This is a genomic window from Siccibacter turicensis LMG 23730 (assembly GCF_000463155.2).
Classification (GTDB): domain Bacteria; phylum Pseudomonadota; class Gammaproteobacteria; order Enterobacterales; family Enterobacteriaceae; genus Siccibacter; species Siccibacter turicensis.
The window spans coordinates 250,788-293,052 of the sequence record NZ_AWFZ01000050.1; the positions used below are offsets into that span (position 1 = coordinate 250,788).

The window sequence follows — 42,265 nt, forward strand, 5'->3', positions numbered from 1 at the left end:
AGGCGTAACGTATCAGGCCCGATGATAAACAGCCCCGCTATGCGGGGCTGTTTGGTATTTGACCAGAAGAGCTGATGCGCTTCCCTAAGAAAGCGAGTATCGCTGTCAATACTCATGACAGAACAGGGGCAGGAAGAAATAACCGGCTCATCATTACCGTGTTTATCCGACACGGCGAAAACCCGATCGCACACTGAGGCTGCACCGCAAGGGATACCACGTCATCACGCCGCTCTGGCAGCCCCACAGGGGCTTACGCTATACTACCCGTTGAATTTTCAGGCTTCCTTCGCTACTGGCCTGTAATCATAGTGTTTTCACACAATAATCAACTGCCCTTCCGAGGATCTGGCCTCCAGGCCGGATAAGATATGTTAAACAGTATTCTACTGATACTTGCTCTCATCGCCGTTAGTGCGTTTTTCTCGTTATCGGAGATTTCGCTGGCGGCATCGCGAAAGATCAAACTTAAACTGCTGGCCGACGATGGCAACATCAACGCCATGCGCATCCTGAAGATGCAGGAAAACCCCGGCACCTTCTTCACTGTGGTACAGATTGGCCTTAACGCCGTTGCTATTCTTGGCGGTATTATCGGGGACGCGGCCTTCTCGCCGGCGTTTCGCAGCATTCTCGATAACTTTATGGCACCGGAACTGGCCGAGCAGCTCAGCTTTATTATCTCCTTCACCCTTGTTACCAGCCTGTTCATCCTGTTCGCTGACCTCACCCCGAAACGCATCGGTATGATTGCGCCAGAAGCCGTGGCTTTGCGCATCATCAACCCGATGCGCTTCTGCCTGTTCGTCTTCCGGCCGCTGGTGTGGTTCTTTAACGGCATGGCTAACATCATTTTCCGCATCTTTAAGCTGCCGATGGTGCGTAAAGACGACATCACCTCCGACGATATCTACGCGGTGGTAGAAGCCGGTGCGCTGGCGGGGGTACTGCGCAAGCAGGAGCATGAGCTGATTGAGAACGTGTTCGAGCTGGAATCGCGCACCGTGCCCTCCTCCATGACCTCGCGTGAGAACATCATCTGGTTCGATCTGCATGAGGACGAACAGAGCCTGAAGAATAAGGTTGCCGAGCACCCGCACTCCAAGTTCCTGGTGTGCAACGCGGATATCGACCATATCGTCGGCTATGTAGACTCCAAAGAGCTGCTGAACCGCGTACTGGGCAACCAGAGCCTGAAACTCAACAGCGGCGTGCAGATCCGCAACACGCTCATCGTGCCAGACACCCTTACGCTGTCCGAGGCGCTGGAAAGCTTCAAAACCGCCGGCGAAGACTTCGCGGTGATCATGAATGAGTACGCGCTGGTGGTCGGTATCATCACGCTGAATGACGTAATGACCACGCTGATGGGTGACCTGGTCGGCCAGGGCATGGAAGAGCAGATTGTGGCCCGCGATGAGAACTCATGGCTGGTGGAAGGCGGTACGCCGATTGACGACGTGATGCGCGTGCTGGATATCGACGACTTCCCGCAGTCCGGCAATTACGAAACCATCGGCGGCTTTATGATGTTCATGCTGCGCAAAATCCCGAAACGTACCGACTCGGTGAAGTTCTCGGGCTATAAGTTCGAAGTGGTGGACATCGATAACTTCCGTATCGATCAGCTGCTGGTGACCCGGCTTGATAACAAGCCCGCGGCCCTGACGCCTAAGCTGCCGGACGCCAGTCACGACGCCTGACCCTGAAAACATCAACGGCCCCATCGCGGGGCCGTTTTGTTTTACTGCTGTTTACCGCATAGCACGTTGTGGTTACGCCATCTCAGTGTGCAGACGCGTAACCTGACGGTTAACTTCAGACATGACAGACAGATGCTGTTTGTCTTTCACTTTCGGGATAAGGATCTTGCCCTTATCGAACTCAAAAGCGCCTACGTCCTTGATGTATAACCGTCCACGGAACAGGATTTTCACGTACTTCGCCACCTGCAGTGGGTTGTACCGTTGGAAGATTTTCACTTTTTTTACTCCTGCTTAGTATTACGCCTCAAGCGGAGCCACACTCGGTCCGACAGGGATGGGCGCAAAATTTATAGCCAAATGACTATAGACCACAAAACTCAGGAGACACAGTCTCCAGCAGTTTATTTACCTTTTGATGACAGTAATTAAGAATATTCTTTTCAGTTCTAAAGTTAAGCCAGGATAAGGCACGCTTTTTGTGCTGTTCTGTGCGTTTGTACGCAAACTGGCATCACGCTTGCGGGAAAAGCGGCGGGAAAGCACTTATGCTTCAATAAGGTCGGCGAGTGGTCCGATCACTTATTCAACAATAAAATGGAGTCAACCATGATCCTGCGCGGAACTCTGGTCGTTACCCTGCTACTGATGCCGCTGCTGGCCTCGGCGCACAACTTTCAACAGAACCAGCGGGTCGCTCCTGTCGGCATCAACGACAGAGGGGAGCTGCTGCTGGATAACAATAAGTTTAGCTACAAAACCTGGAATAGCGCGCAGCTGCCAGGGAAAGTTCGCGTGCTGCTTCACATGGCGGGAAGAACCTCAGCCAAAGAGAAGAACGCCGGCGTGATTGAAGCGATCAAAGCGGCAAATTTGCCACACGATAAGTACCAGACCACCACCATTGTGAATACCGACGACGTGATCCCGGGCTCAGGCATGTTTGTGCGTAGCGCGCTGGAGAGCAATAAAAAGCAGTTCCCGTGGTCGCAGATCGTGGTCGATGAAAACGGCGCGGCGCGAGGAGCGTGGCAGCTGGAGGAGGAAGGCTCCGCGGTCGTGGTGCTGGATAAAGACGGCCGCGTACAGTTTGCGAAAGACGGCGGCCTGACCCAGGCGGAAGTGCAGCAGGTGGTCAGCCTGCTGCATACGTTGCTCAGTAAATAGAGACCCGGAAGCCGGGGTTCAGGAACGATTCACGCGGCGTATAATCCAGGGTTTTCCCCTGCCAGTCGTGAACCTGCGCCCCGGCGGCTACCGCCACGGCATGGCCTGCGGCGGTATCCCAGATGTTGGTCGGCCCGAAGCGCGGATAGAGCTGCGCTTCGCCCTCCGCCACCAGGCAAAACTTCAGCGACGAGCCAACGCTGGTGGTCTGGTGCTCGCCAAGCTGCTGGAGATACTCTTTCATTTCATCGTCACCGCCGTGAGAGCGGCTGACCACCACGCGCGGCGGCCGCGCATCGCGCACCTGAATCTCCTTGCGCACGCCGCACTCCTCTTTCCACGCCTTGCCATCTGCGGCAGCGTAGAGCGTATTGGGCACCGGGGCATAGACCACGCCCATCACCGGTTTCCCCGCGTCGATCAGCGCAATATTGACGGTGAACTCCCCGTTACGCTTCAAAAACTCTTTTGTTCCGTCGAGCGGGTCCACCAGCCAGTAGCGGGTCCAGTGCTGACGCACCTCCCATGCCGGCGGGTCCTCTTCGGAGATAACCGGAATGTCAGCGGCCAGACGCTGCAACCCGCTGACAATAATACGGTGGGCCGCGATGTCCGCTGCGGTAACCGGCGAGTCATCGGATTTACTGGTGGCATCCAGCGGTTTCTCCCCCTGGTAGACCTGCATGATGGCGTCCCCCGCCTCACGCGCCAGCTGGCAAATTTGTTCTAACATCGTCCACCTCGTCTTGTGCCGCAGCCATCAGGGGCCGCTTATGAATAACTCATTGTTTTTGCGTCATAGTTTTTTTATATCGTATTGCGCCTGAATACGCTATCTGTGAACTGTTCCAGATTACCGCCGTCGCTTTTCTGGCAGCATTCACACTTTTGTAAGCAATCGTCTGTAAGTACATAATTTTCTGTGGCTCAGATCGAAAAAAGGACCCTTCTCATGATCAAGTTTAGCGTAACGCTCCTTGCCACGCTGATTGCCGGGAGCGTGCATGCCGCGACCGTCGATCTGCGCATTCTGGAAACCACCGACCTTCACAGTAACATGATGGATTTCGATTACTACAAGGATGCCCCGACCGAAAAGTTCGGGCTGGTCAGAACGGCGACGCTGATTAACGCCGCGCGTGCGGAAGCGACAAACAGCGTGCTGGTGGACAACGGCGACCTGATCCAGGGCAGTCCGCTCGGCGATTACATGGCGGCAAAAGGCCTTAAGCAGGGGGATATCCACCCGGTGTATAAGGCGCTCAACACGCTGGATTACGCCGTCGGCAACCTCGGTAACCATGAGTTTAACTACGGGCTGGACTACCTGCGTAAGGCGCTGGCAGGCGCCGCGTTCCCTTACGTGAACGCCAACGTTATTGACGTGAAGACCCAGAAGCCGCTGTTCACTCCGTGGATAATCAAAGAGACGCCGGTGAAGGATAAAGACGGCAAAACGCACACCCTGAAAGTGGGCTACATCGGCTTTGTTCCGCCGCAGATCATGACATGGGATAAGGCCAATCTTGAAGGTAAGGTCACGGTTAACGACATCACCGAAAGCGCACGCCGCTACGTGCCAGAGATGCGCGCAAACGGTGCAGACGTTGTGGTAGTGATTGCTCACTCTGGTCTTTCCGCCGAGCCCTACAAAACCCTCGCCGAGAACTCGGTCTACTACCTGAGCGACGTGCCGGGCGTGGACGCGATTCTGTTTGGTCATGCGCATGCGGTCTTCCCCGGCAAAGATTTTGCCAGCATCAAAGGGGCCGACATTGAGAAAGGCACGCTGAACGGCGTACCGGCGGTGATGCCGGGCATGTGGGGCGACCATCTTGGGGTAGTGGATCTGGTGCTCAGCAACGACAGCGGCAGCTGGAAAGTGACGCAGTCAAAAGCCGAAGCGCGCCCCATCTACGATGCGGCAGCCAAAAAAGCGCTGGTAGCAGAAGATGCCAGCCTGGTGAAAGTGCTGAAAGCGGACCACGACGCGACCCGCGAGTTTGTCAGCCAGCCTATCGGTAAGTCAGCGGACAACATGTACAGCTACCTGTCGCTGGTGCAGGACGACCCGACGGTGCAGGTGGTGAACAACGCCCAGCGCGCCTACGTCGAGCACTTTATTCAGGGCGATCCGGACCTGGCAAACCTGCCGGTGCTGACCGCGGCCGCGCCGTTTAAAGCGGGCGGGCGCAAAAACGACCCGGCCAGCTTCGTGGAAGTGGAGAAGGGCCAACTGACCTTCCGCAACGCCGCCGATCTCTATCTCTACCCCAACACCCTGGTAGTGATGAAGGTCACCGGGCAGGAGGTCAAAGACTGGCTGGAGTGCTCTGCCGGCCAGTTCAATCAGATTGATATCCACAGCAGCGCGCCCCAGTCGCTGATCAACTGGGACGGTTTCCGCACCTACAACTTCGATGTGATTGACGGCGTCAACTACCAGATTGACGTCACCCAGCCGGCAAAGTATGACGGCGAGTGTCAGGTGGTGAACCCCCAGGCGGAGCGTATCAAGCAACTGACGTTTAACGGCAAGCCGATCGATCTCAACGCGACCTTCCTGGTCGCCACCAACAACTACCGGGCTTACGGCGGCAAGTTCGCGGGCACCGGCGACAGCCATATTGCCTTTGCGTCCCCGGATGAGAACCGCGCGGTGCTGGCGGCGTGGATAGGTGCAGAGACGAAACGCGTCGGTGAAATTCACCCGGCGGCGGACAACAACTGGCGACTGGCGCCGATACACAGCGATACCCCGCTGGATATCCGCTTCGAAACCTCACCGGGTGAGAAGGCCGCGGCGTTTATCAGCACGCACGCCCAGTATCCGATGAAAAAAGTCGCCACCGACGACATCGGCTTCGCTATCTATCAGCTTGATTTGCAGAACGCGAAGCCGTAATCACGCGATGTCTGCCTCACACCGGTGAGGCGGCGTTACGAAGGGCTGTCAGCACTGGCTGGCGGCCCTTTTTTTGGCTCAGGAGAGTGGCTGTGCTCATTTTCCTCACTTACCTTCAGGGCCATGATAACCCTGAAGAAACCCGCGCGCCTTTCCTCTACATCCCCTCGGTAAAGTCCCATAACCTAAACCGCAGTCCCGATGAGCCACTATACTGACCTGTGCAGCACGCATTTATCTGTGAGGCTGCCATACGGTTAATGACCTGGCACCAACCCTACCCAAGGCCATCAGGAGAACAACATGCATAAGAGTAAAACCTTGAAAACACTGCTTACCGCATCGGCAGTGGCCGCTATGTTCAGCACCGTCGGCGTACAGGCTCAGACCCCAGCGAGCGCCGGGCAGAATGAGGCCGCAGGCCAGACCGCATCAAACGACAAACTCAGCGCCGGGGACGAAAAAGCGCTGAAAGACATGGCCCAGGCCAATATCAATGAAGTCGCCGCCGGTAAAATCGCGCTGAGCAAAGCCCAAAGCAGCGACGTTAAAGCCTTTGCGCAGAAGATGATCGATGACCACAGCGCTGCCCTGAATAAAGTCCAGGCGGTCGCCCAGAAAAAAGGGGTAACGCTGCCGACCGAGCCGGACGACAAGCATAAAGCCATGGCCGCTACGCTGGAAAAAGAGAGCGGTGAGGCGTTTGACAAGATGTATATGGAAAATGCCGGCACCAAAGATCACAAGATGGTGCTGTCAACCCTGAAGAGTGATGCCATGAACATCAAGGATCCGGACGTGAAGGCGCTGGCTGACGAGCATACGCCGGTTGTTGAGCAGCACCTGAAGTCCGCTGAAGAGATGAAAATGACGTCAGGGAAGTAACCCGCACGCTTGTTGGGCACGCGTCCCTGCAACCGGGATGTTGACCACAACCTGTTGCAGGGCGTTACGGCGAAGGACCGCCGTTGACAATCAACAGACCAGGCGGGCAGCAAGCGCGTGATGGATATCCTCACCTCGCGCCTCAGGCCGCGTCCTTCCCTTCCCGCTGCTGCCGTGCGGCCATCACCTCCGGCAGATTCACTTCGATCCAGTCTGCCAGCACGGCGACCTTTTCACTGACCTGCTGTCCGGCCGGGGTCAGACTATACTCCACGTGCGGCGGCACGACCGGATACGCGACGCGATCCACGAAACCATCCATCTCCAGCCATTGCAGGGTCTGCGCCAGCATCTTTTCGCTCACCCCGCCGATACGACGACGCAGATCGCTGAAACGCAGCGTGCCATCGCGCAGTGCGACGAGGATCAACACGCCCCAGCGGCTGGTGACGTGTTTAAGGACATCCCGGGAGGGGCATTCACCGGCAAAGAGATTGCCGGTGCGCAGTTGTTCCGTGAGCGACGGGGTCATAGATACTTACCTTTTTGTACGTACTTACTAAAAGTTAGTTTGGTTGCTATTGTGCCATAACACTCACCTGACACAAAGGACATCACCATGATCGCCATTACCGGAGCAACCGGCCATCTGGGCCAGCTCGTTATCGAAAAACTGCTCACCACCGTCAACCCACAGGAGATTGTCGCCATCGTCCGCAACCCGGCAAAAGCCCAGGCGCTGAGCGACAAAGGCGTGCTGGTACGCAGCGGGGACTACAGCGACAGCGCCGCGCTGGCGCTGGCATTACAGGGCGTGGAAAAACTGCTGCTCATCTCCTCCAGCGAAGTGGGCCAGCGCACCGGCCAGCACCGCAACGTGATCGAGGCGGCCAAAGCGGCGGGCGTTAAGCTCATCGCTTATACCAGCCTGCTGCACGCCGACACCTCCCCGCTCGGTCTGGCGGCGGAACATGTGGAAACCGAAGCGATGCTGGCGGCGTCAGGCATCCCGACGGTGCTGCTGCGCAACGGCTGGTACACCGAGAACTATCTGGCAAGCGTGCCGCCGGCGCTTGAGCACGGCGTGTTTATCGGCAGCGCCGGCGAGGGCGCTATCGCTTCGGCACCCCGGGCCGACTACGCCGACGCCGCGGCACGCGTGCTGACGCTCGATGACCAGGAAGGGAAGATCTATGAGCTGGCAGGCGATGAGGCCTGGACCCTGAGCGAACTGTGCGCCACGCTGAGCACCCTGAGCGGCAAAAACGTGGCGTACCAGGATCTCCCCGAGGCGGATTTTGCTGCGGCGCTGGTGGGCGCGGGCCTGCCCGAAGGCTTTGCGGCACTGCTGGCGGACTCCGACGCGGGCGCGGCAAAAGGCGGTCTGTTTGATGACAGCCATCAGCTTAGCGCGCTGCTTGGCCGCCCCACCACGCCGCTTATCGACAGCCTGAAAGCCATGGTGTGATCCTCTGGCAGCCTGCCAGTTCAGGCAGGCTGCCAGGCCGTCCGTTGTCCGCTATGATTGCGCCGTGGCGCCCCGCCACGGTAAAAAAATAACAGGCAACAAGGACGCAAAATGAAAGCAATAGTAGTGGCAGGCTCCCTTCTTCTGGCTTCCGGCAGCGCGCTGGCAATGAGCTGCGATAATCCGCGTAGCGCTTACGATATGACCTACTGTGCCGCCCTCGAGATGGTGCAGAGCGACCGCGAGCTCAACGAGCAGTACAAAAAAACCATGGGTACCCTCAACGCCGACCAGAAAAAAACGCTGAAAAGCGCGCAGATTGGCTGGCTGAAGGTACGCGATAACGCCTGCGCAGAAGACTCCACCCTGCTACTTGGCTGCGTTAATGAGAAGATGGCGGCGCGCATCGATCTGCTGAAGCGGATTGAACGGGAATGCAGTAACGCCGGTTGCGACAGCGCCCAGCTCTCCCGCATCGAATAAGCCTTGCGCCTCCTGTCGGGAGGCGTTTCCCCCCTTAGCGTTAATAATTTGTTAACACCGGACGGATGGATTCCTATAATGGGTTCATCAACCAAGGGGGTGACGGTGCAAGGCGTTCCTGAACAGTTTACCGACGAGCGCGATCGCGCGCGCTTTCGCCTGCTGCCGCACCTGCCCGGCGTCGAGCTTTACCACGCCCATATCGCCCAGCACAGCTTTGAGCCGCACACCCATGAAGCCTTCGGCATTGGCGCTATCGAAAGCGGCGCCGAGCGCTTTCGCTACCGGGGCGTGCAGCATATCGCCTCCACCCACTCGCTGCTGACCATGAACCCGGATGAGCTGCATACCGGCAAAGCCCTCACCGACGACGGCTGGCGCTACCGCATGATCTACCTTGAGCCAACCGTGCTTGAGCAGGTTACCGGGGCGAAGAACTGGTGGTTCGATGCGGTAGAGCGCCACGATCCGCAGCGTGCGCTGCTGATTAGCCAGTGCATCAACAGCCTGTGGTACTACGACGATCCGCTGGCCCAGCAGAGCATCCTGCTGGATCTGATCGGAACCTTCCTCCCTTACGCGCGGCATGCCCCGACCTCCGGCGCGTCCACGACGCCGCGTTTTGAGCGGGTGCGCGACTACCTGCACAATAACTATGCCCGCTCGCTTACTCTGGAGGAGATTGCCCAGGTGGCGGCGTTGAGTCCGTGGCACTTCCTGCGTCAGTTTAAGGCCCGGTTCCACGTGACGCCGCACCAGATGCTGATGGCGATTCGCCTGTGGCGCGCCAAGCTGTTTCTGGCGCAGGGCATGCCGGCCGCAACGGTGGCAGCCGCCACCGGTCTGACCGACCAGTCCCACCTCACCCGCGCCTTTACCCGGCGCTACGGCATTACGCCGGTGCGCTATCAGAAGCAGGTAGTCGGTAAGGCAGTGCGCAATCTGGTACAAGAAACGCCCTCTTCACTGCCCTACACTCCCTCCCTCATCACCAGAGGCGGAAAATGAATGTTACGTGGCGTGCTGTATGCCCTGCTGGCAGGGTTAATGTGGGGCCTGATCTTCGTCGGCCCGCTGATCGTTCCTGACTACCCGGCGGTACTGCAATCCACCGGGCGTTATCTGGCGCTTGGGCTGATTGCCATCCCCCTCGCCTGGCTTGGCAGGGCGCGCCTGCGCCAGCTGGCACCGCGCGACTGGCTGACGGCGCTGGCGCTGACCATGGCGGGCAACCTTATCTACTACCTGTGCCTGGCGAGCGCCATTCAGCGCACCGGTGCGCCGGTCTCTACCATGATTATCGGGACGCTGCCGGTGGTAATCCCGGTGTTCGCCAATCTGCTCTATCGCCAGCGTGACGGGCACCTGCCGTGGCGGCGTCTGGCACCGTCGCTGGGCATCATCGCCGTGGGCATTCTGCTGGTGAACCACGCGGAGTCCACCCGCGGGACGGGAGACACCGACACCTGGCGCTACCTGAGCGGTGTCGCGCTGGCGTTTATTGCGGTGGCATGCTGGGCCTGGTATGCGCTGCGTAACGCCCGCTGGCTGCGTGAGCATCCGGATAAGCACCCGATGATGTGGGCCACGGCGCAGGCGCTGGTCACCCTGCCGGTGTCGCTGGCGGGCTATGCGGCGGCCTGTGTCTGGCTGGCGGCGGAGGGCAACGGCTTCAGCCTGCCGTTTGGGCCGCGTCCGGGGGTGTTCATCGGACTGATGCTGGCGATTGCGGTGCTCTGCTCGTGGGTCGGGGCGCTGTGCTGGAACGTGGCGAGCCAGCGTCTGCCGACGGTGATCCTCGGGCCGCTGATCGTGTTTGAAACCCTCGCGGGGCTGCTTTACACCTTCCTGCTGCGTCAGAGCCTGCCTCCGTTAACGGCGGCCTGTGGCATCGGGCTGTTGGTGGTGGGCGTGGTGATTGCCGTGCGGGCGAAACCGGTGCAAAGCGTGGTGCCGACCGGGAAAGAGGATGCCGCTACCGGGAAGTAGCGGCACCTGTTCCGCCCGTGCAGGCGGAACGTTCAGCGGGGATTAGAAGGTTTCCCAGTTCGCATCGCCCGGACCTGCCGGGGCGGCGACCAGCGGCTTCTTCAGATCCGGTCGCACCAGCTCGCTGCGCACGGCGGCGGCAGCCTGGCTACGGCTGACCTTAAACACCGCGACCGCCTGGCTCAGACGGCTGGCCTGATCTTCCAGCGCAGCGGCGGCGGAAGCGGATTCTTCCACCAGCGAGGCGTTCTGCTGGGTCACTTTATCCATCTCGGAGACCGCCTGACCCACCTGGTCGATACCGCGGCTCTGCTCATCGGAAGCGGAGGCGATTTCACCCATGATATCGGTGACGCGGGTTACCGCCGCCACGATCTCTTTCATGGTATCCCCGGCTTCACGCACCAGATCGGTACCGGCATCAACGCGGGAACCGGAGGCTTCGATCAGCGTTTTGATCTCTTTCGCGGCCTGGGCGCTGCGGCTTGCCAGGGTACGCACTTCGCCTGCTACCACGGCGAAGCCACGGCCTTGTTCACCGGCACGTGCGGCTTCCACCGCTGCGTTCAGCGCCAGAATGTTGGTCTGGAACGCGATGCCGTCGATAACATTGGTGATCTGCGCGATCTGGCTGGAGCTGGAGGCAATCTCGTTCATGGTACGCACCACGCCTTCTACCACTTTGCCGCCCTTGCCGGCGGTTTCTGAGGCATTCAGCGCCAGCTGGGTCGCCTGACGCGCATTGTCGGCGTTCTGCTTCACGGTGGCAGTCAGCTGCTCCATGCTGGCGGCGGTCTCTTCCAGCGAGGCAGCCTGCTGCTCGGTACGCGAGGAGAGGTCGTTGCTGCCTGCGGAGATTTCACCCGCGCCGGTGAAGATGGTGTCGGTGCTGTCGCGTACCGCGCTCACGGTGCGCACCAGCGACTGCTGCATCTCTTTCAGGTTAGAGGAGAGCAGGCTCATTTCGTTGCGGCCCGCGGCGTCAATCTCTTTTGTCAGATCGCCCGCGGCAATAGTACGGATGTGATCGATAACCTGACGCAGCGGCGCCATCAGCACGCGTTGCAGGCCAATCCAGCTCAGGACAATGACCGCGACAACGATCAGCATAATCGCGCTCAGGCCCCAGATCATGCTGCGGAAGCCCTCTTCGTTCTCGATCATGCCCTTTTCAGCCATTTTGGTCTGGGCCTCGCGCCATTCGAGATAGACATCCTGCATCGCGTTCTGCTTCTGCTCAGCGTTGAGCTTGAACATTCCTTCGAGCTGGCCGGCTGCCATCAGCTTGTTCATTTCGGTCAGCGTACCGTGATAAATGGCGTATTGCTCTTCGAGATCTTTGCTCAGCTTCAGGTCGATGCCCGGGGTTTCCGGAATGGCGTCGTAGTTTTTGTAATGCTGTTGCGCCTGCGCCAGCAGACGATCGGCGTTTTTCACCAGCGCGTCGAGATCGCCGCCGTTGATAGAGCCCGCCATGCTGCTTTGCAGACGCAGCATCCCGCGGTTCAGGGTGATACGGGCCTGGTTAAGCGAAATCCAGGCATCGGTGAATTCAGTCACGTTGTTGCTGGAGATCTGCGACAGCGAGAAGTTGTCTTTGTCTTTATTCAGGGCGCTGAGAAACAGCCCGCCCGAGATTAATTGCAGCGAGCCTAAAACGGCCAGCACCAAAATTAACATGGTGATAACTTTAATTTGCTTGAACATGGTTAACCTTATGGATACGCAGGATATTGTCTTCACAGGTTATATCGGCAAAATATGATATATGTTTAATCGTCACCTCCTGAAATTATCGAAAATATCTTAACTATCAATGAATTAAAATTTATTATTTTTTGCGACATACGTCACAATTTTAATTAAGTCCGATTTTCGCTTGTTTTAGCCTGCGTTATTTATTCAGCCTGCGATGTGGTTTATTCATTCTTTATGATGCGCTGTAAGATTTAACAAATCAGACCAGCTCATAACCTATTGGTAATAAATAAAAAACCTGGCATTAACTTAAGAAAAAAAGCGGCTTCTGCCCCAAAAGAGGGATAGCGCGCGCCTAAAGATGTATTTAAAATACATCTTATATTGTTACTCATGAGGTATCCGCGATGAACTACCGTGACTGCTCTTTAGGGGAACTGGCGCTGAGTATTCCCCGCGCTTCGGCGCTGTTTCGTCAATACGATCTGGACTTTTGCTGCGGTGGAAAGCAGACCCTGCTAAAAGCGGCTACCCGCCAGAATCTGGACCTGGAGGCGATCGAAGCCGGGCTGGCGGCGCTCGCCACCGTACCGCTGGAGAAAGACTGGCGCAGCGCCCCGCTGCCCGAGATCATCGACCACATTATCGTGCGCTATCACGATCGCCATCGTGAGCAGCTGCCTGAGCTGATCCTGCAGGCCGGCAAAGTGGAGCGGGTGCATGCTAATAAAGAGACCGTGCCGCGCGGGCTGACCAAATACCTCACCATGCTGTACGAGGAGCTGACCAGCCACATGATGAAAGAGGAGCGTATCCTGTTCCCGATGATTAAGCAGGGGATGGGCAGCCAGGCCGGCGGGCCGGTGAGCGTGATGGAGAGTGAACACGACGAGGCGGGCGAGCTGATTGAGGTGATCAAGCACACCACCAACAACGTGACGCCGCCGGAGGATGCCTGCACCACCTGGCGTGCCCTGTATATCGGCATCAACGAGATGATTGACGATCTGATGAACCACATCAGTCTGGAGAACAACGTCCTGTTCCCACGTGCCCTCGCAGGGGAATAAAAAAAGGTGCCCGAGAGCACCCTGATTCATGGAAGTTTATGGCCGCATACCCGCGGCCACTTTTTTATTTACCCATGCGGGCGAGGCGCTTTTTGCCGATGAACCACCAGCACAGCCCCAACACGATGAACCACAGCGGTGTGACCATCAGTGCCTGACGCGTATCGGCTTCCAGCGTCAGCAGCACGATAACGAAGGCAAAGAACGCCATGCACACCCAGCTCATCACAATACCCAGCGGCATTTTATAGATGGATTTCGCGTGGAGCTCCGGGCGCTGTTTACGGTAAACCAGGTAGGAGCACATGATGATGGTCCAGACGAACATAAACAGGATCGCCGATACCGTGGTCACCATCGTGAAGACCTTGATCACGTCCGGGATGAGGTAAATCAGCACCACGCCGCCCAGCAGGCAGATACAGGAGAAGGTCAGCCCGGTCGCCGGTACCGCACGCTTTGAGAGTACGCCGAAGCTTTTCGGCGCCACGCCATCCTGCGCCAGGCCGTACAGCATACGGCTGGTCGAGAACACGCCGCTGTTAGCCGACGAGGCCGCAGAGGTGAGCACCACGAAGTTGATGATGCTCGCCGCCGCAGGCAGGCCGACCAGCATAAACAGCTCAACGAACGGGCTCTTGTTTGGCACCACCGAGCTCCACGGCGTCACCGACATAATCATGATCAGCGAGAAGACGTAGAACATGATTATGCGAATCGGAATCGAGTTAATGGCGCGCGGCAGAGACTTCTCCGGATCTTTGGTTTCCGCCGCGGTGGTGCCCACCAGCTCAATGCCGACGAAGGCAAATACCGCAATCTGGAAGCCGGCGAAGAAACCGCTGATGCCTTTCGGGAACCAGCCTCCGTCATTCCACAGGTGCGCAAACGAAGCCTCGACGCCGGTCGGCGAGCGGAAGTGCATCAGCACCATCACCAGCCCCACCACAATCAGCGCAACGATGGCGACGATTTTGATCATCGCGAACCAGAACTCCATCTCACCGAACATCTTCACGGTGGCGAGGTTCAGCGAGAGCAGCAGCAGAATTACCGCCAGCGAGGCGATCCAGTCCGAAAGCCCGGGGAACCAGAACTGCGCATAGGCGGTGATCGCCACCACGTCGGCCATGCCGGTCACCACCCAGCAGAACCAGTAGGTCCAGCCGGTGAAGTACCCCGCCCACGGGCCGAGCAGGTCGGCGGCGAAGTCGCTAAAGGATTTGTATTCCAGATTAGAGAGCAGCAGTTCACCCATCGCGCGCATCACGAAGAAGAGCATGAAGCCGATGATCATATAAACGAAAATGATCGACGGCCCGGCAAGGCTGATGGTTTTTCCGGAGCCCATAAACAGCCCGGTGCCAATTGCCCCGCCGATAGCGATAAGTTGAATGTGCCGGTTTGAAAGGTTGCGACGCAGGGATTGCTCAGCCGGAGCCGTCGCCTCGTCAGCCACTTTAGCCTGATCTACCATGTTTTTTCCTGTACCTGTCTGTGATGTTCAGGCTCTGCTGGCCTGTCATTGTGTTCGATAATGAAGATGTCTGTCTGAGAGCATGTCGATAGTAGGTAAGATTCGGGGAGTTGAGTACTGTGTTTTAAATATAATGTTAATTTTATGTTTAAAATGAGTGTCAAATCACTCCAGCACTGCGAAACAGGTCACAAAAATACCCTTAACTGTGGCTTTTGCAAGATATAATCGCGGTGAATGGCGTAATGACAAACAATTGCCCGGCAAGGGGCGGCATTTCCCCCACGCCCGATGGTCAGGCGCAGGGGCAGTGCGGCATTACAGAATTTCGAGCAGCTCGACTTCGAATACCAGGGTGCTGAACGGCGGAATGGACGCGCCAGCGCCGCGCTCGCCGTAGGCGAGGTTGTGCGGAATGGTCAGTTCCCATTTAGAACCCACCGGCATCAGGGTCAGGGCTTCAATCCAGCCGGCAATCACGCCGTTGACCGGGAATTCAGCCGGCTCGCCGCGCGCGACGGAGCTGTCGAATACGGTGCCGTCGATAAGCTTACCGGTGTAGTGAACGCGTACGCGATCGGTACGCGCCGGGATAGCGCCTTCGCCCTGGGTCAGCACGCGGAACTGCAGACCGGTTTCGGTGCTGTTCACGCCTTCGCGCTGGCGGTTCTCTTCCAGGTACTTAACGCCCTCTTCCGCCAGCGCCTGCTGACGTTCACGGCGTACGGCATCGGCACGCTCGTGGATCTCACGCAGCGCACGGTGCACCACATCAACCGGCACCGCAGGCTGATTCCCTTCGAGCGCATCACGCAGGCCTGCGAGCAGCGCTTCCGGCTGCAGCCCTTCGAGGCCAGACTCGCCTAACTGCTGGCCAACCTGAAGACCGATACCGTAGCTTGCTTGCGCTTCGACACTATCAAAAGTCATGGGTAATCCTTTCATCGCGTTTATAAAAATAGCGGGCAGCATAACAGCCGCTGCCCGGTGGGTAAAACACTCTGCGCCAAAAGCGAGGTTATCCGCCGCCGGGCGAACAATCTTAAAACCGGCGGTTTGAGCGCCGATACGGTCACGAAAGCGGTGATTTCTACCTTCTTCAAGCAGTTAGCGTTCTATAATGGCTTCATAACCCGCGTCAGTTTGCGTTATAACAGTGAAGGTGCTGGCGGACGCACAGCGCCAGGGAAGCCCGCCGCTGTAGCGGGCTGGCTCAGTCGTCGTTAACAGGCAGGAGGCGTTATGCCCGGGCGATTCAATATCAAACAGACCCTGATGCGCATCTGGGACGCGCCGGATCGTTTCCGGCTGATGGACCCGCTGCCCTCGTTTCACCGCAAAGGCATTCTTATTGCGGCGCTGGTGGTGATCCTCTGTTTCCTGTGGCCCTCTGCGCCATCGATTCCTCCGCGCACGCCCGAACCGGCACCGCTGAATCAGGACGTGGTCCAGCCGCAGCCTGCGGCCCCGGCTACGCCAACCACAAACGAGGCCCCAACGGCCCAGGCGCCGTCGTCCGGGCAGGCGCCCGCGCCGTTCCAGGAGAACGATATCGAACAGCAGTGGCGCAGCTACCGGGTCGACTCCGGAAAAACCCTGGCGCAGCTGTTCCGCGACCATAATCTGCCGGCCGAAGACGTGTATGCGATGGCGAAAGTCGAAGGCGACGGTAAGCCGCTGAGTAATTTGCAGAGTGGGCAGATGGTGCAAGTGCGTCAGAACGCCAACGGTGTGGTAACCGCACTGACGGTGGATCTGGGAAATAATGTGCAGGTACTGTTTACCCGCCAGCCTGACGGGAGCTTCCTGCGCGTGCGCTAGCGCGGCGCAGAAAAGCAAAACGCCGGCACAAGGCCGGCGTTTTTACTGATGTATCACGAAGGGGCTGAATTACTCAGCAACAACGTTGATAGTCAGTTTAGCGAATACTTCGCTGTGAACCTGGAAGTCCACTTCGTGTTCGCCAGTGGTACGCAGAACGCCGTTCGGCAGACGAACTTCGCTCTTAGCAACATCAACGCCCGCTGCAGTTACAGCGTCAGCGATGTCACGAGTACCGATGGAACCGAACAGTTTACCTTCGTCGCCTGCTTTAGACGCGATAGTAACGGTTTCCAGTGCGTTGATTTTCGCAGCGCGCGCTTCAGCAGCGGACAGAACGTCAGCCAGTTTGGCTTCCAGTTCAGCACGACGTGCTTCGAAGAATTCAACGTTTTTCTTGGTAGCAGGAACAGCTTTACCCTGCGGTACCAGGAAGTTACGAGCATAACCAGATTTAACGTTAACCTGATCACCCAGGCTACCCAGGTTTGCTACTTTATCAAGCAGAATAACTTGCATTACCTTATCCTCTCAAAGTCGTATTAATGGACCGTGACCGATTACTGATGACGATCAGTGTACGGCAGCAGGGACAGGTAGCGTGCGCGTTTGATAGCGCGAGCCAGCTGACGCTGATATTTTGCACGGGTACCGGTGATACGGCTTGGGACAATCTTACCGCTTTCGGTGATGTAGTTTTTCAGCGTTGCGATATCTTTATAGTCGATCTCTTGAACGCCTTCCGCGGTGAAACGGCAGAACTTGCGACGACGGAAATAACGTGCCATTTGGCTAGTCTCCAGAATCTATCAATTCAATCTGCTCGGCATGCAACACCATTTTGCTCAGACCGTTTCGCGCCTTGTGGCAGCTAATAAAGCCCTGCACGGTGAGTTGCGTACCGACCGTTATACTGTGAGTAATGGCCTGGTTCTCGTGCCCGCTGATTATTACAGGCATCTGGCACCACGCCTGCCGGTGAAAACCGGCTTCCTCCTGCACAGAACGATGCTCAAGCACGAACTGGCAGTGTGGAATTCCTGATGGGCTGACCTTTCGAAGGGGTGTCCTGCACACGGTACCGGACAAAACCAGACGGTTGGCCATCAGAAATTACTCTTCAGAATCCCCAGCATCTGCATCATCTGCGGTTTCGTTTGCGAAATCATCGCGACGCTCACGGCGCTCGTCTTTCGCTTTAACCATCGGAGATGCTTCGGTAACTGCGTTCTTAGTACGCATTACCATGCTACGGATAACGGCGTCGTTGAAGCGGAAGTTAGTTTCCAGCTCATCGATCGCTTCCTGCGGCGCTTCAACGTTCATCAGAACGTAGTGTGCTTTGTGCAGTTTGTTGATCGGGTAAGCCAGCTGACGGCGGCCCCAGTCTTCCAGACGGTGGATCTTGCCTTCTGCACCGGTGATAGCACCAGTGTAACGCTCGATCATGCCCGGAACCTGTTCGCTCTGGTCAGGATGGACCATAAAAACGATTTCGTAATGACGCATCGAATTGCTCCTTACGGATTATTCAGCCTCCTGTCTGGGTCAGCCGCGGCCCGTGGAGGCAAGGAACGTTGTTAAAGGGCGGCTGAAAAATTGACGCGTAATCATACTTGCGTTACCCGGCGAACTCAAGGCGAATGATTAATTAATTGCCGCAACGCGGCGAAAGAACGCCACGCAGCCCTCCAGCGCCGCCGGCGTGATGCGATGCTTCACCCCCGCCTCCCACTGGCAGGTCAGATTTTTCGCCAGTCCGGCGGTGTGCAGCGCCTGCTGGAGGCTAACGCTTTCCGTCGCCGGGACCACATCGTCCTCCTCGCCGTGCCACAGAAACAGCGGGCGATTTCCGAGACGTGCCAGATTGCGCGGCGCCTCCAGCCGGGCTAGCGGCGCAAGAACGGCATCAAAGGCGGCCCGATCGTCCGGGGTTAGCAGGCGGTTCGGCGGGTAAAGCGCCCGGGCGAGCGTCGTGTAATAGCCAGAGCCCATCAGCGAGGCCACGGCGTTGATCTCCGGGTGCGCGCTCATCAGGCCGAGCGCGGTCATCCCCCCGAGCGAGGCGCCAGCCACATAGAGCTGCCCCGGCATGACCAGCCCGGCGTCGTGCAGCGCCGCTGAGAGCGGGGCGAACTCCGCGATGTTCTGCGCCAGGATCTGCCAGAACTGCCCCGCCCGTGCGGTGGCATCGCCATCGAAACGCGCGCCGTGCCGGGGCGCGTCCGGCAAAATGGCGCGAAAGCCGGCCTGAGCCAGCGCCACGGCGAAGTAGCTGTAGACGGTTTTTGAGGAGCTAAAGCCGTGATAGAACACCACCGTGGGCAGCGCCGCAGCCTTCTGGCCCGCCGGAACCGCATGAAGGGCCTCGACGCCAGCAAACTGCCCGGTATAAATTTCAATCATTACCACACCTCGCTATACTTTCTTTCTGTATGCCACGCAGCGCGCGGTCCCGCAACCCTCGGGCGTAACGGGACAAAAAACGGGCTGCGATCCGCTCTACGTTTTCAGCGAAAACTCCCGGTAAAAGCGCGCGTAAGGTAACAGTTCAGAGAACAATCTCTCAACGCCGCGCGGACGGCCACTACACTCATCGCTATCAGGAAACAAAACATGCTTATTCGTTGGATCGCTACGCTGTTGCTCGCCCTGTCGCTCACCGCCTGCTCCGTACTGGAAGGTACGCCGCAGCCTGCCCCGCCGCTCACCGATGCGCCGCAGGAGATCCAGCGTAACCAGACGCAGGGTTTACAGCGTATGGGCAGCGTCACCGTGCTGGAGCGGGGTTCGCCGAGCGACAGCGAAGCCGCGCTTAAGGCCAAAGCGGTGGCCGCCGGGGCCGACTATTACGTCATCGTGCTCAACGATGAAACCATCGTACCCGGCCAGTGGTATGCCCAGGCGATCCTCTATCGTAAGTAAGACGGTGCGGGCACTTTGCATCAGCTTTACATTGCTTTGCGCCGTTTTAGCGTTTCCTGTGCACAATGGTTTTCATGTCTCAAAGGGATGAGCCGGGCGCGACAGCGTGCTCTGCCTGTACGGGGTAACGAAAATGGAGCTGACAATGAAACGTTCTCTCGCTTTAACCACGCTGCTGTTATCCGTCGGGCTGATCACCACCTCGGCCCAGTCTACGGATAACGCCTGCGCCGATCGCGTCACCGGCCTGAATGAAATCGGGCTAATCTCGGTAAATAATATTTCAGGCAGCGTCCAGGACGTGGAGCGCATTATTGCCCTGAAAGCCGACGAGCAGGGCGCATCCTGGTACCGCATTGTGCAGATGCAGGAGAACCAGAACCCGGATAACTGGCGGGTTCAGGCGATCATCTACGCCTGACGGCCTGACGTTACCACTTCCCCGCCGCCCCGGCGGGGTTTTTGTTTAATTGCTGAACACGCCATGATCTTGATCAAATAATTTACATAAGAAACATTTTATTACATTTCAACAGTAAATGTTCCCCCGCCTCTGCCGTTGAACGAGCCACCATTCTTTTGTTTATTTATTGGGCTCTGTCATGACTACATTTTTCCGGCAACTTGGACTGGGAGCAAAACTCTCCCTACTTACCGGCAGCACCGTCGCCATTCTGTTTCTGTTATTCACCTGGACGTTAAGCCAGCAGGCCAGCAAGCAGCTGGAATCCCTGGCGCTTGAGGACCTTCACAATCAGACCACCGGCGTAGTGGATATGGCGGTGATGTTTAACAGCAGCCTCACGGAAGAGGTCGAGAGCTTTACCCGTCTTTTCACCAGCTTCCTTCCGCAGCCGTTGAGCCGCGATGCCAGCGAAACGCGCACCATCAACGGCTTTACCGTACCACTGCTTAAAGGCGGTGATGTCGCATTACATGAAAATAATGACATCCCCGACGACTTCCTGGCGCGTACCGGGGCTATCGCCACGCTGTTCGTGCGCAGCGGCGATGACTTCGTGCGCGTCGCCACCTCGCTGCGTAAAGAGGACGGCAGCCGTGCCATTGGCACCATCCTTGACCACGCCAGCCCGGCTTTCGCGCCGGTGAATAAAGGCGAGGTCTATCGCGGCCTGGCGAAGCTGTTCGGCAAGCGCTACATCACGCAGTATCAGCCGGTGAAAGACGCCAGCGGCCAGACCATCGCCATTATCTTTGTGGGCGTGGATATCACCACCTCCTGGCAGGTGATGCGCGACAAGATCCTCAGCCGCCGTCTGGGCGATTCCGGTCACTTCTACGTGCTTGACCGCACGCCGGGTGCCAACAGCGGGACCTATCTGTTCCACCAGAAAGAGGAAGGCAAACGTCCGCAGTGGTCGGATGCCATCCAGCAGCGCATGATGACCGAATCAACCGGCACCTTAGAGATGCAAAAGCCGGACGGCCGTACCGCGATGCTGACGTTCACCCATCTGCCGGGCTGGAACTGGGCGATTATCGGTGAAGTTGATAAGGCTTCGCTGCTCGCCTCGGTCAACAGCATGCGTAACCAGTTCCTGATTATTGGCCTTGCGATCTCCCTGATCTTTGCGGCCCTGTTCGTCATTACGATTCGCCGCTGGCTGACCACGCCGCTGCGCGAAGTGATCACGCTGGGCCAGCGCTACGCGGCAGGGGATCTGCGCGCCACCATCGACTCCCAGCGTAAAGATGAAGTGGGGGAACTGATCCAGGCGATTAACGGGATCGGCAACGGATTACAGCAGATCGTCCATCAGGTACGCGATGCCGCAGGTGAAATCAGCAGCGGCACCGATGCGCTGGCCGCCGACAGCACCGAAATCAGCGAGCAGATCAACAAGCAGGCGAGCAGCGTCGAAGAAACCTCCGCCAGCATGGAACAGATCGCCGCCACGGTGCAGCAGAACGCCGCCAACATGTCTCAGACCCAGCAGCTGGTTAACCAGGCTGCGCAGGCGGTACATCAGGGCGGTGAGACGGTGGGCAACGCCGTAGCGACCATGAATGATATTCGTGGGGCATCGCAGCGTATCGCCGACATTACTCATGTTATCGAGTCGATTGCCTTCCAGACCAACATCCTGGCGCTGAACGCCGCCGTGGAAGCCGCGCGGGCGGGCGAGCACGGGAAAGGCTTTGCGGTAGTGGCGCAGGAAGTACGCGCGCTCGCCGCACGCAGCGCGAACGCGGTGAAAGAGATTGAGCAGCTGATCGCCGATACCCTGACCAAAGTGGGCGAAGGCCACGCGCTCTCGGAGCAGACGCGTAACGCGATGGATACCATCATCACCCATATCGACCAGATCGATCAGCTGGTGACCGAAATTAACCACGCCTCACACGAGCAGTCGGCGGGCATCAGCCAGGTGAACATCGCCATGAGCCAGATTGGCGAAGCGACGCACATCAACGCCGAGCGCGTCTCGCGCAGCGAGCAGACGTCTCAGAGCCTGCGCGAGAAGGGCCACCACCTGAACGAGGTGGTGAGCGTATTCCGTCTTAAGGACTGACTAGCCGACCCCGCCGGTGGCGCGTAACAGCAGGTCATCAAGCACCTGCGCGTTAAGCAGCGTGTCGCCGCGCGGATCGAGCATCATCCGGCACCAGGCTTCCGCCAGCGGCGGCGAGAGGTGACGGAGCAGCTGCGCACCGGTAGCCAGGTGCGCCAGCTGGGTGGTTAACGCGCGCGCCTGCGCCTCATGAGGCTTGCGCAACCGCTGCTGTAGCTGACGCCAGGCCCGGTCAAAGTGCCGGTCCTGGCCCTTCACCTCATCACACTCCGCCGTGAGCATCTCCAGCATTCCCGGCTGCTTCGTCAACCCGCGCAGCACATCAAGGCACATAATATTCCCGGCGCCCTCCCAGATGCTGTTGACCGGCATTTCCCGGTACAGCCGCGGCAGCTCGCTCTCTTCGCAGTACCCGCTTCCGCCCAGCACCTCCATCGCCTCCGCGACAAAAGGCACACCGGCTTTGCAAATGGTGAATTTCGCCGCCGGGGTAAACAGCCGGCAGAACGCCGCTTCGCGCGGGTCGCTGCGCTGCTCCCAGGCGCGGGCGAGGCGAAACAGCAACGCGGTTTGCCCCTCCAGCTGCAACGCCATCCGTCCGGTTACCTGGCGCATCAGCGGCTGGTCGATAAGCCGTTTACCAAACGCCTGCCGCTGATGAGCGTGGTACAGCGCCACCGACAGGGCGCGTCGCATCTGGCTGTGGCTGCCCAGCGCGCAGTCGAGCCGCGTCATACCAGCCATCTTCAGGATCTGGCGAACGCCCTCGCCCTCCTCGCCGATGAGCCAGCCGATGGCGTCGTGGAACTCCACTTCCGCACTGGCGTTCGACCGGTTGCCGAGCTTGTCTTTGAGACGCTCCAGCCGCACCGCGTTGCGCTGCCCGTCGGGCAAAAAGCGCGGCAGGAAGAAGCAGGAGAGCCCCCCGCTGGCCTGGGCCAGCACCAGGTGGGCGTCGCTCTGCGGCACCGAGAAAAACCATTTGTGCCCCACCAGGCGGTACGCTTCACCGGGTCCGCGTCGATCCAGCGGCTCAGCGCGCGTCGTATTGCTCAGCACGTCCGAACCGCCCTGCTTCTCGGTCATTCCCATGCCGATCAGCAGGCCGCGCTTCTGGCTGCCGGGCTGAAGATGGGCGTCGTAGCGGTCGCTGAGCAGCGGCTTAAGCCAGCCGTGGAACGGCGCGGGCAGCGCCTGAAGCAGCAGCGGCGTGGCGGCGAAGGTCATAGTAATGGGGCAAAGCGTCCCCGCCTCAACCTGACCGTGAAGCACAAACCGCGCGCAGCGGGCGACGAAGGAGCCGATGCGGGCATCCTCCTGCCAGGGCAGATTGTGTACCCGATTGGCAAACAGGCCCTGCATCAGCAGATGCCAGGCTGGATGAAAGCGCACGTCGTCGAGCCGCTCCCCGGTGGGGTCGAAGCGCAGCAGCTCCGGCGGATTGGCGTTGGCAAGCCTGCCAAGCTCCAGCGACTCCGCGGTGCCAAGCTGCTGTCCGATACTGGCGAGCAGCTCGGCATCCCACTGGGCCGCCTCGCGGTTCACCGCTTCACGGAGCGGAACGTCTGAAAGGAAAAGGTTGCTGTTGTTGAGTGCGGTAACCTGATTAAACACGGTATGAGTATGCCAACGCATGCTGAGTCCCTCCTTTGTGGCAACGTCATAAGTATGGACAGCGCGGGAGCACCTGCGCTGGCGTGCGTCACAAAAAGGGGAATTGCCGGTCGGCGAAGGGAAAGCGCCCGCCCTGTAAAAGGCCGGGCCGAAGAGGTTACCAGGTCATACAGGCCGCATTAAGAATACCGCCTGCGATCGACGCCGCGCCCATAAAGATCCCGGCCGCCAGATTGCGGTTGATGATTTTTTCACTCAGTTTCGGCATATACATCAGCATCCCGCCGTAGATAATGAGCTGCACCACCAGCGCGATCGCGCCCCAGATCAGGTAGTCGACGATGCTGACCGAGTTTACGGCGGCGCTGGCAAGCGGGATCACGTAGCCGATGATGGCACCGCTGAGGGTCACGGCCGCCGCGCTGTTGTTGTCTTTAATCAGCCGAAACTCGTCGTGCGGGGTGATGCGGGTGTAGATGAACATAAAACAGTTGATCATCGCCAGCCCGATAAAAAAGTAGGCGGCGAACGCCATTAATCCATGAAGTGTCTGCACAATCCTGTCTCCCGAGGCGGTAATGTTATGGTTAAACAGGAGCCTGGCTCCTGGTGGCTTATAGTAGCAGCCTGCCTGCGGGATCCTTGTCGCCTGATAAAACTTTACACAGCGCGCGCCGGGCAAAAAAAAGCCACCCCGCAGGATGGCTTCGTCGTGATGGCGTTACTTAGCCGCGCTGGCGTACCGCCTCGAACAGGCAGATGCCGGTCGCCACCGAGACGTTCAGCGAAGAGACGCTGCCCGCCATCGGAATGCTGATCAGCTCGTCGCAGTGCTCGCGAGTCAGACGACGCATCCCTTCCCCTTCCGCGCCCATCACCAGCGCCATGCGGCCGGTCATTTTGCTCTGGAACAGGGTGTGATCGGCTTCGCCAGCGGTGCCGACAATCCAGATGTTCTCTTCCTGCAACAGGCGCATAGTGCGCGCCAGGTTGGTAACGCGGATCAGCGGGACGTTCTCCGCTGCGCCACACGCTACTTTTTTGGCGGTGGCGTTCAGCTGAGCGGATTTATCCTTCGGCACGATCACCGCATGCACGCCGGCAGCATCGGCGCTGCGCAGGCAGGCGCCGAGGTTGTGCGGGTCGGTAACGCCGTCGAGGATCAGGAAGAAGGGATTATCCAGCTCGGCGATCAGATCCGGCAGATCGTTCTCCTGATACTGGCGGCCCGGCTTCACGCGCGCGATGATCCCCTGATGCACCGCGCCCTCGCTTTTCTCGTCGAGCCACTGGCGGTTGGCAACCTGAATCACTACGCCCTGGGCTTCCAGCGCGTGGATAAGCGGCAGCAGACGTTTATCTTCACGTCCTTTCAGAATAAATACTTCCTGAAAACGCTCCGGGGCACGTTCCAGCAGCGCCTGCACCGCGTGGATGCCGTAAATCATTTCACTCATGGGGGATACTCGTTATGGGCGGTGACCCGCCTGGTTGCGATGCCGTAACGGCTTTTTGAACATATCCGCCCATTATAACCAACATCGCGGGCAGATCATCTGTGAAAACGGATTGATGCCCGGATCGCAGACGGTGTGCCGCAGGTCAGGCAAAAAAAGAGCAGGCACCAGGCCTGCTCTGTGTCGCTTACTCCGCGCTCTTCTTGCGAGAGCCGCGTCTGCCTTTAGGGGCACCGGCCGGTTTTGCCGTAGCGGCTTTGCCGCCTTTTGCCGGTTTCGCGCTGCGGGACGCGCCCTCTTTTTTCACCTTCCCTTTGCCTTTGTCGCCGCGAAACGCGCTGTCTGGCTCGAAGTTGGTTTTTTTGCCGGTCTGACGACGGCCACCGCTTTTGCCGCCGCCCGCCTTGCTGTTGCGCTCACGTTCGGTTTTACCGACGTTGCGCGGCGCGCGCTGGCTGGAGATCAGGCTGAAGTCGATCTTACGCTCGTCCATGTTGACGGCTTCCACGCGCACTTCCACGCGATCGCCCAGACGATAGGTTTGACCGCCGGATTCGCCAATCAGACGCTGTCCGACCTGGTCGAAGCGGTAGTAGTCGTTATCCAGCGAGGAGACGTGTACCAGGCCGTCGATGAACAGGTCGGTGAGGCGCACAAAGAAACCGAAGCCGGTCACGCTGGCGATCACGCCTTTGAACACCTGCCCGACCTGATCCTGCATAAAGTCGCACTTCAGCCAGTCGGCGACGTCGCGGGTTGCTTCATCGGCGCGACGCTCGGTCAAGGAGCAGTGCTGCCCCAGCTGGAGCATCTCTTCAATGCTGTAGTGCCAGCCGCCGCTCTCGGTGCTGTTGCCTTTGTGGCCCTGCTCTTTCGCCAGCAGATATTTGATGGCGCGGTGCAGCAGCAGGTCAGGATAACGGCGGATCGGTGAGGTAAAGTGCGCATAGTGCTGCAGCGCCAGACCGAAGTGGCCGCGGTTTTCCGGATCGTAGATCGCCTGTTTCATGGAGCGCAGCAGCATGGTTTGCAGCATTTCATGGTCAGGACGGCCGGCAATTGAGGCCAGTAGCTGGGCGTAATCACGCGGCTCCGGCTTGTTGCCGCCTGGCAGTTCGAGGCCCAGCTCGGCGAGCACGGTACGGAACGAGGTGATAGCGTCGTTGGTCGGACGGTCGTGGACACGGAACAGCGCCGGCTCTTCCGCCTTCTCAACAAAGCGCGCGGCGGAGATGTTCGCCAGGATCATGCACTCTTCGATGAGCTTGTGGGCATCGTTACGCTGGGTCTGCTCAATACGCTCGATGCGGCGCTCGGCGTTGAAGATGAACTTCGCCTCTTCGCTCTCAAAGGAGATGCCGCCGCGCTGCGCGCGCGCCTGCTCCAGCGCTTTATAGAGGTTATGCAGCTCTTCGATAGGCTTCACCAGCGGAGCATACTGCTGGCGCAGGTCCTGATCGCCCAGCAGCATCTGCCAGACCTTGTTGTAGGTCAGGCGCGCGTGGGAGCTCATCACCGCTTCATAGAATTTGTAGCCGGTCAGACGGCCACCGACGGAGATGGTCATCTCACACACCATGCACAGACGGTCAACCTGCGGGTTGAGCGAGCACAGGCCGTTCGACAGCACTTCCGGCAGCATCGGGATAACCTGTGACGGGAAGTAGACCGAGGTACCGCGGTTGCGTGCTTCGTCGTCCAGCGGCGTGGGCGGGCGGACGTAATAGCTGACGTCAGCAATGGCCACCCACAGGCGCCAGCCGCCGCCGCGTTTTTTCTCGCAGAATACGGCGTCATCGAAATCGCGTGCGTCTTCGCCGTCGATGGTCACCAGCGGCAGCTTACGCAGATCGACGCGGCCCACTTTGGCCTCTTCCGGCACTTCTTCCTTCAGGGATGCGATCTGTTTTTCGACCGCTTCCGGCCAGACGTAAGGAATTTCATGGGTGCGCAGCGCCATATCCACGGCCATGCCGGTGCCCATGTTGTCGCCCAGCACCTCCACCACTTTACCCACCGCTTTGGTGCGGCGCGTCGGGCGCTGGGTCAGCTCGACCACCACCACAAAGCCCATGCGCGCGCCGTTAATCTCTTCCGGCGGGATCAGGATATCGAAGCTCAGGCGGCTGTCGTCCGGTACCACAAAGCCGACGCCCGCGTCGGTGAAGTAGCGGCCAACGATCTGGCTCATTTTCGGTTCAAGCACGCGCACAACGCGGCCTTCGCGGCGGCCTTTGCGATCTTCACCCAGCGGCTGCGCCAGCACCACGTCGCCGTGAATGCAGGTCTTCATCTGTTCGCTGGAGAGGTAAAGGTCGTCTTTACGGCCTTCCACGCGCAGGAAGCCGAAGCCGTCGCGGTGTCCGATAACGGTGCCTTTGAGCAGGTCAAGGCGCTCCGGCAGCGCATAGCACTGGCGGCGAGTAAACACTAATTGACCATCGCGCTCCATGGCGCGTAAACGGCGACGCAGCGCTTCCTGCTGCTCTTCGCCTTCAATGCCCAGTTCAACGGCCAGTTCATCCCGACTCGCGGGTTTTTCACGTTTAGTTAAGTGTTCGAGGATGAACTCCCGGCTTGGGATAGGATTGGTATACTTTTCGGCTTCTCGTTCCTGAAAAGGATCATGTGACATATCGGTTCCTCCGTTGTCATCTCTGATGGATTTCGCGCCGTGTCAGGCAGTTTCATCGTCGGCTAAGGGAATGACCTTTAACATAGTTATCTATGCCAGAAAGATCGTCCAGTCTGCACCGTGATGTGGCCTGAAAACATCGGTTTTTGCTTATTCCACCAGCAATAATTTATAAAGCGGCTGGTTTTGATCAACCATGTCCGCGAGCGTGTAGTTATCCAGTTCCTGGAGGAAGCTTTGTACGGCATTTGCCAGCACCTGCTTCAGACGGCAGGCGGGCGTGATATGACAAAACTCACTACTACAATTGACCAGCGACAGCGGTTCCAGCTCGCGAACCACATCGCCAATACAGATTTCATGTGCCGGCTTACCGAGTCGGATTCCGCCGTTCTTCCCGCGTACCGCGGCCACGTATCCTGAACGACTCAGCTGATTGATGATTTTGACCATGTGATTGCGTGACACACCGTATACGCTGGTCACTTCAGAAATACTGGTCATCCGCCCTTCGGGCAGCGATGCCATGTAAATCAATGCTCGCAAACCGAAATCGGTAAAACTTGTTAACTGCACATCAACCTCAGATTCCAGGAAATAACGTGGTCGCCGGCGGGCGACATACCCTTAATGATTTGGGTTACAGGAAAATGACACCGCAATGCACGGATGGCCATTTACATCATCGACCTGCGATACGGTCTGAACCCGGACGGATAAAGGGTAAGTATCATATTGATGATAAACCAGCCAGCTATGGGGCCGCTAATTTATTTGCGCTTCGTCGTGGGGGAGTAAAGGGCGTGAAATCAGTGGAAGAGGCAACAGGGTAACACAAAAGTAACAAGGGGCGCATTCAGCGCCCCTCAATGATTATGCGTCGAACGGGTCGCGCAGAATCATGGTCTCGGAACGGTCCGGGCCGGTTGAGATGATATCAATCGGCACGCCGGTCAGCTCTTCGATACGCGCGATGTAGTTCAGCGCTGCCTGCGGCAGGCCGTCACGGGTTTTCACGCCAAAGGTGGTTTCAGACCAGCCTGGCATGGTTTCGTAAATCGGCTCGATACCTTCCCAGTCGTCCGCCGCCATCGGGGTGGTGGTGACTTCGCGGCCATCCGGCATACGGTAACCGACGCAGATCTTCACCTCTTTCAGGCCGTCCAGCACGTCCAGCTTGGTCAGGCAGAAGCCAGAGAGGGAGTTGATCTGCACCGCACGACGCACTGCCACCGCATCCAGCCAGCCGGTACGACGACGACGGCCGGTGGTCGCGCCAAACTCGTTGCCCTGCTTGCAGAGGAACTCGCCGATGTCATCGAACAGTTCGGTCGGGAACGGACCTGCGCCAACGCGGGTGGAGTACGCCTTGATGATGCCCAGCACGTAATCCACATAGCGCGGACCAATACCGGAACCGGTCGCAACGCCACCAGCGGTGGTGTTGGACGAGGTCACGTACGGATAGGTACCGTGGTCGATATCCAGCAGCGTACCCTGTGCGCCTTCGAACATGATGAAATCACCACGCTTGCGCGCCTGATCCAGCAGGTCGGAGACATCCACCACCATTGCGGTCAGGATATCGGCGATCGCCATCGCGTCATCCAGCACTTTCTGGTAGTCAACCGCGTCAACTTTATAGAAGTTCACCAGCTGGAAGTTATGGTACTCCATCACTTCTTTGAGCTTTTCAGCAAAGGTAGCTTTGTCGAACAGATCGCCTACGCGCAGACCGCGACGTGCGACTTTGTCTTCGTAAGCAGGCCCGATACCGCGACCGGTGGTGCCGATAGCTTTCGCGCCACGCGCTTTTTCGCGAGCGACATCCAGTGCGACGTGGTAGTCAAGGATCAGCGGGCAGGCTTCAGATAACAGAAGACGTTCACGAACCGGGATCCCACGATCTTCCAGTTCCTTCATCTCTTTCATCAGCGCAGCAGGCGACAGCACCACACCATTACCAATGATGCTGGTGACGTTATCGCGAAGAATACCTGAGGGGATAAGATGGAGTACGGTTTTTTCACCGTTGATTACCAGCGTATGGCCTGCGTTGTGACCACCCTGGTAGCGCACAACATATTTAGCCCGTTCAGTCAGAAGATCGACGATCTTCCCTTTACCTTCGTCACCCCATTGGGTGCCCAGTACGACGACGTTGTTACCCATTTTTCAAAATCACCGTTTGCTTAAAAAAGGATTCTACCATCGGTTTTGATGATGATCAGCACTTTTACACGACAAAAATCGCCGAACGGCGTGGATTCGTGGCTAGTTAATCGTTTTCGTCAACATGTAGTAGATCACGAAGCCGGCAACCACAAGACCACCGCCAAAACGACGCAGCAACGTATCCGGCTGCTGGCTCATACTGAGCACCATGCGTCGCCACAGACGCGGAAACAGCATGGGTCCCAGCCCTTCGAGTACCAGTACCAGCGCAAGCGCCAGCCAGATGGTTGAATTCATTATCATGTTCCTCAGATACCGTTTGCAGCGCAGCATACCCGAAGGCGTTTACCGGATGCCAGACAAAAGAAAACCACCCGCCGGTAAACCGGAACGGGTGGTTTTTTACCGCTTGCGTGGAATTACCGCGTGCTGGTGCTCGGGGTCTTCATGTAGCGGAAGAAGTCGCTGTCCGGGCTCAGAACCATGACGTCCTGGTTGCTCTGGAAGCTGCTTTCGTACGCACGCAGGCTACGGATAAAGGCGTAGAAGTCCGGATCCTGGCTGAACGCATCGGCAAACAGTTTTGCCGATTCGGCATCCCCTTCACCGCGCAGGATCAGGCCCTGACGCTGTGCTTCTGCAAGCGTACGGGTGACTTCATAGTCCGCCGTGGCGCGCAGTTTCTCAGCCTCTTCCTGACCCTGTGAACGGTGACGACGTGCTACCGCTTCACGTTCGGCACGCATACGGCTGAAGATGGCCTCGGACACTTCGGTCGGCAGGTTGATCTGCTTGATACGCACATCCACCACTTCAATCCCTAACGCCGCCATACTGTTCGGGTTAACCACCGGGATTTTACCGTTGGTTTCCGCCGCCACGCGCTCGGCTGCTTTCGCGATAGCATCATCGGCTGCCGGGGTTTCGACTTCATCTTCGGTGCCTGCGGAACCGGAGTTCAGCGCTTCACGCACTTCAGAGGTCAGACGCCCGCGGGAGTCGGTAACGATATCTTTGACGTCCAGGCGGCCAATTTCAGAACGCAGACGGTCAGAGAACTTACGTTTCAGCAGCACTTCGGCCTGGGAGATGTCGCCACCGCCGGTCGCCAGGTAGTAACGGCTGAAATCGCTGATGCGCCACTTGATGTAAGAGTCGACGATCAGGTCTTTCTTCTCTTTGGTGACGAAGCGGTCTGCCTGGTTATCCATGGTCTGGATACGTGCATCGAGCGTTTTCACGGATTCGATAAACGGTATCTTGAAATGGAGGCCCGGCTCATACACCAACGGCTTGTTATCCTGATCGCGCACAACCTTACTGAATCGCAGGGTAATGCCACGCTCGCCCTCATTCACCACAAAAATGGAGGTGTAGAGCGCGACCAGCACGATGATAATTATCGCTATAACTGACTTCCTCATCGTTTATTCCCCTGGGCGTTGGTAGTCGTTACGCTGCGCGTTAGCGCGACGTTGGTCCATGATGTCGCCACGTGCCGATGACGATGACGGGCTATTGCTTGCCCGGTTGTCACCGCTCGTAGACGAGGCGGGCGGCAGACGCAGCAGTGAATTGTCGCCGCTGTTATCGCTTTTCGCAGCCGGGGCCGCGTTGCCTTTCAGCATCTGGTCGAGAGGAAGCACCATCAGGTTGCCGCCTTTGTCGTTGACCAGCACTTTACGGGTATGGCTCAGCACGCGTTCCATGGTCTCGATGTAGAGACGTTCACGTGTGATTTCCGGCGCCGCTTTATATTCCGGCAGGATTTTGGCAAAGCGCGCCACTTCACCCTGCGCTTCCAGTACGGTCTGGGTCTTATAGGCACGCGCTTCTTCAAGAATACGCTGCGCCTGACCGTTAGCACGCGGCTGTACTTCGTTGGTGTAAGCTTCCGCCTCGCGGATGTACTGCTGCTCGTTCTCACGTGCGGCAATGGCATCATCGAAGGCCGCTTTCACTTCTTCCGGCGGACGAGCGGCCTGGAAGTTGACGTCCAGCAGGGTGATACCCATGTTGTACGGCTTGATGGTCTCTTCCAGTTCACGCTGGGTATCGCTACGAATAACGGTACGGCCCTCGGTCAGGATGCGGTCCATGGTGTATTTACCGATAACACCACGCAGCGCGCTGTCTGTGGCCTGGCGCAGGCTGTCGTCGGCGCTGGTCACGCTGAACAGGTAGTCGCGCGGATCGGTTACGCGGTACTGCACGTTCATTTCCACGCGCACCACGTTCTCGTCAGAGGTCAGCATCACACCGGATGCCGCCAGCTCACGCACCGACTCCACGTTAACGGCGATAACGTTATCAATAAACGTCGGCTTCCAGTTCAGGCCTGGCTCAACCAGACGGTTGAACTCGCCAAAACGGGTCACTACGCCGCGCTCTGCTTCTTTGATGGTATAGAAACCGCTGGCAGCCCAGATAATCACTGCGGCGGCGGCGGCGATGGTGACAACACGGCTACCCATGTTGTTACGCGGGCCCTGCGGCGCGTTACCGTTGCCATTTCCGGTGCCCTTACCACCGCCGAAACCACCGAGCTTTTTGCTCAGCTTACGGAAGATATCATCCAGATCGGGCGGACCTTGTTCACGTCCACCTTTATTTCCCCCAGAGTTGCCGCCTGGTTTGCTGCTTCCCCACGGGTCGCGGTCCTGTCCGTTATTACCGGGCTGATTCCACGCCATGTTTATGCTCCATAATTGTTGTGCGGTGATATACCCGCCATCCTTCTGACTCTCTTGTTGCACGCCGCGCCCTGCACTGGGCGACGGCTTACGCAAAGGGAGCCTGACCTCTTTTGGGTACCCCCCAGAGAGGGGAAATGTCTTCAGGCAGCCAGCCGGTCAGATAACGTATTCCACCAGCGCTGGTTCTTGTTTACAGAGACGACGCCAGTCAACCACCGGCATACGGATCTGTATGCCCACGCTGCCGTCCTCTTCCATCCACTCTTTTTCTATCGCCTGAAGCTGATAAAAACGGCTCCGCAAACGCCCGGCGTCCGGTGGCAGGCGCAGCGTATGCTGCGCGATTTCACCTGACAGGCGCTCTGTCAGAGCCTGGAAAAGCAGTGGTACGCCCTCACCCGTCTGAGCCGAAAGCCAGACGCGCACAGGTTTGTTCTCTTCGTCACGGTCGATGCGCGGCTGGAAATCATCCAGCGCATCAATTTTGTTCATCACCAGCAGCGTCGGGATCTCGTCTGCTTCGATCTCTTCGAGCACGATATTTACCGCGTCGATATTTTCCTGCACCCGCACATCTGCAGCGTCAATAACGTGCAGCAGCAGGGTCGCCTGACGCGTCTCCTGCAGGGTCGCTTTGAAAGCCGCGACCAGGTCGTGCGGCAGATGACGGATAAACCCAACGGTATCCGCCAGCACGGTTTCGCCCACGTCGGCGACGTCGATACGTCGCAGCGTAGGATCGAGCGTGGCGAACAGCTGATCCGCCGCGTAGACGCGGGCTTCGGTAATCTGGTTAAACAGGGTGGATTTACCGGCGTTGGTGTAGCCCACCAGCGAGACGGTTGGCACATCGGCTTTGGTTCGTGACCGGCGCCCCTGTTCTCGTTGTTTTTCTACCTTCTCAAGGCGCGAGAGGATTTGCATAATTCGGTTGCGCAGCAGGCGACGGTCGGTCTCCAGCTGAGTTTCACCGGGTCCGCGTAAACCAATACCGCCTTTCTGACGCTCAAGGTGGGTCCAGCCACGCACAAGGCGAGTGGCCAGGTGGCGCAGCTGCGCCAGCTCAACCTGCAGCTTCCCTTCATGGGTGCGGGCACGCTGAGCAAAAATATCTAAGATTAAGCCGGTGCGATCGATAACGCGGCACTCGCACAGGCGCTCGAGGTTACGTTCCTGAGCCGGTGTCAACGCATGGTCAAAAAGCACGACTGATGCCCCAGTGGCTTTTACTGCATCGGCAATTTCGACTGCCTTACCTTCACCAACAAAATACTTGGGGTGCGGTGCTTTGCGGCTACCGGTAACCACCTGCAAGGTTTCGACACCAGCGGAGGAGACCAGAGCTTCAAACTCCTGGAGATCTTCGATGTCTTTATCTTGCGTAAAATAGATGTGTACCAGCACCGCCTGCTCACCGGCATCATAACGGTCAAACAAGCGTAAACCCTCATAAAAGACCAGCGGGGAACACAGATGACCTGGTCCCCCGACATGGAACAACAGCCATCAACCTTATTCGGTCTCTTCGCTGTCCTGCTGCGGCGCAGCACTGCCGCCCTGCGCGTTGCTACCGTGATGGTAGTTGTTAGAACCGCCGCCTGCGTTATTGCTGTGATGTGAGACCGGGCGGGACGGAACAACCGTAGAAATTGCGTGCTTGTAGACCATCTGGCTCACTGTGTTTTTCAACAGGATCACAAACTGGTCGAAGGACTCAATCTGACCTTGCAACTTAATACCATTCACCAAATAAATAGAAACTGGAACACGTTCGCGACGCAGTGCGTTCAAGAACGGATCTTGTAAAGATTGCCCCTTAGCCATTCTATCTTTTCCTTATATGCTTGTTTTGTACTTAGAACCCGAAGGCCCTGAAAACTTCGTAAAATCCGCGCAATACGGGTTAATTGTACACACTTAGTGTTGCTTAGCACCAACAACCTCAAGAACGCTGTCAAGGGCCTGCTGAGGGTTTTCGCTGTCTAACCAGCGGACCTCTTTCCAGCCCCGCAGCCAGGTCATCTGGCGCTTCGCCAATTGTCTCGTGGCGCAAATACCTCGATAAACCATTTCATCGTGTGATATTTCCCCCGCCAGATAAGACCACATCTGCCGGTATCCCACACAACGAACGGAAGGCATCTCCGTATGCAAATCTCCACGGGCATAAAGCGCCCGCACTTCAGCTTCAAAATCTGAAGCTAACATCTGATGAAAACGCTGCTCGATTCGTTGATGGAGCAGTTCACGGCTCGCCGGGGCGATGGCGAACTGATGCACCTGGTAAGGCAGAGCGTCTCCTGACGTTTGCGTCAGATCCGTTAAAGTTTTACCCGAAATGAAAAAAACTTCCAGTGCCCGGGAAAGCCTTTGCGGATCATTTGGATGAATCCGTGCTGCGGCAACCGGGTCGATGACCTCAAGTTGCCGGTGCAGCGCGTCCCATCCCTGCTCTGCTGCCTGTTGCTCGATTCGAGCCCTGACTGCGGGATCCGCCGATGGCAGCGGCGATAACCCCTCCAGTAATGCTTTGAAGTAAAGCATGGTACCACCCACCAGCAGCGGGATCTTGCCTGCTGCGGTAATTGCGGCCATTTCCGCGAGCGCATCGCGCCGGAAATCGGCGGCGGAGTACGCCTGCGCCGGGTCGAGGATGTCCATCAACCGATGCGGAGCCTGAGCCTGTTCATCGGCGGTGGGCTTGGCGGTACCGATATCCATTCCCTTGTAGATAAGGGCGGAATCGACGCTAATCAACTCTACCGGTAATGTTTTCCGCAGGTTTATCGCCAGCGCGGTTTTGCCAGAGGCCGTGGGGCCCATCAAAAAAATCGCCTGTGGCAGGCCAGTCTTACTTACTTCAGTCATGGTTCAGGGCTTTCATCGCCGGATGTATATCAACAGGTTGTAACAAACCACCAGGCGGTAACTTCACCAGTTGCGGACAGAGTCGTTCGAGGTCGGCCAGTAAGGAGATGGCCTGGGCCATGTTCCACTGCTGGTGTTCGCTCGCCAGATGACGTGCAAGCCATTGCGCGACATCTGATTCTTGCGCCACTGTCTGCTGCGCCAGGTAGCCTATCAGTTCAGGAATCAAGATTTGTAAATTTTGTTGGCGTAAGGGTAAAGGCACCGCCCGAATCGTAAGATGTTGCGAGTCGGTTAACAATTCAATACCCATTTTTGCCAGAAGCGGTTGCGCCTGCGTCACGGTTTTCAGTTCGTGAGCGCCGAGCTTCAGCCGCACCGGGATAAGCAGCGGCTGGGCGCACAGTTTTTCACTGCCGGGCGCCAGTTGCGCCTGTTTAAGCCAGCGCTCTGCCACCGGCAAGGCCAGCAGCGCAAGCGCGGCGCCCCGCTCCATCAGCGCATAGTGTGGGGCGATGATGGTCAGTACACGTCCAAAGCTGTGCGAATGGGCGTCATGCGTCATCGCCGGCGGCGGTTCGGCGGCGGGCGTGCGGTCCGTCGCCGGCACGTCCATCAGTTTTTGATAGAGCGCCCCCTGCTGTTTCTGGTAGCCCGGCTGGGCGTTGGGCCAGCCCGGCGCAGCGCCCTGTCGTGGCGCAGAGTGCGCATTGCGCGGCGCGGCCGTTTCGCTGGTGGCATACCGCGGCGCGGCGCTGTCGCGCGCCAGGTCCGGCCCGGAGAAGTGATTCTTCCCGGACGCCACGCGGTTTTCCGGCTGCCAGCGCGCCGTCTCCGCTTCCGCCTCGTTGCTCAGCGGCAGCGCGGCGTCCGCCTGCGGCTGCAGCACGGTGACAACGCCCTGATAGATAAAGTCATGCACCAGTCGGGACTGATGGAAGCGCACTTCGTGCTTGGCCGGATGTACGTTGACGTCCACCTGATGCGGGTCGATCTCCAGATACAGCACGTAGGCTGGCTGCTCACCGGCACCGAGCTTGTCGTCGCACGCCTGGCGAATTGCATGGTTGATCAGCCGGTCGCGCATCATGCGCCCGTTCACGTAGCAATACTGAATATCGCCCAGCGCCGCCGTGGTGCTGGTGGGTTCGGCAACCCACCCGCGCAGCGCCAGATCGCCGTGCTGCCATTCGATAGCCAGCGCTTTTTCCAGAAACGGCGTACCGCAAATCGCCCCGAGGCGGCGTTCACGCGGCGCGCCTTCAGGGACCGCGCGATACTGACGCACCATTTTGCCGTTGTGGCTCAGGTTAATAGTGACGTCGAAGCGGGCCAGTGCAATACGACGAATCACTTCATCAATATGGCCGAATTCGGTTTTTTCGGTGCGCATAAACTTGCGGCGCGCCGGAGTGTTATAGAAAAGATCGAGCACTTCCAGCGTGGTGCCGGGCGGATGCGCGGCGGGTTTCACCGTCACATTCATGTCGCGCCCTTCCGCATAGGCCTGCCAGGCCTCCTGCTGCTGCTGGGTGCGAGAGGTGAGCGTGAGGCGCGATACCGAACTGATACTGGCCAGCGCTTCGCCGCGAAAACCGAGGCTGACAATGGCCTCCAGATCGTCGAGAGAGGCGATCTTGCTGGTGGCATGCCGCGCCAGCGCCAGCGCCAGCTCGTCTTTACCGATGCCGCAGCCGTTGTCGCGAATGCGAATCAGCTTAGCGCCGCCGCGTTCGATATCAATATCAATGCGCGTTGCGCCAGCGTCGAGGCTGTTCTCGATAAGCTCTTTGACCACCGACGCAGGGCGCTCCACCACTTCGCCAGCGGCAATCTGGTTCGCAAGCTGAGGGGGTAGGATCTGAATCGGCATGGCTACTCCTTAGTTGGTCAACAGCCCGCTACCCGCCGGGCCGGATCGCACCGTCTGGCTGGCATTCGGGGAATCCGGCGCGGACTGCAGAGGGTGCGCCAGGAAATAGTTGCGCAGCCCTTTGTAGATAGCCTCGGCAATCTGCTGCTGGTAGTCATCGCTTGCCAGCAGTCGCTCTTCGCTGCTGTTACTGATAAACCCGGTTTCGACCAGCAGGGAGGGGATATCCGGCGAACGCAGCACGCCCAGGCTGGCGTGTTCCGGGCGGCGCTTATGCAGCGAGCCGACGCGCTGCATTTCGCTCAGCACTTTGGTCGCGACATCATACCCGACGCGCTGCGAATGTCCGAACTGCAAATCCAGCACCGCCTGGCTGAGATACTTATCGGCCTCGCTGTTCGCCAGCACGTCGCCCGCGCCGCCCAGCAGCTCGGACTGCTTCTCATGCTGTTCAAGCCAACCCGCCATTTCGCTGTTGGCGCGACGGTTAGAAAGTACCCACACCGAGGCGCCGGTGGCCTGACGGTTAGGAGCGGCATCGGCGTGAATCGACACCAGCAGATTGGCATTCTGTTTGCGCGCCACGTCGGAGCGGCCCATTACCGAGATGAAGTAGTCTCCGTCGCGGGTCAGCACCCCTTTGAACATCGGGTCGGCATTCAGCAACGTGCGCAGCTTGCGGGCGATGGCGATGGTGATGTTTTTCTCACGCGTGCCGCCCTGGCCAATGGCACCGGGATCCTGGCCGCCGTGACCGGCGTCGATGGCCACCACCACCTGTCCGCTGCCAGCCGGCGCCCGTGCCTGGGCGACGGGCCGCGTGGTGGTATTGCTGCCAATCACGCTGGTGACGCGGTTGCGGTCTTCGTCAAAGGGGTTTTTCGCCGGCTGCTGCTGGACCGGGCGCGATACCGGCTGTGGCGGCTCGCGTCTGGCAATGACCGGCGCAGGCGGCGGAGGCGGTGGCGCATCGGCGTTGATGGTAAACACCACCGTATAGTTATCCCCGCGCTTCTGTTTTTCCGCCCGGGTTTTACCGTTCTGGGTGAGATCCACCACCAGACGCAGGGACTGGTTATCCTTTGGCGTGCCGGAGCGGATGCTTTTCACCAGGTTGTCGCCGCTGAAGTTGAGCGGCAGCCCCTGAATCACCCCGGTCTGCTTGATATCAAGCGCCACGCTGCGTTTACCCTGCTGGCTGAACGCGTAGTCGGGCTCGCCGATAAAGCTGAAGGTGATGCGCGCCTGGCGGTCACCGTTGGACACCTGAATATCCGATAAACTCGCCGCAAAAGCCGGTGCACACAGCAACAGCAGTGCGGCCATCAACCACTCTTTCACGCGAAATTTCATCCTGTCATCCTTGCGGGGTAGCGAGCCGCGCCAGTAATGCCTCACCCGATGCGGAAGCCGCCTGAATGCGCGCCTCTCGCCCCTGTGCCTGATAGTCGATGTAGATCCTGAGATCCGGCTCGGGCAGCACGCCCGCGCCCTGCTGCGGCCATTCGATAAGGCAGATGGCATCGTCGGTGAAATAGTCGCGGATGCCCATAAACTCCAGCTCTTCAGGATCCGCCAGCCGGTAAAGGTCGAAGTGATACACCGTCAGTTTGTCGAGGGTGTAGGGTTCCACCAGGGTATAGGTGGGGCTTTTTACGTTGCCCACATGGCCCAGCGCCTGCAAAAAGCCGCGGCTGAAGGTGGTTTTGCCCGCACCCAGATCGCCAAAAAGATAAATTACCGTGGCCCCTTCACAGGCCTGCGCAACGCGCGTGCCAAGAGTTAAAGTCGCCTGTTCGTCGGATAAGGGGATAACACGATTCATCATGGTCAGGTCAATTCAGTTCCGGGTTAACAAAATAGTGCAGCGTCGTAAACAGATCCGTCGCCAGCATTCCTCGGGTGCCGATCCGGCTGGCAACGGCGTCCGCCGCCGCCCCGTGCGCCACACAGGCCGCGCAGGCCGCGTCGTAGGCCTCCAGCTTCTGTCCCAGCATCGCGCCGGTAATACCGGAGAGCACGTCGCCCATGCCGCCGCTGCCCATACCGGCATTGCCGGCGTCGATCAGGCCCAGTTGCGTTTCATCGACAACAACCGTTCCCGCGCCTTTCAGCACCACTACACCACCATACTGTTGGGCCAGGCGTCGAGCGGAAAGTAAGCGGTCGCTTTCAATTTCCGCCACGCTGCAGCGCAGCAGCCGTGCCGCCTCGCCGGGATGGGGCGTAATCACGCGATTGTGACGTTTATCGGGGTGGATTGCCAGAAGGTTGAGCGCATCGGCGTCCCACAGCATCGGCTTGCGAAAGTTCTCTGCTTTTTGCAGCGCCCGCTTGCCCCACTTCTCCTGGCCGAGCCCCGGCCCAATCACCAACACATCGGCCCATTCCAGCCCCTGCTCCAGCGTGGCATCGGTCACCTCCTGCACCATCAGCTCCGGGCGGGCCGTCAGCAGCGGGCCGATATTCTCTGCGCGAGTAAGCACTCGCACCAGGCCTGCACCCGCCCGCAATGCGGCTTCCCCGGCCATACGAATAGCCCCGGCGGTACCGCTGTCGCCGCCAACGATCAGCAGACGACCGTTGTCGCCTTTATGCGAGGTGGGCCGCCGCGGTTTCAGCCAGCGGGATAAATCCTCGGCCCCGTAACGCATAATGGGTGCCTGATGCCCGGCCAGCCAGCTCTCCAGGCCGAGCGCATGGTGATGCAGCACGCCCGTGACGTCCCGCGCCTTGCCAGTCAGCAAGCCGGGCTTCAGGGCGATAAAGGTAAGCGTGTGTGACGCATTGATGACCGCGCCCGGCGTCGCCCCGGTTTCCGCCAGCAGGCCGGAGGGAATATCCAGTGCCACCACCGGCGCGGGATGCGCATTGGCCTTTTCAATCAGCGCGCTGACCGCCTCGCGCGGGGCATCGTTGATTCCCGTGCCGAGCAGCCCGTCAATAATCAGATCCACCGTCTCCGGCCACAGGGCATCGGCGGCATGAATTTCACCGCCCGCATCGAGCCACGCCTGACGCGCGGTGTCGGCCTCCTCAGGCAGCGGTTTATCGCTCTCCAGCGCCAGCAGCGTAACGCTGAGCCCCGCGCTCTGCGCCAGGCGTGCCACCACGTAGCCATCGCCGCCGTTATTACCGTGGCCGCACAGCACCAGCCAGTGCTGCGCTTCGGGATAGCACTCGCGCGCCAGGCGGAAAGCGGCTTCCCCCGCGCGCTGCATCAGTTCATAGAGCGTAATGCCCAGGCTGTCCGCCGCCTCGCGTTCCGCGGTGCGCAGCCAGGCTGCCGGCCAGACAGAGTGTGGTATACTGGCCGCGTTCGTTTTCATCTTATGGTCCGTCATGTCACAGCCCCTCGATCTCAATCAGTTAGCGCAAAATATTAAACAGTGGGGTGCCGAACTGGGTTTTCAGCAGGTAGGTATCACCGATACCGATCTCAGCGCCAGCGAGCCCAAACTGCAGGCGTGGCTCGACAAACAGTATCACGGTGAAATGGAGTGGATGGCGCGCCACGGTATGATGCGCGCCCGCCCGCACGAACTGCTTCCCGGCACGCTACGCGTTATCAGCGTGCGCATGAACTACCTGCCCGCCAACGCGGCTTTCGCCAGCACGCTTAAGAACCCACGCCTCGGCTATGTCAGCCGTTACGCGCTGGGTCGTGACTACCATAAGCTGCTGCGTAACCGCCTGAAGAAGCTGGGCGAAACCATCCAGCAGCACTGCGCCACGTTGAATTTTAGACCCTTTGTGGACTCTGCGCCCATTCTGGAGCGCCCGCTGGCGGAAAAAGCCGGGCTTGGCTGGACGGGTAAGCACTCGCTTATTCTTAGCCGCGACGCCGGGTCGTTCTTTTTCCTCGGCGAGCTGCTGATCGACCTGCCTCTGCCGATCGATTCCCCGGTCGAAGAGGGCTGCGGCCGCTGCGTGGCCTGCATGACGATCTGCCCCACCGGCGCTATCGTCGAACCCTACACCGTGGATGCCCGCCGCTGTATCTCCTATCTCACGATTGAGTTAGAAGGGGCAATTCCGGAAGAATTTCGCCCGCTTATTGGCAACCGTATCTACGGATGCGACGACTGCCAGCTCATCTGCCCCTGGAATCGCTTTTCGCAGCTGACCGACGAAGCCGATTTTAGCCCGCGTCAGGCGCTGCATGCGCCGGAGCTGGTCACGCTGTTCGCGTGGAGCGAAGCGCAGTTTTTGAAAGTCACGGAAGGGTCGGCTATTCGCCGCATCGGGCATCTGCGCTGGCTGCGAAATATTGCGGTCGCGCTGGGCAATGCGCCCTGGGACGAGGCGATACTCGCGGCGTTAGCACAGCGTAAAGGGGAGCACCCGCTTTTGGATGAACATATTGAGTGGGCGATGGCACAGCAGATCGCTAAGCGAAACGCTAACGCGATTGAGGTACAGCTTCCGCAGAAAAAACGGCTGGTACGGGTGGTGGAAAAAGGTCTGCCGCGCGACGCCTGAGCCTGCGTCCGACTGTGAATAAAATTAAAAAGACGTTGTCATTCAAGGTGCAAAAAATCGTCAAGCCGCCAGGATAGCATTTCACTCAAAAAATAAGTGCAATAATAACAGTGCGTTATAAAAACTTGCCAAATAATAATTTGCCGACTAGATTCACAGCCGCCGACGCCATCCTGTGGATAACTCTGTTTAAAACTCTGTGACAATAAAACGCAAACCATCCTCAGCATGGTGTTTCTGCTGTGGATAATTAAGAAAGGAAGAAGATTTGGAGCGGGAAACGAGACTCGAACTCGCGACCCCGACCTTGGCAAGGTCGTGCTCTACCAACTGAGCTATT

Annotated in this window: 41 protein-coding genes and 1 pseudogene; 15 read left to right on the forward strand and 27 right to left on the reverse strand. The window is 58.5% G+C overall.

Annotation, left to right across the window (positions count from 1 at the left end):
- Positions 1-371: 371 nt before the first annotated feature.
- A complete protein-coding gene (paeA, locus tag DW58_RS17055; protein ID WP_024548454.1) occupies positions 372-1,703 on the forward strand; it encodes a polyamine export protein PaeA in 1,332 nt (443 codons plus the stop codon).
- Between the two features lie 72 nt (positions 1,704-1,775).
- Here paeA and DW58_RS17060 read toward each other — a convergent pair whose 3' ends face one another.
- Positions 1,776-1,982, reverse strand: a complete 207-nt coding sequence (locus tag DW58_RS17060; protein WP_024548455.1) for a DUF1107 domain-containing protein — start codon at positions 1,980-1,982, stop codon at positions 1,776-1,778.
- 330 nt (positions 1,983-2,312) lie between these two features.
- Here DW58_RS17060 and DW58_RS17065 point away from each other — a divergent pair, with 330 nt between their 5' ends.
- Positions 2,313-2,870 (forward strand): YtfJ family protein, encoded by a 558-nt coding sequence (locus DW58_RS17065; RefSeq protein WP_024548456.1) that lies wholly within the window; start codon positions 2,313-2,315, stop codon positions 2,868-2,870.
- On the opposite strand, the gene cysQ is transcribed toward DW58_RS17065, so the two are convergent.
- On the reverse strand, positions 2,860-3,603 hold the full coding sequence (cysQ, locus tag DW58_RS17070; RefSeq protein ID WP_024548457.1) for a 3'(2'),5'-bisphosphate nucleotidase CysQ: 744 nt from the start codon (positions 3,601-3,603) through the stop codon (positions 2,860-2,862). The two genes, DW58_RS17065 and cysQ, sit on opposite strands and share 11 nt — an antisense overlap.
- 219 nt (positions 3,604-3,822) lie before the next feature.
- Between cysQ and DW58_RS17075 the strand changes: the two genes are divergently transcribed.
- Positions 3,823-5,775, forward strand: a complete 1,953-nt coding sequence (locus tag DW58_RS17075) for a bifunctional 2',3'-cyclic-nucleotide 2'-phosphodiesterase/3'-nucleotidase (protein WP_024548458.1) — start codon at positions 3,823-3,825, stop codon at positions 5,773-5,775.
- Positions 5,776-6,078: 303 nt separating this feature from the next.
- A complete protein-coding gene (locus DW58_RS17080; protein ID WP_024548459.1) occupies positions 6,079-6,660 on the forward strand; it encodes a DUF4142 domain-containing protein in 582 nt (193 codons plus the stop codon).
- 142 nt (positions 6,661-6,802) lie between these two features.
- Here DW58_RS17080 and DW58_RS17085 read toward each other — a convergent pair whose 3' ends face one another.
- Positions 6,803-7,192: a winged helix-turn-helix transcriptional regulator gene (locus DW58_RS17085; RefSeq protein WP_024548460.1), complete on the reverse strand. Its 390-nt coding sequence runs from the start codon at positions 7,190-7,192 to the stop codon at positions 6,803-6,805.
- 87 nt (positions 7,193-7,279) lie between these two features.
- Here DW58_RS17085 and DW58_RS17090 point away from each other — a divergent pair, with 87 nt between their 5' ends.
- The 4 genes and pseudogenes from DW58_RS17090 to DW58_RS17105 all read left to right on the forward strand — a co-directional run bounded on the left by DW58_RS17090 (position 7,280) and on the right by DW58_RS17105 (position 10,600).
- Entirely contained in the window at positions 7,280-8,128 is an 849-nt protein-coding gene (locus DW58_RS17090; protein ID WP_024562400.1) for an SDR family oxidoreductase, read from the forward strand.
- Between the two features lie 111 nt (positions 8,129-8,239).
- Entirely contained in the window at positions 8,240-8,611 is a 372-nt protein-coding gene (locus DW58_RS17095) for a lysozyme inhibitor LprI family protein (protein WP_024548326.1), read from the forward strand.
- A 105-nt stretch (positions 8,612-8,716) separates the two neighbouring features.
- A pseudogene (locus tag DW58_RS17100) lies at positions 8,717-9,535 on the forward strand (AraC family transcriptional regulator); the annotation flags it as partial.
- Positions 9,536-9,619: 84 nt separating this feature from the next.
- Positions 9,620-10,600 carry a DMT family transporter gene (locus DW58_RS17105; protein ID WP_024548324.1) on the forward strand — a complete coding sequence of 327 codons (981 nt, stop codon included), beginning with the start codon at positions 9,620-9,622 and terminating at the stop codon, positions 10,598-10,600.
- 42 nt (positions 10,601-10,642) lie between these two features.
- On the opposite strand, the gene DW58_RS17110 is transcribed toward DW58_RS17105, so the two are convergent.
- Entirely contained in the window at positions 10,643-12,307 is a 1,665-nt protein-coding gene (locus DW58_RS17110) for a methyl-accepting chemotaxis protein (RefSeq protein ID WP_024548323.1), read from the reverse strand.
- A 398-nt stretch (positions 12,308-12,705) separates the two neighbouring features.
- Between DW58_RS17110 and ytfE the strand changes: the two genes are divergently transcribed.
- On the forward strand, positions 12,706-13,368 hold the full coding sequence (gene ytfE, locus DW58_RS17115) for an iron-sulfur cluster repair protein YtfE (protein ID WP_024548322.1): 663 nt from the start codon (positions 12,706-12,708) through the stop codon (positions 13,366-13,368).
- Positions 13,369-13,432: 64 nt separating this feature from the next.
- Here ytfE and cycA read toward each other — a convergent pair whose 3' ends face one another.
- On the reverse strand, positions 13,433-14,845 hold the full coding sequence (gene cycA / locus DW58_RS17120) for a D-serine/D-alanine/glycine transporter (protein WP_024548321.1): 1,413 nt from the start codon (positions 14,843-14,845) through the stop codon (positions 13,433-13,435).
- Positions 14,846-15,163: 318 nt separating this feature from the next.
- The gene (gene fklB / locus DW58_RS17125) at positions 15,164-15,775 is read right to left on the reverse strand and encodes an FKBP-type peptidyl-prolyl cis-trans isomerase (RefSeq protein WP_024548320.1); all 612 of its coding nucleotides are present in this window, start codon (positions 15,773-15,775) and stop codon (positions 15,164-15,166) included.
- A gap of 57 nt (positions 15,776-15,832) precedes the next feature.
- Between fklB and DW58_RS21040 the strand changes: the two genes are divergently transcribed.
- Both DW58_RS21040 and DW58_RS17130 read left to right on the forward strand, forming a co-directional pair.
- A complete protein-coding gene (locus tag DW58_RS21040; protein WP_152525607.1) occupies positions 15,833-16,072 on the forward strand; it encodes a hypothetical protein in 240 nt (79 codons plus the stop codon).
- 15 nt (positions 16,073-16,087) lie between these two features.
- On the forward strand, positions 16,088-16,666 hold the full coding sequence (locus DW58_RS17130; protein ID WP_024548319.1) for an OapA family protein: 579 nt from the start codon (positions 16,088-16,090) through the stop codon (positions 16,664-16,666).
- A 69-nt stretch (positions 16,667-16,735) separates the two neighbouring features.
- Here the strand turns inward: DW58_RS17130 and rplI are convergent, their stop codons facing one another.
- The 5 genes from rplI to yjfP all read right to left on the reverse strand — a co-directional run bounded on the left by rplI (position 16,736) and on the right by yjfP (position 19,072).
- Entirely contained in the window at positions 16,736-17,185 is a 450-nt protein-coding gene (gene rplI, locus DW58_RS17135; protein WP_024548318.1) for a 50S ribosomal protein L9, read from the reverse strand.
- A 41-nt stretch (positions 17,186-17,226) separates the two neighbouring features.
- A complete protein-coding gene (gene rpsR / locus DW58_RS17140; protein ID WP_000135199.1) occupies positions 17,227-17,454 on the reverse strand; it encodes a 30S ribosomal protein S18 in 228 nt (75 codons plus the stop codon).
- Between the two features lie 4 nt (positions 17,455-17,458).
- On the reverse strand, positions 17,459-17,773 hold the full coding sequence (priB, locus tag DW58_RS17145) for a primosomal replication protein N (protein WP_024548317.1): 315 nt from the start codon (positions 17,771-17,773) through the stop codon (positions 17,459-17,461).
- Between the two features lie 6 nt (positions 17,774-17,779).
- Entirely contained in the window at positions 17,780-18,175 is a 396-nt protein-coding gene (gene rpsF / locus DW58_RS17150; protein WP_024548316.1) for a 30S ribosomal protein S6, read from the reverse strand.
- Positions 18,176-18,313: 138 nt separating this feature from the next.
- Positions 18,314-19,072, reverse strand: coding sequence for an esterase (yjfP, locus tag DW58_RS17155; RefSeq protein ID WP_024548315.1), 759 nt, complete (start codon positions 19,070-19,072; stop codon positions 18,314-18,316).
- Between the two features lie 189 nt (positions 19,073-19,261).
- Between yjfP and bsmA the strand changes: the two genes are divergently transcribed.
- The 3 genes from bsmA to DW58_RS17170 all read left to right on the forward strand — a co-directional run bounded on the left by bsmA (position 19,262) and on the right by DW58_RS17170 (position 22,125).
- Entirely contained in the window at positions 19,262-19,591 is a 330-nt protein-coding gene (gene bsmA / locus DW58_RS17160; RefSeq protein ID WP_024548314.1) for a biofilm peroxide resistance protein BsmA, read from the forward strand.
- A gap of 133 nt (positions 19,592-19,724) precedes the next feature.
- A complete protein-coding gene (yjfN, locus tag DW58_RS17165) occupies positions 19,725-20,012 on the forward strand; it encodes a DUF1471 family protease activator YjfN (RefSeq protein ID WP_035885446.1) in 288 nt (95 codons plus the stop codon).
- Positions 20,013-20,193: 181 nt separating this feature from the next.
- Positions 20,194-22,125, forward strand: a complete 1,932-nt coding sequence (locus DW58_RS17170; RefSeq protein WP_024548312.1) for a methyl-accepting chemotaxis protein — start codon at positions 20,194-20,196, stop codon at positions 22,123-22,125.
- Here the strand turns inward: DW58_RS17170 and DW58_RS17175 are convergent, their stop codons facing one another.
- From DW58_RS17175 to nnr, 16 genes are all read right to left on the reverse strand, one after another.
- A complete protein-coding gene (locus DW58_RS17175; protein ID WP_024548311.1) occupies positions 22,126-23,760 on the reverse strand; it encodes an isovaleryl-CoA dehydrogenase in 1,635 nt (544 codons plus the stop codon). It abuts the gene before it with no gap.
- Between the two features lie 136 nt (positions 23,761-23,896).
- On the reverse strand, positions 23,897-24,274 hold the full coding sequence (locus DW58_RS17180) for a DUF350 domain-containing protein (RefSeq protein ID WP_029696492.1): 378 nt from the start codon (positions 24,272-24,274) through the stop codon (positions 23,897-23,899).
- A gap of 190 nt (positions 24,275-24,464) precedes the next feature.
- Complete coding sequence (gene rlmB, locus DW58_RS17185) at positions 24,465-25,196, reverse strand: 23S rRNA (guanosine(2251)-2'-O)-methyltransferase RlmB (RefSeq protein WP_024548309.1); 732 nt, start codon at positions 25,194-25,196, stop codon at positions 24,465-24,467.
- 187 nt (positions 25,197-25,383) lie between these two features.
- A complete protein-coding gene (gene rnr, locus DW58_RS17190; RefSeq protein WP_024548308.1) occupies positions 25,384-27,831 on the reverse strand; it encodes a ribonuclease R in 2,448 nt (815 codons plus the stop codon).
- Positions 27,832-27,981: 150 nt separating this feature from the next.
- A complete protein-coding gene (gene nsrR / locus DW58_RS17195) occupies positions 27,982-28,407 on the reverse strand; it encodes a nitric oxide-sensing transcriptional repressor NsrR (RefSeq protein WP_024548307.1) in 426 nt (141 codons plus the stop codon).
- A 297-nt stretch (positions 28,408-28,704) separates the two neighbouring features.
- Positions 28,705-30,003 carry an adenylosuccinate synthase gene (locus DW58_RS17200; protein WP_024548306.1) on the reverse strand — a complete coding sequence of 433 codons (1,299 nt, stop codon included), beginning with the start codon at positions 30,001-30,003 and terminating at the stop codon, positions 28,705-28,707.
- A 102-nt stretch (positions 30,004-30,105) separates the two neighbouring features.
- Positions 30,106-30,303 (reverse strand): DUF2065 domain-containing protein, encoded by a 198-nt coding sequence (locus DW58_RS17205; protein WP_024548305.1) that lies wholly within the window; start codon positions 30,301-30,303, stop codon positions 30,106-30,108.
- A gap of 122 nt (positions 30,304-30,425) precedes the next feature.
- On the reverse strand, positions 30,426-31,430 hold the full coding sequence (gene hflC, locus DW58_RS17210; protein WP_024548304.1) for a protease modulator HflC: 1,005 nt from the start codon (positions 31,428-31,430) through the stop codon (positions 30,426-30,428).
- 3 nt (positions 31,431-31,433) lie between these two features.
- Positions 31,434-32,699: an FtsH protease activity modulator HflK gene (hflK, locus tag DW58_RS17215; RefSeq protein WP_024548303.1), complete on the reverse strand. Its 1,266-nt coding sequence runs from the start codon at positions 32,697-32,699 to the stop codon at positions 31,434-31,436.
- Between the two features lie 159 nt (positions 32,700-32,858).
- A complete protein-coding gene (gene hflX / locus DW58_RS17220) occupies positions 32,859-34,139 on the reverse strand; it encodes a ribosome rescue GTPase HflX (protein WP_024548302.1) in 1,281 nt (426 codons plus the stop codon).
- A 75-nt stretch (positions 34,140-34,214) separates the two neighbouring features.
- A complete protein-coding gene (gene hfq / locus DW58_RS17225) occupies positions 34,215-34,526 on the reverse strand; it encodes an RNA chaperone Hfq (protein WP_024548301.1) in 312 nt (103 codons plus the stop codon).
- 93 nt (positions 34,527-34,619) lie between these two features.
- Positions 34,620-35,570: a tRNA (adenosine(37)-N6)-dimethylallyltransferase MiaA gene (miaA, locus tag DW58_RS17230; RefSeq protein WP_024548300.1), complete on the reverse strand. Its 951-nt coding sequence runs from the start codon at positions 35,568-35,570 to the stop codon at positions 34,620-34,622.
- Positions 35,563-37,443, reverse strand: a complete 1,881-nt coding sequence (mutL, locus tag DW58_RS17235; protein WP_024548299.1) for a DNA mismatch repair endonuclease MutL — start codon at positions 37,441-37,443, stop codon at positions 35,563-35,565. The genes miaA and mutL overlap by 8 nt, the downstream gene beginning before the upstream one ends.
- Before the next feature lie 9 nt (positions 37,444-37,452).
- Entirely contained in the window at positions 37,453-38,796 is a 1,344-nt protein-coding gene (gene amiB, locus DW58_RS17240; protein WP_024548298.1) for an N-acetylmuramoyl-L-alanine amidase AmiB, read from the reverse strand.
- A 4-nt stretch (positions 38,797-38,800) separates the two neighbouring features.
- Positions 38,801-39,271 (reverse strand): tRNA (adenosine(37)-N6)-threonylcarbamoyltransferase complex ATPase subunit type 1 TsaE, encoded by a 471-nt coding sequence (gene tsaE / locus DW58_RS17245; protein WP_024548297.1) that lies wholly within the window; start codon positions 39,269-39,271, stop codon positions 38,801-38,803.
- 7 nt (positions 39,272-39,278) lie between these two features.
- Complete coding sequence (gene nnr, locus DW58_RS17250) at positions 39,279-40,787, reverse strand: bifunctional ADP-dependent NAD(P)H-hydrate dehydratase/NAD(P)H-hydrate epimerase (RefSeq protein ID WP_029696493.1); 1,509 nt, start codon at positions 40,785-40,787, stop codon at positions 39,279-39,281.
- Here nnr and queG point away from each other — a divergent pair.
- Positions 40,786-41,925 carry a tRNA epoxyqueuosine(34) reductase QueG gene (gene queG / locus DW58_RS17255; RefSeq protein ID WP_024548296.1) on the forward strand — a complete coding sequence of 380 codons (1,140 nt, stop codon included), beginning with the start codon at positions 40,786-40,788 and terminating at the stop codon, positions 41,923-41,925. The two genes, nnr and queG, sit on opposite strands and share 2 nt — an antisense overlap.
- Positions 41,926-42,265: the final 340 nt, after the last annotated feature.

Excerpts from the sequence above, each read along its gene's own strand:
- yjfP (WP_024548315.1), bottom strand. The coding sequence starts at position 19,072 with ATGATTGAAATTTATACCGGGCAGTTTGCTGGCGTCGAGGCCCTTCAT.
- DW58_RS17090 (WP_024562400.1), top strand. The coding sequence starts at position 7,280 with ATGATCGCCATTACCGGAGCAACCGGCCATCTGGGCCAGCTCGTTATC.
- DW58_RS17095 (WP_024548326.1), top strand. The coding sequence starts at position 8,240 with ATGAAAGCAATAGTAGTGGCAGGCTCCCTTCTTCTGGCTTCCGGCAGC.
- miaA (WP_024548300.1), bottom strand. The coding sequence starts at position 35,570 with ATGACTGAAGTAAGTAAGACTGGCCTGCCACAGGCGATTTTTTTGATG.
- mutL (WP_024548299.1), bottom strand. The coding sequence starts at position 37,443 with ATGCCGATTCAGATCCTACCCCCTCAGCTTGCGAACCAGATTGCCGCT.
- DW58_RS17200 (WP_024548306.1), bottom strand. The coding sequence starts at position 30,003 with ATGGGTAACAACGTCGTCGTACTGGGCACCCAATGGGGTGACGAAGGT.
- hflK (WP_024548303.1), bottom strand. The coding sequence starts at position 32,699 with ATGGCGTGGAATCAGCCCGGTAATAACGGACAGGACCGCGACCCGTGG.
- DW58_RS17205 (WP_024548305.1), bottom strand. The coding sequence starts at position 30,303 with ATGAATTCAACCATCTGGCTGGCGCTTGCGCTGGTACTGGTACTCGAA.
- DW58_RS17075 (WP_024548458.1), top strand. The coding sequence starts at position 3,823 with ATGATCAAGTTTAGCGTAACGCTCCTTGCCACGCTGATTGCCGGGAGC.
- yjfN (WP_035885446.1), top strand. The coding sequence starts at position 19,725 with ATGGAGCTGACAATGAAACGTTCTCTCGCTTTAACCACGCTGCTGTTA.
- hflC (WP_024548304.1), bottom strand. The coding sequence starts at position 31,430 with ATGAGGAAGTCAGTTATAGCGATAATTATCATCGTGCTGGTCGCGCTC.
- hfq (WP_024548301.1), bottom strand. The coding sequence starts at position 34,526 with ATGGCTAAGGGGCAATCTTTACAAGATCCGTTCTTGAACGCACTGCGT.
- tsaE (WP_024548297.1), bottom strand. The coding sequence starts at position 39,271 with ATGATGAATCGTGTTATCCCCTTATCCGACGAACAGGCGACTTTAACT.
- DW58_RS17105 (WP_024548324.1), top strand. The coding sequence starts at position 9,620 with ATGTTACGTGGCGTGCTGTATGCCCTGCTGGCAGGGTTAATGTGGGGC.
- ytfE (WP_024548322.1), top strand. The coding sequence starts at position 12,706 with ATGAACTACCGTGACTGCTCTTTAGGGGAACTGGCGCTGAGTATTCCC.
- rnr (WP_024548308.1), bottom strand. The coding sequence starts at position 27,831 with ATGTCACATGATCCTTTTCAGGAACGAGAAGCCGAAAAGTATACCAAT.
- amiB (WP_024548298.1), bottom strand. The coding sequence starts at position 38,796 with ATGAAATTTCGCGTGAAAGAGTGGTTGATGGCCGCACTGCTGTTGCTG.
- cycA (WP_024548321.1), bottom strand. The coding sequence starts at position 14,845 with ATGGTAGATCAGGCTAAAGTGGCTGACGAGGCGACGGCTCCGGCTGAG.
- DW58_RS17175 (WP_024548311.1), bottom strand. The coding sequence starts at position 23,760 with ATGCGTTGGCATACTCATACCGTGTTTAATCAGGTTACCGCACTCAAC.
- nnr (WP_029696493.1), bottom strand. The coding sequence starts at position 40,787 with ATGACGGACCATAAGATGAAAACGAACGCGGCCAGTATACCACACTCT.
- DW58_RS17080 (WP_024548459.1), top strand. The coding sequence starts at position 6,079 with ATGCATAAGAGTAAAACCTTGAAAACACTGCTTACCGCATCGGCAGTG.
- priB (WP_024548317.1), bottom strand. The coding sequence starts at position 17,773 with ATGGCCAACCGTCTGGTTTTGTCCGGTACCGTGTGCAGGACACCCCTT.
- DW58_RS17180 (WP_029696492.1), bottom strand. The coding sequence starts at position 24,274 with ATGGCGTTCGCCGCCTACTTTTTTATCGGGCTGGCGATGATCAACTGT.
- DW58_RS17065 (WP_024548456.1), top strand. The coding sequence starts at position 2,313 with ATGATCCTGCGCGGAACTCTGGTCGTTACCCTGCTACTGATGCCGCTG.
- rpsF (WP_024548316.1), bottom strand. The coding sequence starts at position 18,175 with ATGCGTCATTACGAAATCGTTTTTATGGTCCATCCTGACCAGAGCGAA.
- DW58_RS17085 (WP_024548460.1), bottom strand. The coding sequence starts at position 7,192 with ATGACCCCGTCGCTCACGGAACAACTGCGCACCGGCAATCTCTTTGCC.
- paeA (WP_024548454.1), top strand. The coding sequence starts at position 372 with ATGTTAAACAGTATTCTACTGATACTTGCTCTCATCGCCGTTAGTGCG.
- fklB (WP_024548320.1), bottom strand. The coding sequence starts at position 15,775 with ATGACTTTTGATAGTGTCGAAGCGCAAGCAAGCTACGGTATCGGTCTT.
- DW58_RS17170 (WP_024548312.1), top strand. The coding sequence starts at position 20,194 with ATGACTACATTTTTCCGGCAACTTGGACTGGGAGCAAAACTCTCCCTA.
- rplI (WP_024548318.1), bottom strand. The coding sequence starts at position 17,185 with ATGCAAGTTATTCTGCTTGATAAAGTAGCAAACCTGGGTAGCCTGGGT.
- DW58_RS17130 (WP_024548319.1), top strand. The coding sequence starts at position 16,088 with ATGCCCGGGCGATTCAATATCAAACAGACCCTGATGCGCATCTGGGAC.
- cysQ (WP_024548457.1), bottom strand. The coding sequence starts at position 3,603 with ATGTTAGAACAAATTTGCCAGCTGGCGCGTGAGGCGGGGGACGCCATC.
- queG (WP_024548296.1), top strand. The coding sequence starts at position 40,786 with ATGTCACAGCCCCTCGATCTCAATCAGTTAGCGCAAAATATTAAACAG.
- rpsR (WP_000135199.1), bottom strand. The coding sequence starts at position 17,454 with ATGGCACGTTATTTCCGTCGTCGCAAGTTCTGCCGTTTCACCGCGGAA.
- DW58_RS17110 (WP_024548323.1), bottom strand. The coding sequence starts at position 12,307 with ATGTTCAAGCAAATTAAAGTTATCACCATGTTAATTTTGGTGCTGGCC.
- rlmB (WP_024548309.1), bottom strand. The coding sequence starts at position 25,196 with ATGAGTGAAATGATTTACGGCATCCACGCGGTGCAGGCGCTGCTGGAA.